Origin of the sequence: Variovorax sp. PBS-H4 (assembly GCF_901827205.1) — a bacterium.
Lineage (GTDB): Bacteria > Pseudomonadota > Gammaproteobacteria > Burkholderiales > Burkholderiaceae_C > Variovorax.
The window spans coordinates 4370583-4428253 of sequence record NZ_LR594675.1; the positions used below are offsets into that span (position 1 = coordinate 4370583).

Consider the following 57671-nt stretch of genomic DNA (forward strand, 5'->3'; position numbering starts at 1 on the left):
GTCGGAGCCGGCGCCGGGCTCGGTCATGGCGATGGCGCCGATCCTCTTGCCGGCCGCCATCTGCGGCAGGTACTTGCGCTTCTGCGCCTCGGTGCCCTGGTGCAGGATGTAGTTGGCCGTAATCTGGTGCACGGCGACGCCGAAGGCGTAGTCGCCGGCGTAGGCCAGCTCTTCCATCAGGACCGCGACGTGGGCAAAGCTGCCGCCCCCGCCGCCATAGGCCTCGGGAATGTCGGCCAGCAGCAGGCCCAGCTCGCCGGCCTTCTCCCAGGCCCGGCGGTCCACCTGCTGCTGCCGGGCCCAGCGCTCATGGTTCGGCGCGACTTCCTCGGCGACGAAGCGGCGTACCGTTTCGCGAAACATCTCCAGGTCTGCGTCCATCCAGGGGCTGCGGTGGGTGCTTGCTTCATTCATCGACCGGTCCTCCTCTTTCGTCAGGTTGTCGAAGGCGCGGCCTTGGGGTCGTAGCGCGCCACCAACAGAAATTTTTGCACCTTGCCGGTCGGAGTGCGCGGCAACGGCTCGGACTGGACGATGACCTTTTTAGGTGTCTTGAAGCCCGCGAGGCTCCTGCGGCACCACTGCACGATGGCCTCGGAGTCCACAGCGGCGCCCTCGGCAGCCACCACCACGGCGGTCACGCTCTCGCCCCACAGCGGATCAGGCAAGCCGATGACCGCGCAGTCCGCCACTGCCGGGTTGCGCAGGATGGCTTCCTCCACCTCGCCGGCGTGCACGTTCTGCCCGCCCGTCACGATCACGTCCTTGAGGCGGCCACTGATGTAGAGGTAGCCCTCGTCGTCCAGCCGCCCGAGATCACCGGTGTGCAGCCAGCCGTCGCGGAAGGTCTCGGCCGTCTTCTCCGGGTTGTTGAAGTAGGAGGTCACGGTACCGGGCGAGCGCCCGATCACCGCGCCGGTCTCGCCCGCGGGCAGGTCGCGGCCCTCGGCGTCGACGATGCGCACCTCGGCAAAGAGGATCGGCTGCCCGACCGAGTCGGGCCGGCGTGCGCGGTCTTCCGGCGTGCTTGCCACCAGCGTGGCGCTCTCCTGCATGCCGTAGTACTCGTAGATGCGGGGGCAGACGCGTGCAGCAATGTCGTCGCGGATCGAAGCCGGCAGCAGCGAGCCCGCGAAGATCACGCCCCGCAGCGAGCGCAGGTCGGTGTGCTCCAGCTCCGGCCGTGCGAGCAGCATCGCCCCCATGGTGGGGACCAGGTTGGTCATGGTCACCTGCTCGCTCGCAATGAGCCGCAGGGTTTCGCCGGCATCGAAGTTCGTGATGACATTGCGGTGCCCGTACATCAGGCCGCTGGCCAGCCAGCAGAAGCCGACACGCCCGTACATCGGGAACACCGTCAGCACGACGTCCTGCCGCGCCATGTCGAAGGCGTTGAGCATGTTGAACAACGTACTGTTGTTGTAGTGGCTGATGCGGTAGCACTTGGGCAGGCCGGTGGTACCCGAGGTCAGGTTGAAATAGAAGGGGTCGCCTTCATCGACTTCGGCCACGGGCTCGCTCCCGTGCGCACCTGCGAGCAGCGTCTCGTAGTCGAGCACGCCTTGCGCGCCCTCTCCTTCGCCGAACGCCACCACGGTGCGCAGCCCGGGCAGCTCGGCGCGCAATACCCCGGCGGCCTCGGCAAACCTGCGCTCCGACAGCAGCGCGACAGCGCCGACCTCGCGCACAAGGGCGACCATCTCCACCGGCGCGAGGCGGTAGTTCAGCGGCATGCCGACCAGCCCCGTCTTCGCCAGCGCGAAATAGATTTCCGCCATCTCGAGCCGGTTGGTGCTCAGGAAGGCCACGCAGTCGCCCTTGCGCAGGCCCAGGGCCGCCAGCGCATTGGCGAGCTGGTTGCAGCGCGTGTTGGCTTGCGCGAAGCTCACGCGGCGGCCCGTGGGCACGCAATAGAACGCCTCCTGCCGCGCGAAACGCAGGGCCGCCGTGCGCAACAGGCTGCCGACCAGCATCTGCCCGAGGGCCTTGGTGGTGTTCATTGCAGGACCTTGTTCAACGCTGGGCGGCGAACGCCTCGATCGCCTGCTTGTGGAAGCTCGAGGAAAAGCACTCCTTCTCCAGCGAGAGCGAGGTGTCGAGCACCAGGTTGACCGCTTCGCGCACGTGCTTGTTGAGCGACGCCTTGGTCGAGCGGATGGCCATGCGCGAGCCCTGGGCCAGCCGATGGGCAAGCGCCTGAGCTTGCGCCACCAGCTCATCGGCCGGCACCACGTGATTCACCAGGCCGACGCGCTCCGCCTCGACGGCCGTGAGGCTGTCGCCGGTCATCAGGTATTCCTTGGCGCGCGACATGCCCACGAGCAGCGGCCAGATCACGGCGCCGCCATCGCCGGCCGTGACGCCGATGCGCACGTGCGGATCGGCCAGCCTGGCGTTGTCGGCCGCGTAGATCACGTCGCAGAACAGCGCAAGCGTGGCGCCCAACCCGGCCGCCACGCCATTGACGGCCGAGACGATCGGCTGCGGCAGCTCCACCAGGTCGAGGATGATCTTCCGCGCCTCGACGAACAGCACATCGAGCTGGGCCGGCGTGATGTCGCGGAACCATTCGAGGTCGCCGCCGGCCGAGAAGGCGCGGCCCTCTCCGGTGAGGACCACCGCGTCGACGCTGGCGTCGGCCGCAATGTCGGCGAACACGCGCGAAAGCTCGTTGTGCAGCGTGGCGCTGACCGCATTGAGCGCCTGCGGGCGATTCAAGCGCACCGTGAGGACGGCGCCGCTCTGGCTGAAGGACAGGGTTTCGTAGCTGGAGTAAGTCATGGAAATGGAAACATTCAGCCCGCGGTCACGCCGCCGTCGACCGTGAAGCTGGAACCGGTGACATACGACGCCCGCGGCGAGCACAGCCACGCCACCATCTCCGCCACCTCGCGGGCCTCGGCCAGGCGGCGAAGCGCCGCGCGCTGCACCCCTGCCTGCAGCATGCGGGCGGGGAAGATGGATTCGGCGCCCAGGGTCATCGGCGTGTCGATGAAGCCGGGGCACACCGCATTGACGCGGATGCCGTCGCGCCCGCATTCGAGCGCGGCCGACTTCGTCAGCCCGATCACGCCATGCTTGGCGGCGCAGTAGGCCGAGCCGCCGACCGCGCCCTGCAAACCCATGATGGAAGCGGTGTTGACGATGGCGCCACCGCCCGAGCGCTTGAGCGCCGGGATCTCGTGGCGCAGGCAGTTGAAGACGCCCGTCAGGTTGATGTCGATCACGCGCTGCCACTGGGCCGGGCTGTGCTCGACGGTGAGCAGCGGATAGCCTGCGATGCCCGCGTTGTTGAACGCGACGTCCAGCCGGCCGAAGTGCGCCAGCGTGCGGGCCACCAGGGCCTCGCAATCGGCATCCTGCGCCACGTCGGTGCGCACCGCGAGGGCCTCGCCGCCCGCTTCTTCGATCTGGCGCGCAGTGTCCGCCGCAGCGGGCCCGTCGATGTCGGCCGCGACCACGCGCATCCCCTCGGCCGCGAGCTGCAGCGCAGTGGCACGCCCGATTCCCGAACCGGCGCCAGTGACGAGCGCCACCTTCTTCGTGTCGGTGCCGGGCCGCATCTGCCGGGTGCCGCTCATGGCTTGAGCAGCGGGCATTCGGACTCGGCCACCGGGCGCCAGCTCTGTTCCGGCGGAATGGTTTCGAGGATGTTGTACAGGTCCCATGGCCCCTTCGACTCGGCCGGTGCCTTGACCTGCGCGATGTACGACTTGCGCATCACACGGCCGTCGGCGCGGATCTTCACGTTGTCCGAATAGAAGTCGTTCACCGGAAGTTCGCGCATCTTTGCGCGCACCACGTCCGGGTCCTTGGTACCGGCGGCCTTCACGGCCTGCAGGTAGTGGTAGACCGCGCTGTAGGTGCCGGCGTGCGCCTCGGTCGGCATGAACTTGTTGCGCGCCTCGAAGCGCTTCGCGAAGGCGCGGGTCTTGTCGTCCAGGTCCCAGTAGAAGACGGTCGAGAACACGGTGCCCTGCGCCACCGGCAGCCCCAGCGCCTTCACGTCGCTCAGCAACAGCGCGAGCGCCACCAGCTTCTGCCCCTTGCCGCCCATCTGGAACTCGTTCCACTGCTTGATGGCGTTGGTGGTGTCGGTGGTCGCGTTGGCCAGGGCCACCGCGTTCGCCTTCGAGGCGGAGGCCTGCAGCAGGAAGGACGAGAAATCGCTGGTGTTGGGCGGATGGCGGACCGAGCCGACGACCTTGCCGCCGGCACCGGTCACCGACTTCGTGGTGTCGGCGGCCAGGGCCTGACCGAAGGCGAAGTCGGCCGCGAGCACGTACCAGTTCTTGTCGCCCTTCTGCGTGAGGCGCGCCGGCAGCGCGTTGGCGAACATGTAGCTGTCGTGGCTCCACTGCGTGCCGTAGGGCGAGCAGGCCGCGCCGGTGAAGGCCGAGCTCGAGGCGCCGGCGAAGAACACCAGCTTCTTCTTGCTGCGCGCGAGTTCCTGTACGCCCATGCCGACGGCAGAATTGCCGATGTCGGCGATCGCGTCGACGTTGTCGCTCTCCAGCCATTTGCGCGCGGTGGCCAGGCCGACGTCGGGCTTGTTCTGGTGGTCGGCGTGGACCAGTTCGATTTTCTTGCCGAGGACCTGCCCGCCGAAGTCCTCGATCGCCATGCGGGCGCCGTCGACCGAGCCGGGGCCCAGGGCCTGCGAGAGAAAGCCGGTCATGTCGGTGAGGACGCCGATCTTCACGGGGCCCTCGTCGGCCGCGCGGGCGCCCAGGCCGGTGCCCAGCATGGCTGCGGCGGCCGCCAGTTGCACGCAGGTTCTTGCAATTCGCATGTGTTGTCTCCTCGATCTTTGGTGGTTGTCGAATGCTGGACGGAATGATCAGATGGCAGGCGGCGCGGGGTCCTCGTTCGAACGGACAGTTTTGCGGAGCTCTTGCCTACAGCGGCTTGCGCAGCCGGTGCGCCAGCTCGCCGACCAGCCCGCGCCGGAAGGCCAGCACGCAGACCGCGAAGATCACGCCCTGGATCACCATCACCCAGGCGTCGAGGTGCGCGAGGTAGTGGTGGATCATCACGACGACGCCTGCGCCGACCACGGGGCCCAGCAGCGTGCCCAACCCACCCAACAGCGTCATGAGCACCACCTCGCCCGACATGCTCCAGTGCGCGTCGGGCAGTGCGGCCAGCTGGAACACCAGCGTCTTGGTCGCGCCCGCCGCGCCGGCCAGCGCCGCCGAGAGCACGAAGGCCAGCAGCTTGTAGCGGTCGACCTGGTAGCCCAGCGAAATCGCGCGCGGCTCGTTCTCGCGGATCGCCTTCAGCACCTGGCCGAAGGGCGAATGCACGATGCGCCACACCAGCAGGAAGCCGCCTGAAAAAATCGCCAGCACGAACAGGTACATCGCCGCCTGGCCGTTCAGGTCGAAGAGCCCGAAGAGCCGTCCGCGCGGCACCGCCTGCAGGCCGTTCTCGCCACCAGTGAATGGTGCCTGCAGGAAGACGAAGTACACCATCTGAGCGGCGGCCAGCGTGATCATCGCGAAGTAGATGCCCTGGCGCCGGATCGCGAGCAGCCCGCTCACCAGGCCGAGCGCGGCGGCACACACGATGCCGAACAGCACCGCCAGCTCCGGCGTGGCGCCCCAGGCCTTGGCGGCATGCGCGGCCGCGTAGCCGGCCACCCCCAGGAACATCGCATGCCCGAAGGACAGCAGCCCGCAGAAGCCGATCAGCAGGTTGAAGGCGCAGGCGAAGAGCGCGAAGCACATCACCTTCATCAGGTACACCGGGTAGACGAAGAAGGGCGCGATGCAGAAGAACAGGAACAGCGCGGCAAAGACAATGCGCTGAGTGCGCTGCGCACCCGTCTTGGCGGAAATGTGAGATGTCATGGCTGCCGGCCTAATGCTGGGCGCCGAACAGGCCGTTCGGCTTGACGAGGATGACGAGCGCCATCATCACGAACACGACCGTGCTGGCGGCCTCGGGGTAAAACACCTTGGTCAGCCCCTCGACCAGGCCGAGCCCGAATCCCGCGAGGATCGAGCCCATGATCGAGCCCATGCCGCCAATCACCACGACCGCGAACACCACGATGATCATTTCAGTGCCCATGAGCGGGCTGACCTGGTAGATGGGTGCCGCCATCACGCCCGCCAGCGCGGCCAGCCCGACGCCTGCGCCGTAGGTCAGCGTCAGCATGCGCGGCACGTTGATGCCGAAGGCCTGTACCAGCGCCGGGTTCTCGGTCGCCGCGCGCAGGGTGCCACCCAGTCGCGTCCGCTCGATCAGGAACCACGCGGCCAGGCAGGTGGCGACCGACGCCACGATCACCCACACGCGGTAGTGCGGCAGGAACATGAAGCCGAGGTTGCGCCCGCCCGCCAGCTCCGCCGGGATCGGGTACGGCAGCCCCGACGAACCGTAGCCGCTCAGGAACACGCCCTGCACGATGAGGCCGAGCCCGAAAGTCAGCATCAGGCTGTAGAGGTGGTCGATGCGGTACAGCTTGGATAGCATGAAACGCTCGATCAGCACGCCCACCGTGCCGACCACGACCGGTGCGATCAGCAGCGCCCACCAGTAGCCCAGGCCGGCCTTGCTCAGCAGCAGGTAGGCCATGAAGGCGCCGAACATGTACTGCGCGCCATGCGCGAAGTTGATCACGCGCAGCAGCCCGAAGATGATGGCCAGGCCCAGCGAGAGCAAGGCGTAGAAGGAGCCGTTGATGAGCCCGATGAGCAGCTGCCCGAACAGGGCCTGCGGGGGGACGCCGAAGATGTCCATGGTGCGTGTCGCTCCCGCTGTCAGACGCCGAGGCAGCCGTGCAGCATGCCCATGCGCTGTGCCAGTTCGCAGGTGGGGAAGGTCTCGACCATCCGGCCGCCCTCCATCACGTAGAAGCGGTCGGCCAGCGGGGCGGCGAACCTGAAGTTCTGCTCCACCATGACCACTGTGAAGCCCCGCGCGCGCAGCTGGCGGATCACCCCGGCAATGGCCTTGACGATCACCGGCGCCAGCCCCTCGGAGGTCTCGTCGAGCAGCAGCAGCCGGGCGCCGGTGCGCAGGATGCGCGCGAGCGCCAGCATCTGCTGCTCGCCGCCGGACAGCCGCGTGCCGGGGCTCGTGCGGCGCTCCCGCAGGTTGGGGAACAGCGCGTAGATCTCGTCCAGCCCCATGCCGCCCTCGGCGATGGCCGGCGGCAGCAGCAGGTTCTCCTCGCAGGTGAGGCTGGCGAAGATGCCGCGCTCCTCGGGGCAGTAGCCGATGCCGCGCCGCGCGACGTGATGCGGCGCCAGGCCCACCAGCTCGGCGCCGTCCAGACGAATCGACCCGCTCGCCCGCCCCGTGAGGCCCATGATGGCCTTGAGCATGGTCGTGCGGCCGGCGCCGTTGCGCCCGAGCACGGTCACGACCTCGCCGCGCCGGACATGGAAGTCCACGCCGTGAAGGATGTGGGATTCGCCGTAGAAGGCGTGCAGGCCCTCGATGACGAGCATCGGCACCGCTGCGTCCCGCGGCGTGTCATGCATGCGCAGCCTCCCCGAGCGTGGTGTCTTCGCTGCCCATGTAGGCCTCGAGCACCTGCGGGTGGCTCGACACCTCGGCATACGAGCCTTCGGCGATGACGCGGCCACGTTGCAGCACGCTCACGGTATGCGCCAGGCGCTCGATCACGCCCATGTTGTGCTCCACCATCAGCACGGTGCGGTCAGCCGCCACCTTGCGGATCAGCGCAGTGACGCGGTCGATGTCCTCGTGGCCCATGCCCTGGGTGGGCTCGTCGAGCAGCAGCAATTGCGGGTCGGCGGCCAGCGTGGTTGCGATCTCGAGCGCACGCTTGCGGCCGTAAGGCAGCTCGCCGGCCGCGTGTTCGGCGAACTCCTGCAGGTCGACGAAGCCGAGCAGGTCCATGGCCCGGACGTGCAGGCCCGACAACGATCGCTCGCTGCGCCAGAAATGAAAAGACGTGCCCAGCTTGCGCTGAAGCGCGACGCGCACGTTCTCCAGGACGGTGAGATGGGGAAACACCGCCGAAATCTGGAACGAACGGACCATGCCCTTGCGCGCCACCTCCGCGGGGCTGTCCGCCGTGATCGGCCGTCCGTCGAAGGTGATGCTGCCGCGCGTGGGCGACAGGAACTTGGTCAACAGGTTGAAGACCGTGGTCTTGCCCGCTCCGTTGGGTCCGATCAGTGCGTGGATCTGTCCGCGCCGCACCCGCAGGTCGACATGGTCGACCGCGACGAAGCCGCGGAATTCCTTCACCAGGCCCAGGGTTTCGAGGATGTAGTCGGAGGTGCGCATCGCGTTTTCGTAGTGCGCGGATGTTCACGGCGCGACCCCGCTGCGCCCTCGTTCGAAAGGACGATTCGGGCACCCGGGTTTCCCCGGGGCTGGGCGGTTCACATCTTCTCAGCTCATTAGGCCGCGCTGGCGTCCTACCGCGACCGCATGCGTGCGGCTTTGCGTGCCCAGCTTGACGTTGATGCTGCGCAGGTGCGCCTTGACGGTGGTCTCGGAAACGAACAGGCGGTCCGCAATGGTGCGGTTGCGATGCCCACCCGCCAGCAGGCGCAGCACCTGCAGCTCGCGCTCGGACAGCGGCCCGGCCGATGGCGGCTCGGTGGCCGCGGCTTCGAGAGGCTCCGGCGCGGGTGCGGCTACCAAGGCCTGCGGGCCGAGCACGGTGTCCATGAATGCGGCCAGCGCCCGCGTCGAGGCGCTGTCGCCGTGCGACTCGAGGACGGTGGCCCGAAGTTCGGCCACCCAGCGCGCCAGCGGAGCCCCTTCGTCAATGAAGGTGCGCACGAAACCTTCGGTGGCCGCGAACTGCAACGCATCGCGCAGGCGTCGCATGCCCAGCCCTTGCTGGCCTGCGTTGCATTGGGCCTCCGCGAGCAGGATGTTGAGCTTGAGGGCCCGGCGGTGGCGGCGCAGCGCCTCGGCTGCCTTGACGGCCAGCTTGAGCGGCGCGATCACCGCCGCGCTGCGCCCGCTGCGGATGTGCAGCCGGAAGTTCGCGATGAATGGCGCCTCGCCGTCGTTGGCATGTGTGACCAGACCCTCGAACGCCTGCCACGTGCCGGCGTCGCCCGCGCTCGCCAGTTGCTCGGCCGCGGCATCCCGCTGGCCGGCCAGCAGCGCCAGCCGGGCGCGCTCCAGGCGCGCCGTGGCAACCATGCGCGGCAGCGCGTACTGGTGGCCGGTCACCTCCATCTCGCCCAGCAGGTCGGCCGCGCGATCGAGGTCCGCACGCGCCGCGGCGATGCGCACCAGAACGACGTAACTTGTGATGAGCTGGTCGGGCGCGGCCACTTCCTTCAGCAGCGGCAGGTAGACGTTGAGCAGCTTGCCGGCTTCGTCCAGCCGGTCGGCTTCGTACAGCGCCTCGGCCAGGAACGCGGCGGCCACGGTATTGCTGGCGGCGTGCGGCAGCGAATTCGTGTCGCCGCCGCCGGCGAGCGCGGCGCGAAAGCTCGTGGTGGCGTTCTCGAGGCGCCCCTGCGCCAGATCGATGGCGCCCTGCAGGCATAGCGCCATCGGTGCGATGAAGGACTTGCCGATCTCCATCACGCGCCGCCGGGCCTGTTCGAGGAAGTGGCGCGCTTCGTCGAAGCGGCTCTCGGCCACCAGGCAATAGCCATACGAAGCGCCGAGCATGGCAAAGGCAAAGGGCTGCCCGGTCGGCGTGACGTGCGGCAGGCAGGCCTGCCACTGCCCCAGGGATTCCCTCACGCGGTCGGTCATCGCGAGGATGAAGGCACGCTGCACATCGGCCGCGATGCCGAGCCCTTCGCCGGGCGCCGTGTCGTGGGTACGCGCGGCGCGCAGCGCATCGAGCAGCTTCATGCTCTCGTCATAGTGCCGTGTGAGCGTCAGTGCCCAGGCGAAGACGAGCGCCAGCGCCGGGTACCGCGCCAGTCGGTCGCCGAGCCGGGCAGCGCCGTGCCAGCGCGCCAGCGTGCGCGCGCGGCCCTGCCAGAGCAGGTCGCCCGCATGGCTGGACAGCAGGCCGATGAGGAAATCGGAGTCTTCTGCCTGCAGCGCATGTTCGATGGCGCGCGTGGGCTGGTCCTGCGACAGCCACCAGTCGGCGGCGCGCCGGTGCAGGCCCGCGACCTCGGCACCCGCGGCCTGCGCCAGCTGCGCGCGCAGGAAGTCACGGAACAGTGCGTGGTAGCGGAACCACTGCCGGTCGGCGTCCTGCGCGGCCAGGAAGAGGTGCGCGCGCTCGATGTGCGCCAGCATCTCGCGGCTGTCGCCACGGCTCAGCAGGTGATCGCACAGCGGTGCGCCGAGGTCCTGCAGCACGCTGGTGCGCAGCAGGAAGTCGCGCAGCGCCTCGGGCTGGCGCGAGAGCACGTCCTCGGCCAGGTAGTCGGTGATGGCCGCGTCCGAGCCGTCGAAGGTGTCGATGAAGTCCTGCGGGTCGCCGCGGTCGCGCAGCGCCAGCGACACCAGCCACAGCGCCGCGGGCCAGCCTTCGGTGCGGTGCTGCAGGCGATGGATGTGGTCGTCGCGCAAGGCCAGGCCGTGCTGGTGGCGCAGGAAGGACGCGGTCTCCTGTGCGCTGAAGCGCAGCGCGGCGGCCTTGATCTCGTGCAGCCGGCCGTGCGCGCGCAATCGTCCCAGTCCGAGCTCCGGCACGGTTCGAGAGCCGATCACCAGTTGGCCACCCTCGGGCAGGTAGTCGACCAGTTGCCGCACCAGGCCGAGGATCACGGGGCTTTCGATGCGCTCGAAGTCGTCCATGAACAGCGTGAAGTGGCCGCCGAATCCGGCCAGGTGGCTGGCCAGCGCGAGCACCGCGCCGTCGGTGTCGCCGGCCAGGTCGGCACCACCCTGCTCGATGGCGGAGGTAATGGTCGGGTCGATCGTCCGGAAGGCCTCGACCACGTAGGTGAGGAAGCGGCCGAGGTCGTTGTCGGCGCGGTCGAGCGTGACCCAGCCCGTCGCGGTACCGCGCTGCTGCAGCTGCGCGAAGTACTGCAGCATCACGGTGGTCTTGCCGAAGCCCGCCGGCCCATGCACCAGCACGAGCGAGGCGTCGTCGGCCGCGTGCAGGTGCTCGAGCAACTGGAGGCGCGGCACCGGGCGCGGCGAACTGAGGCGCGGGTGCAGCTTCGCGGCGGCGATGGTCCGCGTGGGCGCCGAAGGCCTGGTCTCCAAGATCTTGTTGTCTCCGTGGGTGCCGTCTGGGTGCCGTTCATTATCGACAACACCTCTTCCGACCGCACCAGCGTCCGGATCCCAAGCCTCCTTTCCAGCGGCACACCAGCGCCAACGCAGCACCAGTCGTGTCTGAGAAATTCTTGATCGTTTATCGCTCTTGGCTGTCAGCCTTCGTGCGTCCCGCAGCGATGGCAGTGCCCTGCGGCATTGCGGATGGTTTGAACACGTTGCGCGCCATGCGAAGTGCCGCGAACACTGACACTGGGTCCTCGCCGGCTGCGCCAAAGGACTGCCTCGCCCGCACCTTCACATCGGCGTCGTCAAGGCGAAGGAATGGGTTGACAGCAGACTCCTTGCCGATCGTCGTCGGAAGTGTGGCGAATCCCTCGTGACGCAAGCGAGCTGCCTCGTCAGCCCAAAGTGCCAATGCTTCATTGCCAACATCCGCCTGGAGAGCGAACAGGATGTTCAGCAGCGTGTATTCATGGGCCGGGTAGACCAAGGTCTGCGGCGGCAGTGATCGCAGTTTCGCAAGGGAAGCCACCATTTGTTCATGGGTGCCCTCGAACACCCGACCACAACCGCAGGAGAAAAGCGTATCCCCGCAAAAGAGACGCGCCGGATCGCCACCCTGGAGCGGATGGGCAAGATACACCACATGGTCCAGCGTGTGTCCCGGAACCTCCAGTACCGAGAACGCCATTGAGCCGCCTCGCGCGGCACGTATGACCATGCCTTCCCCGACCGTACTTGTGACGGTGGCAATGCCGCTGCCCGCAGGCCCGTAAACTGGCGGCACGCCGCTGCCTGAATAAAACGCCTGCTCGCTGATCAACGCCTCGACGCCGCCCACGTGGTCGTAGTGATGGTGAGTCAGAAGTACTGCTGAGAGCTTCAACCCCCGTCTGCGGAGGTGCGCCACCACTGGTGGCGCCTCCCCCGGGTCCACCACAACGGCCTCGCGCCCGTCATCAATGACCCAGATGTAGTTGTCAGCAAGCGCCGGTACGGGCGAGACGCTGATTGGCATGCAGTTCCTGAAATCGGTGACAGGAAGGCGATTGACCGCTCTCAGGCGCGTCAGTGTTCCCCGAGAATTTCGTTGAACTCCAGGACGTTGCGATCCGGGTCGCGAACAAAGCAGAGTCGGCGCCGGCCATTGCCCACGACCATGGGTCCTTCGGTGATTTCGACGCCCCAGTCCCGCAATCGCTCGAGCAGCAGCCCCATGTCATCGACGACAAAAGCCGCATGGGTGTACCCCGGCCACTTGATGGGGTGGTCCAGCAGCAGGTTCCCATCCTCGTGAACAGCCGCCGCGTTGTAGATCAGGTGAACGCGCGCGCCCGCACTGTTGACCAGTCCCAGCGCCTTGGCATCGGGCGCGTCTTCGTCGGGATCAGCCCTGAATCCAAGGCGTTCGTAGAACGCCAGTGCGCGTTCCTTGTTCGTGACGCGAAGTCCTACGTGGTCGATGGCAGCAACAAGTTCATGCGGCATAACAGTTCCTGAGGTAAGGCAGCCGCGATGGTAGGGTTCGACCAAACTTGCCGCAATTGACTCGATTGCTACCGACGTGAGAATTCTTCACCTCCCGTGAAGGCTATGCTCCCGACTCATTTGGCGCTTGAGCCACTCCTTGAATCGAATCACCTTGGGCGACTCGGCCCTCGCCACGGAACTGACGATCCAGAAGGAGAACGGCGAGGCAAGCTTCAGGTCAAAAGGCGCTACGAGCTTTCCGTCTGCAATGTCATCCGACACCAGACAGGAGATGCCCATGCAGAATCCATGACCGGCTACTGCAGCCTCTTGTGCAAGCCGTGGATCCTGGAAGGTCATTGCGAACCGCAGGTCGCTGCACGAGACGCCAGCGGCCTGCAACCATGCGCGCCAACTCGGCAGCGCCGCATTCTTCGAGGAGCTTTCGTCGTTGATCAGGATCGAGCCGGCGAGGCTTTCGGGGTCTCGAAGCAACGCCCTGTTGGCGGCCAGGAAGGACGGGCTGCAAACCGGAAACGCCTCGGTCGTCGTCAGCAGTTCCGAAACAAGGCCAGGGTACACGCCTGCCCCGAACCGTATGCCGACGTCGATGTTCCCGGCATAGAGGTCAACCAGTTCGTCCGTCGTCGAGATTCGGAGCTGCAGGTCTTTGTTCTGGTTGGCAAATGCCATCGCCCGCCGCGCCAGCCAGTTCGCTCCCAGCGCGCTCATTGCACTGACCGACAGATGCACCTGGGCTGAGCGCTTGAGGTCGTCCACGGCGCCATGCAGCTGCCCAAAGAGCGGCTCCAGATTGCATGCGAGCTGCTGCCCTGCGTGCGTCAGCACAGGGTACTTTCCGGTCCGATCGAACAGGGCCAGACCCAAATGCTCTTCCAAACGACGTATCTGGTGACTGACAGCACTGCCGGTCACGCTCATCTCCGCAGCCGCGTCGGCGAAGTTTCCGTTGCGCGCCGCAGACTCGAAGGTGTGCAATGCATCAAGCAAAAGCCGGCGTCTCTTGTTGACTGATTTGCCATCTTTCATACGCGATTCATTGTGTCACTTGCGCGCCAAGAGTCTTCGCACACGATATTTCCTCAAGCGTCATGACGATGGCTCGTCGTGAAGGTCCTCCAGAGCGATGCGGGCGATCCTAGAATCTGATCGACACACCGAAAGACTGTTCATATGAAGTTGTACGCGCTCCCGGGCTCCGCCTCGCTCGCGAGTCATATCGCCCTTGAAGTCGTGAGAGATTCGGTGCCCCCCGAGCTGCCGCCGATATCCATCATTCTGTTGGGACGCGAAGAGAATATGGGTGCGGCATATAGAGCCATCAATCCATTCGGAACCGTGCCTGCACTGCAGCTCGAAGACGGCACGGTTATCACGGAAAGCCTCGCTGTCCTCCTGTGGATCGCAGACCGTTTTCCCGGCACCGGACTCGCAGCCAGGCCAGGGAACATCGAGCGCGATCGTGTCCATACACTGCTGTCGAGCATGGTGACCTCCGCACATAACGCGTTCCAGATGTATCGCAGGACCGAGCGCTATGTAGATGAGCCGCGGGGCCAGGAGGCGGCGAAGCGCCTGGCACTGAATCGGCTGGCGGAACTGTTGGCTTACTTTGCAGGGCAAGTTCGGGAATCCGGCCTTCTGGTCGGCGAGCAGGTAACGGTGGCCGACATCATGCTCTTCGTTGTGGCGCGCTGGGGCATGAGCCTGCCGCACGGTACGCAAAACTATCCGAAGCTATGGGATTTCACGCAGAGGATGGCCATCCTGCCCGCAACCGTGCGGGCAATGGAGACTGAAGGCATCAGCATGGACGTTCCCGCCGACGGCCTGGGCTGACTCCGGTACGCCCGCGGCTTCAGCTGTCGGCGCGGAAGCCGATCTTTCGCACGATGGGCCCCCACTTGTTCATGTCGGTGTTCAAGATCGAGGCGAGCTCATCGGGAGAAGATGAGGTCGCTTTCAATCCCTGCTCCCCGATGCCACGGACCACGTCGGGGCTTTTGAGTGCGCTGCGCAACTCGCCATTGAGCCGTTGCACGAGCTCCTGCGGTGCCTTCGCGGGCAGGAAGAAGCCGAACCACTCCTCGTGCTCCATCCCGGCAATGCCCTGCTCGGCGAACGTCGGGACGCCGGGCGCGAAAGAGCTGCGCTGCGCCGCTGCCACTGCCAATACTCTCACCTTGCGGTCGGACACATGCTGCAGAAGGGTTCCTACCGGTGCGATGACGCTGGAGACGTTGCCACCGAGGAGATCGAGCATCGCAAGCTGACCGCCACGGTAAGCGACGTGCTGCAGCTTCACTCCAGCTCCCTCGCCAAGGAGAGTTCCGATGAAATGCGCCGTGGTGCCAGCGCCTGGGCTACCGTAGTTGGCATTGTTGTCGCTCTTACGGGTCCAAGCCAGGAAGTCGCCCACCGTTTTGATCTCCGGAGGAACGCCAGGACCCACGGCGAGGCCGTACTGAAACACGCTCCCCAATGACACTGGGGTCAGGTCTTGGCGCCAGTCATAGGCCAGCTTGCTGTAGATGTGAGGATAGATCGTGAGCATCGAGGTCGGCGTCACAAGGATTGACTTGCCATCGGCCGGCCGGCCTTTGACGTAGCTCACTGCGATCTGGCCGGCGGCGCCGGGGCGGTTGTCGGTAATGGCCGTCGTTGCGAAGCCCGGCACCAGCTTCGGTGCGACCCATCTGCACATAAGGTCCGCAGTTCCACCTGCCGAAAATCCATTAACGAGCGAGGTGCTTTCCAGCGATCCCGATGCAAGGGCGCGACCGGTAAGCAAGGGGGCAGTGGCCAGGGCTGCGAAGGTGGAAGCGACGAAGTCGCGACGGCATAGTTGCATAGCATCTCCTTGAAAGTTCATCCGGGGCGGGTGTTCAGGCGAGGCCCATCCCCGCGAGGATGAACAGCGTCCTGCGCAGACTCTGCTGGGGTCAGGCCCAGGCGGAAGTCATCGCACGCAACTCTCTCAGCGCGTTTCATGTGCTGCAAGAGAGCCGATGTCAACACCCTTGAGAATCCGTCGCAGAGCCGGCATCGCCCCCGCCACTCACCGCCTCGTCATGCGGAAGCGAAGGTCAGGACGTGATCCGGCTCCTCATGCCGCAGGTACTTGAGATCGTGCAATCAGTTTGACGGCGAGCCAAAGAAAAGCGCCGCCAGTCATGCGACGATTGCTCAACGATTCAAGTGGAGACCACAGTGAATGCTATTGACCTTGAAGCTGTTTACCGCAAGTACATCGACTGCCTCAACGAGCGAGATTGGGAAAACCTTGGCCAATTCGTTCACGAAGAAGTTCAGCACAACGGGAGGCCGCTCGGAATCGGGGGCTATAGGTCGATGCTCGAGAACGATAGTGAGCAGATACCGGATCTCTGGTTCAAGGTCGAGTTGCTGGTAGTGCAAGCAACATGGGTGGCGTGCCGCCTACGATTTGATGTCACACCCAAAGGCGACTTCCTGGGCGTCGCCGTCAATGGCCGAAGGGTGACGTTCTGCGAGAACGTTTTCTATGGGTTCGACGACGGAAAAATCAGAGACGTCAGGTCTGTCATCGACAAGTCTGCGATCGAGGCGCAGCTGGAGGACTGAACAACCTCTCATCGGCAGCTCGGCTCTTGCTAACGCAGGTCGCCGGTGCGCCCACCGCTCGGCGAGCGAAAGATGTCGTCGAGATCACGGGGGCCGCGACCAACAGTTCCAGCAGGCCGTCACCGCCTCCGCAACGGTTGTTCGATAGCGATGCATGGCATGAACAACAGCACCATTGCGGCGGCGACGATGCGTCTACCGTTTCAGCGGCTTTCGACCGGAATCTCGTGCATGAAGTACCCGGCGCTCAGGGTGTTGACCGCGTCACCTGCGAAGTCCATCAGGATGCGGCTGCGCTCCGGCGTCATGGTGACTGTGATGTACTGGACCGGATGGCCTTCGGGGTCGTGAATGACACGCACGACCTTGAGCAGCGGCACACCCACCTCGGTGTGCAGCAGGCGTGCCCGGTCCGGATCGCTGATGTCGGCGGTAATCTCCTGAATCACTCGCCCGAACTTCACGCCTTGGGCCAAAAGGATTTCGTAAAGCGCCTGCTTGCGCAATGCGGCCGCGGTCACTTTCTTGCCTAGAGGCACGGGCACCCAGGCGTCGCTCAGCATCACCGGCGTATCACCCACGCTGCGCAGGCGCAAGGCATGCACCGCCCTTACGCCGGGCGCCAGCTGCAGCATGGCGGTGACATCCGCCGGCGGCTCCGACTGCTCCACGAGCAGCACCTGTACCTGCGTGTCGCTGGCCGCCTGGCGAAGGCTGTCGATCAGCCCCAGAGTCGGCTTCGGGCGGGCCACCGACACCCGATCACCGCGAACGAACGTTCCGCGTCCGTGGCGGCTTTCAACCAGACCCTGCGCGGCCAGATCGGCCAGGGCGCGGCGCACCGTCACGCGCGACACGCCGAAGCGCTCGCCCAAGGCCTCCTCCTTCGGCAGCGCGCCCGTCTTGCCGAACAAGCCGCGCGAGATCTCTTCCCGAAGTACCAGGAAGAGCTGGCGGTGCAGCGATGTTCCCCTGGAAAACTGAGCAGGCTCGGCTTCGGGCTTGGGCGTTGGAAGGGTCATGACCAGAGGGAAATTCTTGCAGCCAGCATAAAGCATTTGGCAATCTGACCCCGCGGTGTTTATGATGTAGTAATATCAATACAACGGATGCACCCTGCCGCTGCGCGTCGATGCGGTAGGCCACCCGGGAACACGGAGCGAGACATGAAGAAAAGATGGCTGGGGTATGCCTCGGTCTTGGCCGCGGCATCAACTTCTACCGGGTGTGCCTCGACGGATGGCTTCCATGTGAAGGAAGTCGGCAGTTTTCACACCGGCGGCACCCAGGTGTCGCTGGCCGGTCTGCCTGAGCGCGAGATCCGCCTCACGCCGAGCGCGCCGCCGATGAAGGTCAACCCCAACGGTGAATTCGATACCGGGCAGGTCTATGTGCAGTACGTGAAGCTGGCCACGCCGCGCGCCCGCTATCCGTTGCTGATGTGGCATGGCGGCGGACTTACCGGTGTGACCTGGGAGACCAAGCCGGACGGCGCGCCGGGCTGGCAGCAGTACTTCCTGAAGCAGGGCCATGATGTCTACGTGTCCGATGCCGTGGAGCGCGGCCGCGCGTCCTGGTCCCGCTACCCGGAGATCTTCACCAGCGAGCCGTTCTTTCGGCCCAAGCACGAGGCATGGGAAGGATTTCGCATTGGCCCGACCTATGACAGGGATCCGGCCAAGCGCGTGGCATACGCCGGCGGACAGTTCCCCACGCACGCGTTCGACCAGTTCACCCGGCAGGGCGTGCCGCGCTGGGCCACCAACAATGCCGCGACACAGGCCGCCTACGACGCGCTGGTGGCGAAGGTGTGTCCTTGCGTGATCGTCGTGCACAGCCAGGGCTCGGCCTTCGCCCTGCAGGCTTCGCTCAACGCACCGGGCAAGGTCAAGGGCATCGTCGCGGTGGAGCCCGGTGGCGCGCCCGATCCGGCGACCGTCGACCTCTCTGCCTCGAAGAACGTGCCGCATCTCTTCGTGTGGGGCGACAACCTGGCGGGCAACGACGGCTGGACCAAGCTTCGCGCCGCGCCGGATCGATACCGCGCCGCGCTGCTGGCCCAGGGAGGTACGGCCGACCTGCTGGACCTGCCGGCGCGGGGCATCCGCGGCAATTCGCACATGCTGATGATGGATCGCAACTCCGATGAAGTGGCGAGCCTGATCCAGGCGTGGATGGCCGCCAAAGGCCTGATGAAGCAATAGCCCCCGTTATCAAGGAAAAAGCATGAAGACAAATCCACCCTGCGCGCCGGCCTCGATCAGTCGCCGCAACTTCCTCGGTCACGCGGCGCTGTGCGCCGTGGCCATGCCGAGCTTGGCGCAGACTCCTCCCTGGCCGGCTCGGCCCATCAAGATCGTCATCGGCTACGGACCCGGCGGCGCCGGTGACGCAACGGCCCGCCTGCTGGCCGAGGGACTGCAAAAGATCCTGAAGCAGCCGGTGATCATGGACTACAAGCCTGGCGCCAGCGGCATGGTCGCCGCGGACTACGTGACCAAGGCACCGGCAGACGGCTACACGATTCATCTGATAGACGACGGCGCGCTGTCCATCGGGCCGGCCACCCGCAAGGTCAACTATGACCCGCAGGCCTTCACATTCCTCGGCAGCCCGGGCGGCCTGCCTCTCGTGCTGTGCGTCGCCCCCGGGCTGCGGGTGAACTCGGTGGCCGAACTCGTGACCTGGGTGAAGTCCAACCCTGGCACGGCGAGCTACGCCACCAGCGGCGTTGGCAGCCTGCCCCATCTGCTCGGCGAGCAGTTCAAGAGCCTTGTCGCGGCGGAGCTGACGGCCGTGCCGTACAAGGGCACAGGCGCACTGCTGCCGGACCTCATGTCCGGTCGTGTTGCTTTTGCGTTCCCTGCAAGCACAGGCGTGCTGAGTCACGTCAAGGCAGGCAGCGTCCGCGCACTGGCTGTCACTTCGACCCAGCGGGTATCGCAGTTGCCCAACGTTCCCACCATGGCAGAGGTCGGCTACCCGCAGATCAACTCGATCTACCGCTCCGCCATCGTGGCTCCGCCGGGTCTCCCGACCCCGATACAAGCGACCTTGACCGCGGCCCTGCAACAGATCACACGCGATGCGGCAACCGTGTCGCTCCTGGAAGCGGGCGGCTTCAACGTGGCATTCCTGCCGCCCGACGTGACGAAGCAGCTGTTCAAAAGCGAACTGCAGAAATGGAAGGCGCTGATTTCGGCCAACAACCTCAACCTGAGCGAATAGCCGCCAGGCCCAAGATACCCCACCCGAAGATTTCCCTTGAGCACTTCATCCACTCTTCGCCAGCAGCTCGCTGCCCCCGGCATGGTCGTTGCTCCCGGCGCCTACGACGGCATCGGTGCGCGACAGATCGAACAGGCCGGCTTCAGCGCTGTCTACATGACCGGCGCAGGCGCCTCGGCCGCCCGCGGCTATCCCGATTTCGGCCTTCTCACGATGAGCGAGATGGTGGAAAACGCGGCCGTGATGGCACGCGCCATCGATATCCCTCTCATCGCCGATGCCGACACTGGCTATGGCAACGAGCTGAACGTCACCCGCACTGTCCGCGAGTACGAAGCGCGCGGCGTCGCCGCCATTCACATCGAAGACCAGGTCTCGCCGAAGCGCTGCGGCCATCTGGATGGCAAGCAAGTGATCCCGCGCGAGGAGTTCGTCTCCAAGATCCGCGCTGCCGCCGAAGCGCGACGCACCAAGAGCTTCGTGATCATCGCCCGCACCGACGCCCGCGCCGTGATGAACCTCGACGAAGCCATCTGGCGCGCCAACGCAGCGCTGCGGGCTGGAGCCGATATCGCCTTCGTGGAAGCCATGCAGACCCTGGAGGAGATGGCCACCGTTCCCCGGCAAGTGCAGGGCCCCTGCCTGCTGAACGTGGTCCCAGGCGGGCGGACGCCCAACATCGATCTGCGCGAGGCCGAAGCCATGGGCTACAAGCTGGCCATCCTGCCGGGCCTGGTGCTGGTGGCGGCAATGGAGGCTGCCGATGCCGCACTCGCCCAGCTCAAGGCCACCCACATGCCGCCTACGTCGACCCGCGGCGTGGGGGAAACATTCCGCCGCTTCGGCGCCGACGAGTGGGATGCGCTTCGCACCCGCTTCAACGCCGGCCAACCCATGGAACGCTGAGATGGCACACCCCTTGCTCCGCAGGCGCATCGCGTCGGCCCTGCTGTTCTGTGTGACGATCGCGGCCTCCGCTGCCCCGCCGCCCGGGGTATGGAAGCCCACCCGTCCCGTCACGCTGGTCGTGCCGTACGCGCCCGGCGGCGGCACGGACACCGTCGCGCGCGCCGTGTCGAAGCAACTGGCCTCGATCTGGAACCAGCCGGTGATCATCGAGAACCTGCCCGGCGCGGACGGCCTCATCGGTACCCGCAAAGTCATGGACGCGCGGCCCGACGGCACCACGCTGCTGATGCAGGTCCCGGCCATCGTGCTGACCAAGTACACGCCGGGGCTCAAGGGCGTCGATCCCCTGGCCCAGCTTCAACCCATCACGGCCGTCGCGCAGGCGTCAAACGCCGTGGTGATCAGCGGCAAGCTTCCCGCGAAATCGCTGGCCGAGTTCGTTCAGTACTGCCGCCGGCCGGGCCAGCGCTGCTCGATCGCAACGACGGATAACCAGTCGCGCATCTTGTCGCGCCAGTTCGTCGCCGAAGAGAAGCTGGACGCCACCGTCATCGTCAACTACCGAGGCACGGCCGCCATCGTGTCCGACATGGTCGCGAACAACGTCGACATGTCATTCACGGGCATCGCCGCTGCGCTGCCCCATCACAAGGCGGGCGCGCTGCGCTTCGTTGCCACCACCGGCGACCGGCGCGCCGCGGCATTGCCGGAGGTCGCAACCGCGGCCGAGTCGGGCTTTGCCCAGTACCGCTCGGTCAATTGGTTCGGCGTATTTGCACCCTTGGGCCTGACGCCCGACGCAACCCAGGGCATCGAGGTCGCGCTGCGCCAGGCGGTACAGGCGCCGGAGGTCCGTGCCGCCATCGTTGCCGCCGGCGCCGAGCCGCTGGTCAACACACCCGCCGAATTCGCAGCCCAGGTGAAAGCCGAAGGCGAGCGCCTCGGTGCGCTCGTCAAATGCTACCCCCTCGAATGACAACCAAGGAACTCCCATGAACAGACTGGATATCAAGGGCGATGCCCGCCGCATCTTCGACACGCTCCAGGGCGGCGGTATCGCCATCATTCCCAACGACGCAGGCTACGCGCTGATGGGCGGCTCATACGAGGCCGTCCATCGCATCTTCATCGCCAAGAAGCGCGGCGGCCACAAGCGCAACGCGATGCTGGCTTCCATGGCGACCCAGCGCGAACTGCATGTGCTCGACCAGCGCTCGCAGGACATGGTGGAAATGTTGACGCAGGACTACAACCTCACGGTGGGCGTGGCGGCGCCCTATCGCAAGGACCACCCGCTCATTGCGAAGATGGACAAGCGCCTGGTCGAGGCCAGCACCGGCAACGACACGGTGGGGCTGCTGCTCAACGGCGGACCGCTGTTCGAAGAGGTGTGCCGGCTGTGCCGCGAAGCCGTGCTCCCCGTGTTCGGCTCGTCGGCCAACCTCACAGGTACCGGGCCGAAGTTTCGTGTGGAAGACATACAGCCAGAGCTGCGCGCGATTGCCGATGTCATCGTCGACTATGGCCTGCGCAAATACCACCACTACCAGCGGTCGGCGACCACGCTGAGCTTTGCCAACGGCGAGGTCGAATGCTTGCGCATCGGCTCATGCTACGAGCTGATCAGCGACGTGCTGCGCAGGCACTTCAACGTCACGCTTCCCGAAGACCCGGGACGCGACGTCAACGCGTCGGGTCACCTGCAGGAATTCGCTTTCAAGGAAGCGAGCTATGTCTAGCGTCGACGTAGAACGAACAGCATCGATATCTCGGGCGGCGCGCGCCGCAGCGTGGACATCCTCGGCCGCCACGGCCATCACCATCGGACCGAAGGGGGCGGAATGAACGGCCCGTCACTGCTGGGCCTCATGCAGGATCAACCTCTGCTGATCTCGAGCCTTCTCGAATTCGCCGAACGGCATCACGGCGATGGCGAGATCGTCTCTCGCCGCGTCGAAGGCGACATTCATCGCACCACCTGGGCAGGAATCGCGCGGCGTTCACGCCAGGTGGCCAATTCGATCGCGTCGGCCGCCGTCGAGCCGTCCGGCCGCGTCGGCACGATCGCCTGGAACGGCTACCGCCACCTGGAGCTGTATTACGGCGTGAGCGGTGCGGGCAGGGTGCTGCACACCATCAATCCCCGGCTGCACCCCGATCAGGTCACCTGGATCATCAACCACGCCGAAGACCAGCTGCTTTGCTTCGACCTCAGCTTCCTGCCGCTCGTGCAGGCGGTCCATGCGCGTTGTCCCACGGTCAGGCAGTGGATCGCGCTGTGCGATGAGGACAAGCTGCCGGTCGACAGCGGCATCCCCCACCTGCTGAGCTACGAGGGGTGGATCGGCGGCGGGAGCGAGCACTACGACTGGCCTCGCTTCGACGAGAACATGGCGTCGAGCATGTGCTACACGAGCGGCACGACCGGCCATCCGAAAGCAGCCTTGTACAGCCACCGCTCCACGTTGTTGCACGCGTACGCGGCGGCTCTGCCCGATGCGATGGGCATCTCTTCGCGGGACTCGGTATTGCCAGTGGTGCCGATGTTCCACGTCAACGCCTGGGGCATTCCTTACGCGGGTGCGTTGACAGGTTGCAAGCTGGCATTTCCCGGGCCGGCGCTGGATGGCAAGTCGGTCTACGAGCTCATCGAAAGCGAGAGCGTGAGCTTCGCCGCCGGCGTGCCGACGGTGTGGCAGATGCTGCTGGAGCACATGGAAGCCGGCGGCCTGCGCTTTTCCAGCCTGGAACGTACGGTGATCGGTGGCGCAGCCTGCCCGCCCAGCATGCTGCGCGCCTTCAAGGAGCGTTACGGCGTCGAGGTGCTGCATGGCTGGGGCATGACCGAGATGAGCCCACTCGGCACGGTCTGCACGCTGAAGAAAAAGCATCTGAACTTGCCGATGGAGGCACAGTTGCAGATCTTGCAGAAGCAGGGCCGTGGCCTGTTCGGCGTGGAGATGAAGATCGTCGACGCCCAGGGAAGTGAGCTTCCATGGGACGGCCAGGCCCGCGGCGATTTGCTGGTCAAGGGGCCATGGATCGTCAAGGAATACTTCAAGGCGGAAGCCGGCGATCCCCTCGTCAAGGACGCCCGGGGCACCGGCTGGTTTCCCACCGGCGACGTGGCCGCGATCGATGCCGATGGCTACCTGCAGATCACCGACCGCAGCAAGGATGTGATCAAGTCCGGCGGCGAGTGGATCAGCTCCATCGACATCGAGAACATCGCGATGGCGCATCCCGCAGTGGCCATGGCCGCTTGCATCGGCGTTCCCCATCCCAAGTGGGACGAGCGGCCCGTCATCGTCGTCGTGACGCGCCGAGGTGCGCAGGTCACGAAGGCCGAGTTGCTGGATTTCCACAAGGGCAAGGCGGTGGCCAGGTGGCAGATTCCCGACGACGTGATCTTCGTGGAATCGATTCCCCTGGGCGCGACTGGAAAGATGCTCAAGACCCAGTTGCGCGAACAGCTCAAGGAACACCGGCTGGCGGATGGACAGGCCGCAGTCACAACGAACGGGTAATTCGAACATGCCTTTCACCACCCTGGACAAGATCTGGAACGGGCACAGGATCAAGTCGTCGGCCGATGGCCTCGACCTGCTCTTCGTGGATCGCCATTACCTCACCGATCTGAGTGGGACGCTCGGCCTGGAGGATCTGCAGGCAGCGCACCGCCCGATCCGCCGCCCTGACCTGAGTATCGCCATCCCCGACCACATGATCGAGACCGCGCCGCATGGCGAGGCAGCAACCCTGCCAGCCAACAAGCGATTCGTCGAGCCGCTCAGGCGTCTTTCCGCCGAGGCTTCCATCCAGCATCTCGGGCGTGATTCGGGGCGCCAGGGCATCGTTCACGTGACGGCGCTCGAAGACGGCCTGACCTTGCCGGGCCTGGTGGTTGTCTGCGGCGACAGCCACACCACCACCCACGGCGCGCTCGGTGCGCTGGCGCTGGGCATCGGCTCCACGGAGGTCGCCCACGTGCTGGCCACGCAGGCGATCTGGGTCAAAAAGCCAAGGCAGGCCCGGGTCCGGCTGACGGGCCGCAAGGGCCAGGGCGTCTTTGCGAAAGACATCGCGCTGGGCCTCATCGCCAGTCTCGGCGCCGATTTCGGCCGCGAGCATGCGCTGACATTCGAGGGCGAGACCGTGCAGCGCATGTCGATCGAGGAGCGCGCCACGCTGTGCAACATGGCCGTCGAACTCGGCGCACGCATCGGCTACGTGGCGCCGGACGACACCAGCTTCAGCTACCTCTCCAAAGCGAAGGCAGCGCCCCGAGGCGCGCTGTGGGACCTCGCCGTGCAGGCCTGGCGCGAGCTGCGGCCCGATGCCGATGCCGCCTACGACGAGGACGTCAGCTTCGACGTGTCGGCTCTCACGCCTCAGATCACCTGGGGCACGAGCGTGCAGCACGGCATGGCGATCGACGGGGTCGTCCCGGACGGCGGCGAGTTCGACGCACCGCGCGCCTACATGGATGTCCGCGCCGGCCAGACGTTGGTCGACACGCCTATCCAGCATGTGTTCATCGGTTCCTGCACCAACAGCCGGATCGAGGATTTGCGTGTGGCTGCTGGCGTCGCCCGCCGACGCAAGGTTGCCCGGGGCGTGCGAGCCTGGGTCGTGCCCGGCTCCCAGGCGGTGCAGCGGCAGGCCGAAGCCGAAGGACTGGACACAATCTTTCGCGACGCAGGATTTCAGTGGCGCCTTCCGGGCTGCTCCATGTGCGTGGGCACCAATGGCGACACCGTGCCCGCGGGCGAGCGCTGTGTCTCGACCTCGAACCGCAACTTCGTCGGAAGGCAGGGGCCGGGTGCGCGCACCCACCTGGCCAGCCCGGCCACTGCGGCAGCCTCCGCTCTCGCCGGCTGCATTGCCGACCCGCGCCCTTTCGTTGATCACCTGTCATGACCACGCCATTCCTCCGCCATTCCGGCCGCGCCGTCAGTCTGCCGCTGGACAACATCGACACCGACGTGATCATCCCGATGCAGCAGCTCCTGAGCGTGCCGCGCAGTGAGCTGGGTCGATATGCCTTCAACGCGCTGCGCTACGACGCCCAAGGGGCGGAGCGCGGAGGTTTCCCGTTGAACGACGCGAAGGGACGCGGAGCAAGCGTGATCGTGGGAGGGCGCAACTTCGGTTGCGGCAGCTCACGCGAAGGCGCTGTCTACGCGCTCGCAGGGTTGGGCATTCGCGCGATCGTCGCGAGTTCGTACGGTGATATCTTTTTCAGCAATTGCGTGAAGAACGGCCTGCTGCCTGTCCTTCTTGCTCCCGCCGAACTGGATCGCATGCACGCAGCAATCGCGGCCTCGCCGGACCCCGTCGATGCAGCGATCGACCTCGAGGCACAAAAGGTGGCTCTCAGCACGGGCGCGTCGTTCTCGATCGACATCGATCACGCGCATAAGCAAAGGCTGATCGACGGAACCGATGAAGTGGCGCTCACCCTGATGGCCGAGCACGACATTCGCTGCTTCGAGCATGCGGATGAAATTGCTCGCCCGTGGGCCCGGCCAGGAAATCATGATGAGTGAGCCATTGCAGGATTCCGCAACATCAGTTCGGCTCGTTGCAGTGGGCGATGTCTTTCTCAATCGCAAGAACCCCTCTGAATCTTTTGCTCATGTGGGTGAGATTCTCGAGGCGGGCGACATCACCTTCGGCAATTCTGAAGGTACCTACGCCGTCAACCAAACGGCGGACCCAGACATGATGGCCGCGATCATTGCCTCGCCCGACAACATCGCCGCCTTGGCCCGAGCCGGATTCGATGTCATGTCTGTGGCCAACAACCACATCAACGACTGGGGACGCGCGGGTATGCATTCAACGGTCGATCGCTTGCAACGCGAGGGTATCCGGACCGTCGGCTTCGGCAAAAACATCGACGACGCGTTCGCCCCCATTTGCGTCGCTGCCAATGGTTGCCGAGTCGCCTTTGTCGCGGCGTCGATGATCGGTTCCTGGAACGCCGCGGCAACAGCGGATCGCGACGGCGTCGCCATGCTCGAGGTCTCGACGCAATATCACGATCTTCACAAGCAGCCTGGAAGCCCGCCTCATGTCCGGTCGCAGCTCACGGAGTCTGCCGCCGCTCGCGTCGCAAGAAGCTTCGAAGAGGCGAAGCGCAGTGCCGACTTCGTCATCGCCAGCTTTCACTGGGGCGTCCATTGCTTTCCCGCCAGCCTGGCCGAATATGAGCGTTCACTCGCCAGACTTGCCATCGACCACGGTGCCGACGTCGTTTTGGGCCACCATCAGCACATCCTGAAGGGCGTGGACTTCTACAAGGGCAAACCCATACTGCACGGGCTGGGAAACTTCGCGTTCGACTTGGTCGACATCGAGAAGATCGCGTCGCCCGCGGCAGTGCGCGAAACCATCGAGATCTACGGGGAGTACGGCATCTTCTCGCGGGAGGGTTACCCGACGGTGCCGTTCCACGAGGAATCGCGGATGACGGTCGTGGCCCATATCAACTTGGCGCAAGGGACAGACCCCGTCGTGGAACTCACGCCCTGCATGATCAATACGAATGGGCAACCCGGGCCGATCCCGGCATCTGACAGCTCATCGTTTTCAAGCTTCATGGCGTATTTGAAAAAGATCCACTGGCTGGCGGATCTCGACACGGAGATCGGGCAGCGGGGCGATCGGATATTCGTGCGGGCAAAGCTGCGTGGTCAAGCGTAGTCCTTGTCATGCTCCGCACGGCTGGGTTGCGAGCGCGGATCGACGTCAGCGGCGCGGCCGCCTGGTGCGACCGCCCGCTTGCACGGAGACGCTCCGTTAGACGTGCTCGCGCAGGAACGCCAGCGTGCGCTCCAGCGCGAGTTCGTGGCTCACCGGGTGGAAGCTGGCGCGTTCGTCGCACGAGAACCCATGGCCCGCGCCAGGATAGACGTGGATCTCGACCGGCGCGCCGGGCGAGTTCGCCTGGACTTCCCTCACCTTGTCGACACCGGCGAGCGCGATGCCCGGGTCCTCCGCGCCGAAGTGCATCAGCACCGGGCAGCGGGGCTTCTCCTCCGCGTGGTTGGGGATCTGCGCGCCGTAGTACGCGACCGCCGCGGAAACCCCGTCGAGACGGGTGGCAGCCATCCAGGCGAGCGAACCGCCAAGGCAGTAGCCGACCACGCCGACCTTGCCGGCATCGGCGACGGCATTGATCGCCGCCTGCGTATCCATCTGCATGAGCGGCCACTGCATCTTGCCGAGCAGAGCCCGGCCTTCGGTGCGGTCGCTCTCGGCGTATCCGAGTTCGACGCCGCGCTGCACGCGATCGAACAGCGCAGGGGAGATGACCCGCCAGCCTTGCGCGGAGAAGCGGTCGCACACGCTGCGGATGTGGTGGTTCACGCCGAAGATCTCCTGGATCACGACGAGCGCGCCGCGCGGCTTGCCTGCCGGTGCCGAGACATAGGCCGAGAGTTCGTGGCCGTCGGCGGCTTTCAAAGTTTGTATGGACATGCGTGGCCTTCCTTGGTTGGGTGGTTAATCGAGCTTCACGCCGCCGATGTCGCGGACGATCTTCGTCCACGTCGCGGCGTTTTCAGACAGGAACTTCGACGTCGGCCCAGTGGGCATCGGATTCGGCTCCTGGTCCATGTCGCCCAGCTTCGTGACGACGTCCGTCGTCTGGACGCTCTCCACGATGGCGTCGCTGAGCTTCTGCAACAAGGGCTTGGGGACGGCGGCCGGCGCGAAGACGCCGAACCACGTGACGAAGTCGTTCATCGCAGGCATGCCCAACTCGGCAAAGGTGGGCACGTCGGGAAGCGAGCGGCTCCTTCGGGTGCCGCCAGCGGCAAGCGCCTTCACGCGGCCGGCCTTGATCATTCCCTTGGCCGACCCCGGGTCGGTGAACATGGCCGTGACCTGGCCTGATGCGAGGCCCTGCATGGCCGGCGCGGATCCCTTGTAGGCGATGTGTTCCATCGACAGCGTGACGAGCTTGTTGAAATAGGCGCCGGCCAGGTGCGACTCCGAGCCCGCGCCGAACGAGGCGTAGCTGAGCGGCTGCGCGGACTGCTTCGCCCAGGCCACGAACTCCTGCAGGTTGTTCGCGGGAACGGACGAGTTGACGAGAAGCACCATGGGCGCCTGCGACACCCGCGCCACCGCAGCGAAATCGCGGCGCGGATCGTACGCCATCTTCGAGTACAGCAAGGGGCTCAGCACGATCGGCGACCCGTTCGTCAGAAGGATGGTGTAGCCGTCGCCCGGGGCCTTGGCGACGACATCGGTCCCCAGCATGCCGGCCGCACCGGGGCGGTTGTCGACGACGACAGGTTGGCCGAGGGTCTGCGACAGCTTCAGTGCGACGATCCGCGCCGCTGTGTCCGTGCCGCCGCCGGGCGCATAAGGCACGACCATTCGGACGGGACGATTGGGATAGTCGGCGCGTTGCGCCTGGGCACCGGTGACGACGAGGGCCGCGCAAAACGCTGCGGCGAGAAATGGAATGCTGCGCATGTCGATGTCTCCTTTTTTGTATGGTTCGCGAGCGCCGGGGCGGCGCCCACGCGGGATCAGAGTCGGGCGCCCAAATGCACCCACTCCAGGCTGCGGATGTCGCCAAATTCGCGGTCCAGCTTGGTCCAGGTCGAACCGCCATCGAGCGACCGCATCACCTGGCCGTACGCCGTGCACGCGAACAGGATCTGCGGGTCGCCGGGATGCGGCGCGACCTTCCACACGGTGCTGTTCGCACGCACGGGCAACTCCACCTCGCTCCACGAGTCGCCGTGGTCAGTGCTTCGGAACAGGCGCCCCCAGCTGCCCGGTGGACCATCCCCGTTGGTCGCGAACAACAGCCCGGGCACGCCAGCAACCGCGTTGATCGACCGCGTGTACGCCACCGGCGAAGCGATCGGCACAGAGCACCATGTCTCGCCCTCGTCGTCGCTGCAGTGCAAGCCTTCGTCCGTTGCCACCATCACGCGCTTGCGCCCCGGTACCAGCGTGATGCCATGGATGTCGTGCGACTTCAGCCCGTTGACCAGCCGCTGCCAGGTGTCGCCGCCATCGCGCGAGTGCCACACGCCGTCGATCTCGACGCTGGCCCAAACGGCCAAGGGGTCGTCGGGATCGAAAATGATCCGCGTCACGCGCGGGTAGTTCACGTACCGGCAGCGCTGGGCCATCCGCGCCGGCAGCCACTCCCAACTGCGGCCGCCGTCCTTCGACCGGAAGAGGCTGGCAGGCTTGCGGGTGCCAGCAATCAGCAGGTCGGGATCGTGCGGCGAATGCGCCACCGCCCAAACGGGGGTGTCGCTGAAGTCGCTGTGAAGCGCCTCCCAGCCGAGCTCGTGGCCGCGCCAGCGGTAAACGCCCTCGTCGGTTCCGGCGAGAAACTCGTCAGGGCGCCGCGGGTGCGAACTGATCGCCCAGATCGGCATCTGGGGATACAAGCCCCTCGTGAGCCTCGTCCAGGTCTCACCCAAGTCGGTACTGCTCCAGGCCAGCGTAGCCGCCGTGCCCACCACGATGTGCATGTCGTCTCCATCCGGCGATCACGATCCGCCGCATGGAAGAAATGTAGAAGTGGGAGCCACGAGGACGCTAACCCCGATCGTGCACGACTTACCCGTTCGTCCCGAAATGCAGCCTCACGCTGCGGCGGCGGAAGGAGGCAGGCGTTTCTCCGGTGTGCATTGCGAAGAAGCGGGAGAAATGACCGGGCGAGCTGAACCCGAGTTCGTCGCTGATGTCCGCAATGGGCTCGGCGCCGCCGATCAGGCGCTCCACGGCCCACTGCATCCTCGCCGCGTTTAAGAACAGCCGCGGTGGCACGCCGAAACAGTCCTTGAAGCGCCGATAGAACTGCGTGCGGGAGATGCCCACCTCGGCAGCGATCTCGTCGACGCTCAAGCGGCCGCTGTTCGCGCGCGCGAGCTGGGCCGCACGGTTGATGCGTCTGTCCCAGGCGTACGGCTGCGCGCGCGCCTGAGGGCGCGCCGCGGCAGGAACCAGCCGGCCCAGGCAGTCGATCAACGACATGATGAGCGGATGCGAGGCACTGGCTGCCTCGGGCTCGAGGCCGGCGAAGGCGGTCCGGATGCTGCACAGGAGATCGAAGACCTCATCTTCGATACGCACCGGACCGTGAAGGCCCGCCAGCGCCCTTGCCGGTGATTCGTTGCGCGACAACCAAGCCGGGCTCAGCGCGAGCATCAGCACGAAGGCCGGCGCCGACGAATCGACATGACGCGCGTGGATCGTCCAGGAAGGGATGACCAGGGCTTCCCTCGCCCTCACATGCTCGCGCCGGCCGTCGAGCTGATACCTGAGGGGTGCACCGCCCAGGTTGAACGAAATCTGGACCTCGCCGTGTGCATGTGCGCCGACGCTGCGTCTGGCCCAGCCCCCCATGATCCGGCCGAACTCTCCCGCCGCGAGGAGGACGGGAGGCATTGCTGCGGCGTCTCCCGATTGCAGGATGTCAGCCACGCCGCGCAGCATAGAAATTGGCTTGCGCCAGTCCAGCGGCAATTCCGCAACGCGATTCCGCACCGGCGACGAGCAGCAGGTAACCGCTACTCATCCCGCCAATTCTGTTCAACATAGCCACAAGCTTATCTCAGTATGTCAATAAGGTATACCAAATCACCATATCAGGAGCGCCCCTGAGTTGTTCGTGCCGAACATAGAGCCCCCTGAGATTCGCAGGGGGCGTCAGCCGGCTCAATCGGCCCACGCGGCGCGATGCCGACGAGCACTGACGAACGCGATCAACGAGTTGCGGAGCGCGGATTGCGGGTCCATGCAGACGAAACGGCCAGCGAGAGTGCCGAGACAAGAAAAGAGAAGAAGGCGCAAACGCCGCATAAGGCGCGATGTCGGAAATCGTGGGCACGCGCGCTCCACCTGCACGCACGAGAAGAAAAGCCTCCTGCAAGCGCAGACTGCGCCGCGCCGAGGATCATGGCCCATTGAGCGCCATGCACCTTCCAACGGCGGACACCCGTGGGAAGCTGGAAAACTCCGGCGAGCATCGCCCATGCACCTTACGCGCCGAGTCCGGTACTGAAGCAAGGGACCCTCTGATGATTTCCATGTACGTGACCTACGCCGGCAACGCCGACACGCCGTTCGACCGCGAGCACTGGATCGATGTTTCTGCGGCAAACGCAGCCAAGATCGCCTGCAACATGATGATCGCCATAACCATCGAGGCAATGGCTGAAGCCGTGGTGCTGACGGAGGTCAATGGCGTGCCGCGCGAGAGCTTCTTCGAGTTAATCCTCGGCACCGTGTTCGACAGCCGCCTCTACCGGACCTACTCGTCAAATATCTCGGCGGGCGCCTATGAACCTGGCTTCTGGACCTCGGCCAGCATGGGGCACCTCCGACCGGGGAACGTCGGTCGCCGAGGCCTGGGAACAAACCCCCGGCCTTCGACGCCGACCCCCGTTTGGGCTCTCCGGTTTGAGGCCGCCAGTCAACGACCCACCCTGATGGCCCCGGAGGCTAAACGCCTGATTCCCAATGAAAAAGGGCGTCCGGTGGATGAAAACGGACGCCCTTGGACGTTTTGTTGGTCGTGTGAAACCGATCCAAAGATGCCCCGCACGGGGCATGAATGCTGGGTTGGGTCAATTCGATAACACTCCCGTACCCCCTTTTGTACCCCCTCTTCAAGGCGCGCCTTCTTATGTTGCATTTGCACATCATTGGTCGCCACGCCTGTTCGAGAACCGTCATAGGTTGCGTTTGGTGTCATCGCGGTTTCTCCTTTGTTGATCGTAGCGATCGGGCACGCAAGCCTGAGGAAACGAGACGTGGCTTCTGGGTCGCCCGGAGTTGCACACACCCGGATGCGGACGCGGAAACGAGAACGACGCAGCATGCGCCTGCCCACCGAGAACTGTCGGCCCTGAGGCACAGTCCACGGCGAGCAACCGGTCAATGAAGGTTCAGAGATCGCGCCGCCACAGCACTCCTGCTCTACCGATACCGGTAGCGGCGTAACCAAAGCCTCAGCATTCACCCAAATGGAATGCTCTGCGCGGCAATCAGGCCGTAGATCGAAACGCCGCGCCCCCTTTGCGATGGCCCAGCCCTGCTCCCTGATGAGGTCGATAATCTTCAGACCGCAAGCGCCTGAACGGTGCTCTTGCTCTGACCTTGTAGCCGTCGCGGTGCTGGTTCTCAGACTATGGAATTCCTGCCGACGCTGTCAGGCCGCAACCGGCGGCTTCTAGCCAAGGAGAACAAGATGACTGATTCCGACCACACCATCGAGACACTGAAGGGCGAGCGTTGCCGAGCTGCGGGTGATCTTCAACAACGAGCGAGGCGTCTGTCGACGCGGCGTTGCCGCGACAGGAACGCCGAAGCGTGATCCGCACCTACCTGCATATCCGCTGTGTACTGATGCTGAAGCGCTGAAGGCGAGCGCGCACGGGACACATGCCCTCACCGGCACGAGTCTTTGGCTCGGGGCGGCAGACAAGCATCGGCCGGGCTTTCAGCGTGGAGCGAAGCGTTAGAAGAGACCTCCGAGTCCGATTCGTGTCAAAGACTTCCTAATGTCATTGTTGGGGCCCATTCCGTTGCGCAGGTCGTTGTTAACTGTCCTCACCGCCCGGTTGAATTCGTTGTTCGGCCCCGGGCCCCTTTGAATGTCATTAACGGCTTTATTCCACGTCTGAAGAGCGAAGCCGTTCGGGCCTGCAATCCTGTTAAGGTCGAGGCCAAGCGCGCGAAGCCCCTTTGTGATCTCGTTGTTGTCGCCGAAGCATCCATTTCCGCCGACACCAATGGTGAAGCACTTGTCGAGTTCCATGGCGGTAAGTCTGCCGCCGGTACAGGCGGCGAAGGCGTAAGGTTGTCCGCCGCTGGACATCGCACATTCCGCGGCGACGGTCAGTTCGGGATTCAGCTTTAGCGCGGAGCCGGCAGCACAACCAGCGATCCCCCACATTGACGCATTGCCCTGCTGTGCTTGCTTGGTCATACACGCGACGGCACGAGCCGTCTGCGGATCGAAGTTTTGGTTGGCCATACAGAGTGGAAGTTTTGTCGTGTCTGCTCCTTCCTTCTTGTAGCAATCGACCGCCTGGTTCAGGGCCCTACGCTCGTTCTCGCCCATCATGGTTCCGGCGAGGCAGGTCGTCATCGAAAGTTGATCGTCCTGGGCACGGCGCATGCACTGATAGGCCTTGACCTGATCGCCTGTCATCATTTTTGGCACCATGCAATCAACAAAGCGTTGCCTGTCGCTCCCGGAAACCTGAAGGCATTGAGCGGCATCTTCGGGCCGGGCACTTACGGGCGGAGAGATGCCAACTGCACTGCGCATGAATTGATTGGGTATCGGTATCACGCCGTTCGACGCAGAAGGAGCAATCACGCCTCCCTCTGCGGCGAATTGGTAGTTGGGGATGGCCACCTGTATGGGCGCAGGTATTGGCTGAAATGTCTGGCATCCGCCAATCACGACAGGCCCAGGCAAATTAAGACTGAGTTGAATCAACTGTCCTTGCCATGTGACGAAGAATGCGTCCACCATGGGGTTTGCCGCCGGCATACGAAGGAACATTTGGCCTGACGGGTCTCGCGCCGCAATGCCCGCGTTTTGGGGGAAATTTTCCTGAAACGTATAGAGTGACTGCGTCACGATGAATGCTTGACCTCGCATCTGGTCAATGCAGCGCGCGAGAGGCGGTCCGGAACTCGGGCCAGGTCCGGCACCCGGCGGAAACAGCATGGGCTGAGCGGCGAGGAAAGACGCGAAGAGCAGCGACCCGCAGGTGGCTGCAAGACGTTTGACTATGCGCATGATGTCCAACCTCCGGGTTGCGGCCGTGACCATACTCCCGCGGGGCGGCCAACACAATCCATACGAATGGCTAGGAGGCACGCGAAGACGCGATCAGGGATCGGCCAAGAAAGAAGGTCAAACCGCGCTTGAGAGGCTTCATCCGGAATTCGAAGTGTGCAGATGCTGGTGATCGTTCCGAAAGGAGATCGCGATGAAAGCTATTTTTCTGCGCTGGCAGCCATGATGGCGCTGCTTCTTGCTTTCTACGCTTCGGCTGAAGTACGAGTGGCACAGACCAAACCTCCACCGGTTAAGAGGTGCGATCAGGTTGTGTCGGAGTTCAAGGCAAGCTGCCTGAAAAGTTGCGACATCTACAAGGAAACAAGAAAAACGCAGTGCACAAGCGCATGCAACGATGCCGGCCAGTTGAAGCTGCGCAAGATCCAGTGCGAGGCCGGTCGTAAAGCATGAGTTTGGCGCAGCGTTACCGAAACGTAGGGACCGGCAAGACTGGGCACAGCCTTCACCGCGGAGAGCGCGAGGGGCTGGTGGCCCTAACTTCAGATCATTGTCTAGGGCTTGACCGCTGGTTGATCCACCGGCGACAGCCGCTGGCTGTTCTTGTCTGCGACAGGATCGTTACCCGCAGGGAGGGACCTCAGGCCCAGTGCGTGCTCGCGGACAGAGCGCGGTCGGGCGTTGCCTGCTGCTGCTTTTCGGATCCAGGTATGGGAGGACGCAGAACGATCTGCTGCGACCCGGTCCCACCTCCGACATTCGATGGGTGACTCGTGCATCTGCACATATCACTGGCTGGCGCTCGCAGCTCCTATGGCCCCTCTGCCAGGCCGCGCGATATGCTGTTCTGTATTCCACGCACAGAAAGGTGAGAGACAAGATGAAGATCTTCATAAGTTCCCTGATCCGCGGATTCGAGCCATTTCGAGAGGCCGCACGATCTGCGGTGACGACGCTGCGTCATGAGCCGGTCATGGCCGAGGATTTCGGCGCACAGCCCAACTCCCCGCAGGTTGCATGCCTCCAGGGCGTCCGGTCGGCTGAGCTAATCCTCCTGATCCTCGGTGAGCAGTATGGATTTGTTCAGGGGACGTCCGGCGTGTCCCCGACGCACGAAGAGTTTTTGGAAGCGCGTGACACGAAGCCGGTGCTGGCCTTCGTGCAGGAAGGCATCACCCGCGATGCGCAGCAGACGAAGTTCGTCTCCGAAGTCCAGGGCTGGCAGCAAGGCTACTTCCGAGGCGGCTTCAAAACAGCAGAAGAGCTGAAGGATCTCATCACGCGCGCGATCCATGACTACCAGCTTGCGCACGCGGCTGCGCCTCTCGACATTGCTGTCCTCACGCAGTCGGCGGTCAGCCTTCTACCGAGGGCCCGAAACGGCAACTCAGTTCAATCGTCAGTCCTGAACCTGGCCATCACTGGCGGCCCGCTGCAGCGCATCCTGCGACCTGCTGAACTTGAAGACCGAAAGCTGGTGAACGACCTTCACCAGCATGCGCTGTTCTCAGAGCCCCGACTGTTCGACAGCACGAAAGGGATGGAGAGCGACATTGACGGCGCTGCGCTCTATCTTGAACAAGAGGGCGGCGCAAGAATTCAGCTTGACGAGCAAGGTGGTCTTGTGCTTCGTCTGCCGCTCGAACGGCAATCGCGGAGAGGCCACGGTTTCGGCGGCAGTTTCGCCCTGATTCAGGAAACTGTCGTCCAGCAACTGACTGCAGGAATCGCCTATGCCGACTGGGCGCTTGACCGGATCGACCCCACCCAGAAGCTGACGCATGTCTCCATCGCGGCCCGCATTGACGCTAGCGAGCACCTGGGATGGCGAACGCAAGCCGAAGACGACGCCAGTCCGAACTCCGGCACGATGGGATTTGGTGGCGGAGAAGAAAAGCCGCCTGTTACGGTGGACAGGCCACGCCCAGCCCTGCGGTTCGACGCCGCGAACCTAGCCGAAGATCTGATGGTTCCACTCAGGCGTCAGCGAAAAAACAAGTAGCGCGACCTTCGGGACGGTTCGCGCTGTATTCCGTCAGGGGAGCAGGCTGTACCTGCCCAAGGACGAACTGCCTCGCACCACGGCCTATGGTTCCGCGTAGCCAACGAGGCCGAGGATAGCGCGCTGCTGCTCGAGCTCGACGACATCGAGGCGAACTTGCCGTCGATGGCGGCCAAGAAGGGGGCATGCATCGCGAGCGCGATCACACCTCTGAGCCTCGCCACTTCTGTGGCTGTGGCTGTGGCTGTGGCTGTGGCTGAGCATCGGCGGCTCCATCTGCGGACGGTGCCGCACCGGCGAGCTTCGATACGACCGTGCAAGTTCGACCGACCTGTGCGCGCCACTGCCCGGCGTAACGACGCGCCAGCCGCTCTGATGTCGCTTGAACCAAGTCAAAGCCGCGGGCGGCGCCGGGCGCACGGCTGCTTCGCGATGACGAAAACGAGTGGGTTTCCACATGTGATCCCTGTAGAATTTGTAACAATTCAACTCAAATAGAGCCGAAATGGCCGCAGACAAGAACTCGCTGTTCGGCCAAGGCCGGCGCTTTAATCCGGGGGTCAGGGCAGGCCTCCGATCTCACATGGGCAAAGCCGTTAGGTCGCTCCGGGAAATGGCGAGCGCTTGACGGGCATGGCGCTTCAAGACGCACCTCCGCTGAGCCGCTTCCTCAGGATGGCCGTAGTGGCGGGCGTCGAGAGCGCCGTTCAAATTCATATCGACCGCGGCGACGACCTCGACGCCCGCGACGAGAAGGGCCAAACGCCCCTAATGCTCTCTGCGGCGCGCAACAAGGCCGTCATTTGCAAGCTGCTGCTAGCCGCCGGCGCCGACGCTCGCTTGCTCGACCCTTCGGGGCGCGACGCCCTTGGCATCGCCAATGCGTCTCGCGCGCTTGAAGCGGCCTCGGCCATAGAGGCGGGCCTCGTGGCCCTAGTCGTCGAGCAGGCCCCCGCCCAATCCGTGCAGGCCGTCAACGACGCCTCCGTATTCGACCAAGCGGGCCGCGAGCCTGATTCGTCCCCTCCCCGAGCCGCGATCACGACATTCGGAACCGCCGTGCCAGAGATCCCCACAGAGGTCGTTGACGATGGCCTCGTCTTTGATCTCAGCGGGTGGGAGGCCGAAGAGGAGCAGGCGCCCCCCGACGGCGATCCGACACTCGCCGTGGCCGCCGTGAAAATCCAGGCGACGATCACCGAACACCAGTCCATCGACATGTCGGCCGACTGGGACGACTTCGACGCCTTCCTGCCCGACCGGGCGACTCCGCTGCCGCGCGTCGACGATGACGAGGCGCGCGCGCGGCTGCGCCTGGTCGTGCTACGCGCCATCCGCGAGGGCAGCGTCCCGCACGCCGCCATTGAGGATTTGACGCGCGGCAAGGATGGCGAGCCCGACGCCGAGGCCGGCGCACTGCTTTGCATGGTCGTCAACGACCTCGGCGCCGAGACCGACGAGCGGTTTGAGTACTCGGCGCCCCACGAGAGCTTCGAAGTCTTCGTGTCGCCGGATGAAAGGCCGGGCGAAGAGGACGCAATCGCCGACGCCTTGGCTTTCGTGGACGACTTGGCCGCGCGACGCAACGAGCCTTTGCGTCTCTATCAGCGTGAACTCCAGCGCGAGGCCTTGCTCACTGCCGAGGCCGAGGTCGCCTTGGGCCAAGCCATGGAGCACGGCGTCGAGAAGGCGCTCGACGCACTGGCCGCGTGGCCTGGAGGCATCGCCGCCACCTTGGAGGCGGCCCGCCAAGTGGTTAAAGGCTCCAAGCCGCTGCGCTCGATGTCCTCTGGCCCGCAAGTCGAGCCCCATTATGCGCAAGCGGCGCCCACCGTCGAGATCGACGCTGACGCCGACGTGGACCCCGCATTGGACCCGCCGGCCGCCGAGGGCGAGTCCACGAGCTCCGAAGACGAACCCGATTCGCAGTTCGGGCTCGAGGCCAAAGAGACCGACGACGAGCTGGCGCAGTTTTGCGCCAACGCGGAGCTCTTGTCGGGCCTGCCCGTCGGCACGAGCCAAGACGCGGCCAAATGGGAAGCCTGCCGCGGCGCGCTGGTCTCCCTGGGCCTGACCAGCGGCTTTCTGATGGAGCTGGCGGACTCCGGGCTCATCGGGGAAGCCGAGGCCGCTCACGCGTTCGGCCAGGCGATGGGGGCCTACAAGCGCGCGCGCGACCGAATGGCCGTCGCCAACTTGAAGCTCGTCTACTCCATCGCCAAAAAATACCTGTTCAGCGGCCAGCCGCTCGACGACCTGCTGCAGGAAGGAAACATCGGTCTCATCAAGGCCGTGGACCGCTATGACTGGCGCAGGGGCTTCAAGTTCTCGACCTATGCGACTTGGTGGATTCGCCAGCAGGTCGGGCGCTTCGTGGCCGACAAGGGCAAGACCATCCGCCTTCCCGTCCACGTCTACGAGAAGACGCAGCGCATCGCGCAGGCCGCCCATGCCTTCGAGCTCCGCCATGGCCATGCCCCGACGCTCGAAGAGATCGCGGCGCTCGTCGAGCTGCCCGTCCATAAGGTCGAGGCGCTCTCCCGCTTGGGCGTCGAGCCGCTGCCGCTGCACGAGCTGTCTGACATCGACAGCCTCATCGCAGTGCACGCGAAAGACCAGTTCGCTGTCCGCGATCCCGTCGAATGCGTCGAGGACATCCAGTTGGGCGAGTCGGTGGACCACTTCCTGAGCACGCTCAAGCTCAAAGAAGAGAATGTCGTGCGCATGCGCTACGGCATCGGCGTCCAGGACTCGATGACGCTCGAAGAGATCGGCGCGCGGATGGACGTGACGCGCGAGCGCATCCGGCAAATCGAGGCCAAGGCTCTGGGGCGGCTCCGGCATCCCGCGCGGCTCGACCGATTCTTGACTGAGCTCGGCCTTGTCCCGGCTGCAAGACCCGAGCAAGGCGCCGACGAGACTGGCGAGGCGTACGACGACGGTGATGTCAGCGCGCCACCCACCGCGAAGGCTTCCGCGCCCAAGCCGAAGCCGGCCGCTCCTGCGGCTCCACGCCCCGAGCGGCGGGTCGGCTCCGAGCCCACGGCGCTCGTCAAGCTTTTGGACCAGACGCGCGAGGCTGGCATCGTTGTCGAGGACTACCTCGAGGGCGAGGCGCGCCGCCTGTGGGTCCACATCACAAACACGCCCGACAACCGCTCCCGAAAGATCGTCCGAAAGCTGATCGCGCTTGGGTTTGAGTTCTGGCCAGGGAAAGGCTATTGGCGATGAAGCCCAAGACAAGAAGCGCGCCGCCGCGCGCGATGGCGATGCTCGAGTCCCTGCGAGGCCTCGGCTACTCGACCGGCGCGGGCTTGGCCGACATCATCGACAACAGCGTGTCCGCCGGAGCCGCGGAAGTCCGGATCGACTTCGCATGGGACGGTTCTAAGAGCCGAATCACGATCCTCGACGACGGGCGCGGCATGGACGACGCCGAGCTCGAGAGCGCGATGCGCCTGGGCGACAAGAACCCGCTCGATCCGCGGGCGGCCCACGACCTTGGGCGCTTCGGCATGGGCCTGAAAACCGCCTCCTTCTCGCAATGCCGGCGGCTCACAGTCGCCAGCGTCAAGAAAGGGGCCACGAGCTGCCTGCGCTGGGACCTCGACGAGCTCGCTGCAGATCCCGATGGCGGCTGGCTTCTGTTCGAGGGGCCGGCCCAGGGGTCCAAGCCCTTCATCGCCGGCTTGAAGGGCAAGAAGGCCGGGACGGTCGTGCTGTGGGAGTCGATGGACCGCGTAGTGACCTCCGGCTACACCTCCGACGACTTCCACGACCTCATCGACACCGTCGAGTCCCACGTGGCGATGATCTTCCACCGCCTGATTCAAGGGCCGCGGCCTAAGCTCAAACTGCTCATCAACGGCCGGGTCGTCGCCCCGTGGGACCCCTTCATGACGGGACACCCCGCGAAGCCTTGGGCGTCGCCACCCACCTATCAAGCCACCGACTACGGCTCGGTCACAGCGCAGGCGCATGTCCTGCCGCATCGGGACAAGCTGACGGCCGCCGAGTATGACGACAACGCCGGCCCGGCCGGCTGGACCGCGCAGCAAGGCTTCTACGTTTACCGCAACGAGCGGCTGTTGGTCGCGGGCGGTTGGCTTGGCCTCGGCGGCTCGCGCGCGTGGAACCGCGAGGAGGCCCATCGCCTGGCGCGCATCCGGCTCGACATTCCGAACACGGCCGACGCAGACTGGAAGATCGACGTCCGCAAATCGACGGCCCGTCCGCCCGTGTCGCTGCGGCCCTGGCTCACCCTGCTGGCCGAGAACACCCGCGAGCGCGCGCGGCGCGTGTTCGCCTACCGAGGCACGCCCGCTCCCGCCAAGGGCAACGTCCCAATTGAGCAGGCCTGGCGCGTCGAGCGGGTCAAGGCCGGGATGCGATACCGCATCGACGAGGCACATCCATCGGTGTCCGCCGTCTTGGAGAGCGCGGGCGCGCTCGCCCCGCTGGTGAAGTCGATGCTTCGGGTGATCGAGGAGACCGTGCCGGTGCAGCGCATCTGGCTGGACACGGCCGAGAACAAGGAGACGCCGCGCACGGGCTTCGAGGGCGAGCCCAACGCGGCGGTGGTCGAGGTCGCCAGCGTGCTATTCGAAGACCTCATTGAGCGCAAGGGCCTGACCGTCGAGGAGGCGCGCAAGTCGATGTTGCGCACAGAGCCGTTTCAAAAATATCCCGCGCTCGTCGCGAAACTTGGGAGGAAACAATGACCGCAGCAGAAGAGGCAGCAGCGCAAGTCCAGTTGCTCGAAGATGTCATCGCCACCGCGCAGCGGCTGGTGAAGGCGGAGAAGGACTCGTCGATGATCACGCCAGCCTTCATCGCCGAGAAGGTGAAGCTGGCCGCAGCGATGTTCGCCAGCGACCGGCCGGTTCCATTTGACGAGGCCAAGGCGGTCTACACGCTGATCCAGCGGTTCAGCCACCGCATGGGCAAGGCCACCACGCTCAAGGACGACGCCGGCCACATCGAGTGGCTCAACGCCGCCCGCAAGAAGGATTGGCACTACTGGCGCCGCTATCGCGACTATCAGGAGTCGAAGCTCTCCGACGTGGTCGTCGATGGCCTCGATGAATCCACCAGCGACATCCTGGGCCTCCTCGAAGACCCGCTGCGGGCCGACCCGTGGGATCGGCGCGGCCTAGTCGTCGGGCATGTGCAGTCGGGCAAGACCAGCAACTACACGGGCCTCATCAACAAGGCCGCGGACGCCGGCTACAAGATCATCATCGTGCTCGCGGGCCTGCACAACAACCTGCGCTCACAGACCCAGATTCGCCTCGAGGAGGGCTTCCTGGGCTACGAGACGACGCAAGGTGGCGATCCCGGAGCCTCCATCGGCGTGGCCGCGTTTGGCGAAGACCTCAAAACCAACTCGGCGACGACGCGCGCGGAGAACGGAGATTTCAGCAAGGCCATCGCCAAGCATTTCAACGGCATCTCGCCCGAGGAGCGGCCCTGGGTGTTCGTGGTCAAGAAGCAAAAGACCGTCCTGACCGAGCTGCTCAAGTGGATTCAGAAGCGGGTGGCCGACAAGCCCAACCCGCTCCCCTACTCGCTCCCGCTCCAGCACCCGATCCCGGACGGCAAGGACTGGAGGCTCGTCACCAAGCTTCCGCTGCTGGTAATCGACGACGAGGCGGACAACGCGTCGGTGGACACGGGCGAGCAGCTCTTCAACGAGGATGGCACGCCGGACGAGGAGCACTCGCCCAAGACCATCAACAGCCTCATTCGCCGGGTCCTGCACTCGTTCAGCCGCAAGGCCTATGTCGGCTACACGGCCACACCGTTTGCCAACATCTACATCCACCACAAGGGCGCGACCATCGCCGAAGGCCCGGACCTCTTTCCCAAAGCCTTCATCATCAACCTGGCGGCGCCGTCGAACTACGTCGGCCCCGCCCGCATGTTCGGCAAGCTGACCAAGGAAGGCCGCGTCGGCGCGCTGCCGCTCTCGCGCAGCATCCTCGACCACTACGACCCGGAGGCCGAGGCGGGTTGGATGCCGCCCAAGCACAAGAAGACCCACGTTCCGGTCCACAACGGCCAAGAGACGATTCCCCGATCCCTGCGCGAGGCGATCCATTCCTTCGTCCTCGCCTGCGCGGTTCGCGAGCTGCGCGGCCAAGGGCTTGAGCACAGCTCCATGCTGATCCATGTCACCCGCTACGTGGCGGTGCAGGACCATGTGCGCGAGCAGGTCGAGGAGACCGTGCGCCGGATGCGCCAGAAGATCACCCGCGGCAGCGACGCAGACGAGCTGCTCGCGCAGATGCGCGGGCTCTGGGACGAGGACTTCGTCCCGACACGCGACAAGGTCGCCTCGCTCTCGACGCCCGAAGAGCTGCCTCCGCCGATGCCCTCCTGGAACGGCGTGCTCGCCAAGCTGCCCGACGTGCTCGACGACATCGACGTGCGCTCGATCAACGGCATGGCCAAGGACGCGCTCGACTACGCCACGCCTGGCGCCGCCCTCAAGGTCATCGCGGTCGGCGGCGACAAGCTCGCTCGCGGCCTGACGCTCGAAGGCCTCTGCACCAGCTACTTCGTTCGGACGACGAAGATGTATGACACGCTGATGCAGATGGGCCGCTGGTTCGGCTATCGCCCGGGATACCTGGACCTCTGCCGGCTCTACACGTCGCCGGACCTGGTCAGGTGGTTCGGCCACATCGCCGACGCCTCCGAGGAGCTGCGCGAAGAGTTCGACTTTATGGCCAAGGCCAAGCTCACGCCCGAGCAATACGGCCTCAAGGTCATGTCGCACGAGACTCTCACGGTCACGTCGCCCTTGAAGATGCGCAACGCGCAGACGCTTTCGCTGACCTACAGCGGCACGCGCCCGCAGACGATCCTCTTCCACCGCAACGCGGCGATCCAACAGGCGAACCTCGACGCGACCGACGCGCTGGTCGCGACCCTCGGAACGAAGTTCGTGGACGCGCCGAAATACCCGCGAGACGGCGAGGCCGACTCCTGGCCCGGCGCGCGCCTTTGGCAGGACGTGGACGCGCCCCACATTCTGGCGTTCCTGGCTGCCTATACGACCCACCCGAACGCCACCAGCGCCAAGGCCGCGGTTCTCTCCGACTTCATCACCAAGATGCTCGACATCGGCAAGTTGAAGCAGTGGAGCGTCGCTCTGCTCTCTGGCGGCGATGGCGTTGGCGAGCCCCATGCCTTCCCTGGCGGCTTCGAACCGAAGTCGCTGCAAACGCGCAAGACGGACGATCCCGATCCACCGGGCGTGAAGGACCCGGCGATGTTCGCCATCGGCGTGCTCACTGACCCCAAGGACGAGGGCATCGACATCGACGACGATGTGTGGCGCGACGCCCTCGCCCGCACCCGCGCGGCATGGAAGCCAGACCCTGCGCGGGACCGCATCAACCCGCCCACGAGCCCCAGTGGCAAGGGCATCCGGGAGGCTCGCGACCGGCTTGGCGGCGACGCCGACCGCGGCCTGCTGCTGCTCTACACGCTTGCCCCCTACAAGGGCAAGGCCAAGGCTCCCGAGAACCTCATCGTGCCCGGCTGGGACAAGCCCATCATGGCCTTTGCCATTGCCTTCCCGTCGGCCGAGAACGGCATCCGCGTGGAATACGAAGTGAACCTCCTCTACTGGATGCAGGAATATGGCCCGTCCGAGTAACGAATTTTTGATGGCTTGGTCGTCGCTCACCAGCGCCGATGCCGAGCCTGGCTGGCAAGCCATCGCCCTGCCCTCCTCCGGGCTGCTGCAGCTGCGGGCTGGCCGACGCTCGCCGGACAACGCCGAGGCGGTTTTGGTGTGCTTTCCGAGCGCGAAGCTCGCCGCCGCCGACAAGCTGCCCGAGGGCCAGGGCTTTGCCGTCGAGCGCGCCGACCCTGACGGCAGCGGCAAGCTTTGGCTCGCGCTTACCCGCAAGTCGGCAGGCAGCGCGGAGCTCTTCGCGTCCATGGCATGCGATGTCGTGGGCGCTCTGGACGACTCGGTCGCGGCCGGCTCCGACGAAGCCAAGCTCCTGCGCGTCTTCATCGGCCGCGTCGGAGCTTGGCAGGAGTTCATGCGCAAGGGGAGCCAGGCGCTGAGCCCCGAGGCCGAGGTCGGCCTCATCGGTGAGCTCGCGCTGCTGCGGGCCATCATCGAGGCGGGCGTGGCTCCCGCTACGGCCATCGAGTCATGGGTGGGGCCGCTCGACGGCATCCAGGACTTCCGGATCGGCACGGGAGCCTTGGAGGTTAAGGCCACGCTGTCGGCGGCGGGATTCCCCGCGCGGATCGGCTCGCTCGAGCAGCTCGACGACTCCACGCGCCAACCCCTCTTCGTGGCCGGCGCGCGCCTTCGGCAATCGGAGGGTGGACAGAACCTGCCGAACATCGTCGAGGCAATGCGGCAGGCGATCAAGGGCGATGGAGAGGCTGAGCGGCTGCTGTCCGAGCGCCTGCTCGCGGCCGGCTACATCGACTCCCATGCCGACCGCTATCCAAGAAAGTTCGAGCAGGCCGGCACGCGCGTCGTGGAGGTCGGGGCCAACTTCCCCCGCATGACCGCGGGCTCGGTGCCTGCGGGCATCGTTAAGGCCATGTATGAAATCGACCTCGACAAGGCGCCGGGCGACAACGTCGGCGCCGAGGGCGCATTGAAGAAGCTGGGAGCGGTCTAAGAATGAATTTGCCTGAATTCTTGCGCGAGACGCAGGCCGCCGTCCGCTCGCAGATGCGAGACGGCGCGCTGTATGAGGAACTGGTGTTCTCCGGCATCGTGATGGATCACATGTCGGACATCGGCATGACGTTCGAGCCGGTCGAGTGCCACTTCGAGGGCAAGGTGGGCAACGCCAACCTGCGCCTGAGCGGCTACTCGCTGTCCGAGGAGAGCGACCAGCTCGACTTGTTCGTGAGCCTCTACGCCAACGTCGATGTCCCGACGCCCGTGCCGGACGCGGAGACCAAGACCGCCGTCGAGCAGTGCCTGCGCTTTCTGACGCTTTGCGCCGAGGGCAAGATGGCGCCGAAGCTCGATCCGTCCAGCGATGTGCGCTCGCTCGCCGAGACACTTCAGGCCATCTACGACGACTTGGAGCAAATCCGCGTCTACGTCATCACCGACCGCGTCGCCAAGTCCAAGAGCTTCAAGACCCGCGACATCGGCGGCAAGGCCGTGCGCCTGGAAGTGATGGACATCGAGCGGCTGCACCGCCACTGGTCCGAGGGCAAGCCCCGCGATGAGCTCGTGGTCGATTTCACCGAAGTCTCGGGCGCGCCTCTGCCCTGCGTGTTTGTGCCTGGCGAGAGCGACGACTACGACTACGCCCTCACGGCGATCCCTGCTGAGGCGCTGCGCCTGCTCTACGAGAAGTTCGGCGCGCGCCTGCTCGAAGCCAACGTGCGGTCGTTCCTCAGCGTCAAGGGCAAGGGCGTCAACGCCGGCATCCAGAACACGCTGCGCTCGGCCCCCGAGCGATTCATGGCCTACAACAATGGCATCGTCATCGTGGCCGACGAGATGCGCCTGGGCAACCCCGGCGACGGCTCCGCCGGCATCGCCTGGCTCAAAGGCCTCCAAATCGTCAACGGCGGGCAAACCACCGCGTCGATCTACTTCGCCAAGAAGAAGTATCCCGACACGGACCTGAGCCGCGTGCGGGTGCCAGCCAAGATCATCGTCATGCGCGCGCAGGACTCGGCCAAGGAAGAGGCCCTCGTCTCGGACATCTCGCGCTTCGCCAACAGCCAGAACGCCGTGCGGCAATCGGACCTGTCGGCCAACAAGCCTTTCCATGTCGAGATCGAGAAGCTCTCTCGCTCGGTCTACTGCCCCGACGGCGTCGGCCAATGGTTCTACGAGCGCGCCTCGGGCAGCTACAACACACTGCTCGCCCGCGAGGGCACCACGCCAGCCAAGCTCAAAGCCTTGAAGGAGGCGATCCCGACGGCCCGCCGCGTCACCAAGACCGACCTGGCCAAATACATCACCGCCTGGGATAAGAAGCCCGACATCGTCAGCCTCGGCTCGCAGAAGAACTTTGACAAGTTCATGGCGGGACTGACGCCGGCCGACGGCCAAGAGGCGCCGCTGCCCAGCGTCGCCGACTTCAAGGCCATGATCGCCAAGGCGAAGATTTACCGCGACGCGCAGAAGCTCTTGCGGCCGATGTTCCAGGCCTTCCAAGCCAACGTGACCGCCTACACGGTGTCGCTCGTGGCCGAGAAGCTCGGCGACCGCATCGATCTCGACCGCATCTGGGCCAAACAGGCGGCGTCTCCCGAGCTGCTCGCGCAAATTGCCGTGTGGGCCAAGGAGGTAAATGACGTTCTGCACTCGTCGTCCGGCGGCAAGATGGTGTCCGAGTGGGCCAAGCGGCCCGAGTGCAAGGAGGCCGTGATGGGCGCGAGCTACTCGGCCCCGGCCACCAACATCCCGGAAGTGAAATAGGCTGATTCGTAAGGATCCCCTCGAAATCTTCTCCACGAAGCACATGCCTGAAGCAAATGACGCCGCGCAGTCGGCGGTGAAACTAGAGTTGCCCAACGACGCTCAGACGCTGACCGACGTCGTCACGGAGTTCTTGCTCGCTGTCTCCTCGGGTCGTGCGTTTGCCGTTGACGTCCCACTCCCCTCCGTCGGGAGTTCGAACTCGCATCTGGATCTGGCCGATGACTTTCTGGACGCGTCCCTTATCGCCGAGCGTCTTGGCGCCTATGCGACACGACGATCGATGTCGTGGACGAAGGTCGAGCACTTGAATGTGATCCGGCTTGAACTTGACAGCTACGACCCGCATGCCATGGCGCTGGAACTCGCGCGGATGGCGATATTCGTCGACTATCCCGATCACGAGACCGATGGTCTGCGCGGAGAATTCGAGCAAATCTGGGAAGCGCGATACGACTACGGGGAATCCCTGGAACAGAGCGAACTCCTGTTCCCCGAGATCGCCGATCACTACGTCGGCAACCTGATCATGTCGTATGGAGAGTGGGAGGACCCCGAGGCGCTGAGGGAGCATCTTCAGCGCCACCCGGAACGGCGGTATGGTTTCTTCGTTAGTAGGTCCATCCGCGCAGGTGGTCGGGCCGTTCTTTTGTCGGATGGCGAGTTGATCCTACCGGCGGACGCGTTACTCGCAGAGGTGCTCGAGAGCGCGGGTTACAGCGGTGAAGCGCTCCTGCCTGCACGGATGGTCATGACCGAGCAAGAGGCCAGTTTCATTGGCGGGCATGTAGTTGTCGGTGTTCCGTCAGAGCTCGTCACTCAGGCGATCGCCTGCGGCGATGAGTTTGTTCGACGTACGCAGTCCGAGCCGGACTCGTATGACCTCATTGCCTTCGAAGGGCGGGTCGCCGGTTCCGATGACGAGCCGTCCGCTTGGGTCGGCGATTTGTCGGGGTTTGCCGCACTCAGGTGCTCCGGATTCACCATCGTCTTCTTTAGCGAACACCAGCGCCCCACCCCGGGGCGCGCTGCTCAGGCCGAGGTCCTGCAATCTCTGGCAACAAGCCTGCACGATGGCGGGTCGGCCAAGTCGGCGCCCGATCTTCCGTGGGAGATGCTCGACGATGAGCTTTTGGAGCAGCTTTGCTGGGACTACCTGTACACATCGCCGCAGTTTGATCGAAACCGGCTGGAGAAGATAGGCAAGTCACGCTCGCGCGATGGCGGGCGGGACATAGTGGCCTGGACGAACCGCGCCCCCCCTTTCTATCGGCCCCCGGTCAAGTGGGTCTTTCAGTGCAAACACATCCGTGCTGATGACTCGCTGACGCCAAAGCACATCAAGTCCATCGGCGATGTGATCGAACAATACGATGCCGGGGGGTACGGCGTGATGACCTGCGGGTACATCGATGCCACTCTCCACGACAGGGTCGATTCGATCTGCGGGAAGCGCGGCGTGGAAGTGCGCAAGGTCGATCGCTTTCTACTTCAAGCTTTCGTGTCGGCGCGCCCGCATCTCGTCGAGAAGTATTTCTGGGTGCGCGGCCCTGTGAAGGGCTGATTTAGCCGATTCGGTACAAGCCCATGGTTGATGTCGTCTCCCCCGCCGACCGCAGCCGGATGATGGCCGGCATCCAGGGCAAGAACACCAAGCCCGAGCTGATCGTCCGCCGGATGCTCTTCGCCTCGGGCTACCGCTTCCGGTTGCATCGGCGCGACCTGCCTGGCACGCCCGACATCGTGATGCCGGGGCGTAAGGTGGCCGTTTTCGTCCATGGCTGCTTCTGGCACATGCACCAGGGGTGCCGATTCGCCAAGATGCCGACGACGCGGCCGGAGTTCTGGACAGCCAAGCTGGTGGCGAATGTGGCGCGCGACCGCAGCGCGGTCGAGAAGCTGCAAGGCCTTGGCTGGCGGGTGCTGTGCATCTGGGAATGCTCAACGCGCGACGCCGAAGCCGCCGCAGGCCTGCAAGCCGCCATGAACTCGTGGATCGAGAGCAGCGAGCCCCTTGGCGAGATCAGCGCACCGACACGAGGTTAAGCATGACCGATGCAACCACCCAAGCCCTCCGAGACTTGGCCGAAGTTCACCTCGCCGCAGCCCTCAAACCGTTGCCAACCGACAGGCTCGACCGCTTTGTCTTGTTCATCGAAGTGGTCCGCGCTATGGACTACTGGGGCACCCATGCCCCGGCCCTGATCGGCGATGACGAAAAAGTCGCGCAGTCATTCGATCTCATGTATTGGGGATGGAACAGGGCCGTGGCCGAGCTCTTTGAGCCGTTGGACCAGCCCGGCGCCTTCCCCATGATGGAGAGCACACAAGAGTCGCGCACATCCGCTGCAGGCCTCATGCAGGAGTTTGGCAAGGTGTCGTTGCTGCGCCGCTTGGCCGACATGTGCGAACGAGGCATCATGGAAGTAGCTAGGGATGGCGACGAGTTTCACATCCACATGAGCGAAGACGCGCGGACGCAGTTCGCCGATGCTTTGGAATTGGACAAATTCAAGGCCGCCGAGGCGCGATTTCCATCATCGAGCGCTGGCTGGACAATGGCTTCAATGCGCGATGCCTTCTGCTTCCCCGAAATGCCGGGCAACTATCTGGCAATAGCTAACGCGCCGGTAAAGCGCTGGCTCAGACCCGACATCCAGGAGTTCATCAAGCCGCTCGTGAAGCCGTGGGACACGGGCTATGGCGTGATGGTGGCGTATGACGCCCGAATCGAGGTGGACAAGCACTACATGGCCGTGGCGCTGGCTCTGGCCACGCCCTGGCGCGAGGACTCAGGCATTCATGCCGACGCAAAACTGGGCTCCATCACCGGCGCGGATATCGCGGGCGTCGGCGCGGCGCTCATTAGCCTTCATGCCAAACACTTCGGCTGCGTGTCGGTCGCCAAGAAGCTTTTCCCCGAGGTGTCGGTTGCTCAAAGCCTGACTATTTGGGGGCCAAGAGACACGCTCGAAGAGTCGATCTCCATCATGAGTGGACGCCCAAAGCCAGTGGTCCATGCAGTCTTCAATGCTCTGGCGATGACATCAGAGCAATCCAAGAAGCTCGCCGGACACTCCACGCCACTGATTCCACTGCTCTTCGACCTAGGCAATGGGTTCATCTTGCGGCCGGTCTCGTGCCTCACCCGAAACCCGTTCACGGCAGCCAGAACCCAGCATCAGTGGTTGGACCCGCGCACAGAGCACGCCGTCGCCGCCGACCGCGAGGATTGGATGCGCGAGCAGCTCTTTGGGGTGTTCGGTGGAAATCGCTATATCCGCTTCCCCGGCAACCTGAAACTTCGCCGAGGCGGCGCGGTCCTCACGGACATCGACGCGATCATCTACGACAAACTCACGGGAGACGTCGGCCTATTTCAGTTGAAGTGGCAGGACTACTCCACCAACGACGTGCGCCAGCTTCGCAGCAAGGCCGCCAACCTCTCGGCAGAGCTGGTGGACTGGTCGGCAAAGGTCAAGTCTTGGATAGAGGAGAACGGCCCCTCGGCGCTCGACAGGTCGCTGCGGCTAAAGCAGAAGAGGCGCGAGGCCGTCAAAGGTGTGCTGCTCTTCGCTATTTCGAGGTCGTCGGTCCGCACGCAAGGCTATGGCATCAAGACTGACGTCGCAGACTTGGCCATGGGCGTCTGGCCGCAGTTCGTTCGCGCGCGCATGGAGGTCGGCCCTTCCGCTTGGTCTTTGCGAGACGTTCACGCTCGGCTGATCGAAGAGCACGGGCAAGTTCCCACCGTACATCCGATGCCGGCAGTAATTCGGATCGCCGACAAGACGCTCAACATCCACGACTTTTGGAACCGGACAGACGAAAAGAGCAATGGCTCGGAAGATGGCACGGGAGCCGCCGACCGCGCGCTATAACGGGTATTAATTCGATGCCACCACACTGGCATGACGCACATCGCCGCCGCCATCGCTCTCGAATTCAGTCAAGGATTCCACGACTGCACGGGGCCTTAGCAAATGCGAAGGTGGTCGAGCGCAACCAAGCTGAGACGACGCCTTGTAAGACGAGGCGTGGAACCTGGCCAAGTCGCGGGACTTCCGAGTCAAAGGCGGAGGTAGCGCCTGCCGCCTACTTGCGCGGCGACGACATGAAGGCGTAGATGATCTCCGCGATCTGCTTGGCCAGCAGTGGCGGGACCGCATTGCCGATCTGCCCGTATTGCTCGGTGCGGTTTCCCTCGAAGAAGTAATTGTCGGGAAAAGTCTGCAGACGGGCGGCCTCGCGCACCGTCAGGCTTCGGCATTGCGCCGGGTCCGGGTGGATGTAGTAGTGCCCATCTTTCTTGATGTGGGCCACCACCGTCGATGACGGATGCTTGCCCATCTGCACGCGGAAGCGGTCTTTGAATGGGATCGTCTCCTCGTCCACGTTCACATGGTCGGGCAAGAGCCTCGGCGGGAAGTTGCGCAGGTCCGGGGCATATTTCTGAGTAGCCGCGAAGCACGCCGCAAACATGTAGCGGTGTAGGTCCGATCGCATGTGGCTGCGCGTCTCGTGCTGGAGGACGCCGCCCACCTTGGAGTCGAGATACCACTCGCGCAGGATCTTAGGCATAGCCTCCCCCGGATCGACTGCCATGGGGATGAAGGTCGAGCCAAAGGTGGCGTGCTTTTCGGCCTTCTTGATGAACTTCTCCATGGCGGTCTCGATAACGTTGCGCGCGGGAACGCGCCATCCTTTGAGCGCCAAGGGGGACTCCCGCAGGGCCTTCATCCACGCCTCTTGGGAGTCCGGCTCCTTGGACAACCGGCTACGCAACTCTGGAAGGCCTGCGAGCGCGGCGCTCACGCCGACCTTTTTCTTGAGCTTCGTCAGCAGGAAGCGCTCAGGACTTTCAGTCAGCGCCGGGGTCGCTTTTGCCACGTCGGAGCGGATGCCAAAAAGGATCACGCGGTGGCGGCTTTGGGGGATGCCGTGGTCGTCGGCCTCAATCACATAGTCGTTCGGGTCTAGCTCCTCCCCCTCTTTCTTGTGGACCACAAGCGACCTGATCTCGTAGCTCAGATCCTCTCGCGGCGATTTGAGGTCGCCGAGGATTTGCTCAAAGATGCGCTTGCCGGAGTTGGTGGAGTTGAGCATCCCCTTGACGTTCTCCATTACGAAGACAGCCGGTGCGAATTCCTGGATGATGCGCAGGTACTCGGTGTAAAGGAAGTGCTTGGCGTCGGCCTCGAACTTCTTTGGGTCCTTGCTGCGCAGGCGTGAGCGTCCAGCCAGCGAGTAGGCTTGGCACGGCGGGCCGCCGATAAGTACCCAGTCGGTCTGGTTGCCCAAGGCTTCCCGAATCCAGCCATCCACCTCCTTGGCAGGGGTCGCGCCGAGCTCCGCGCAGCGCGCCTCCTTGGCGGCGCGCTCAGCCGCATCCTTGATGTCGGAATGAGCCAGGAACGCCTCGCGCGTAATCTTCCCGCGGATGTAGTCGTAGTAGCAACTCGGGACCTCGCCCCTTGGGAACTTGCGGAAGATCGACCGCAGAAGCAGCGTTCGATGGGCAACGGGGTCCATCTCGACGGAGACCTTGACGGCGAAGCGCCGCGCGCCACTCCCGTCAAAAATAGACGAAAAGCCTTCGCATAGCCCCCCCGGTCCGGCGAACAAGTCGATCACCGGAATCTCACTGCACCGCGACATCAGTTCTTTTGCTCGTGTTCAATATGAAGTCTTTAAAGCGCGCACGCTGAAGCGAAAAAAGGGTCCGGCAGCGAGACGCCTGGACCCAGTTTCAATAACTTATATTTTAGCCGTACCATCCAGGGACAGACCGATGACTGCTCAACGCTCGACCCTCCTCGTGGAAACTCCGCACGCTTGGTGAAACAAGCCGATTCGGCGCCACCGACAAGCACTAGCCTCTCATCTCCCAACGCAGTGCGAAAGTACGTCCCGCAAGTCCAATCCAATTCGCTTCATGTCCAAGTGTCATGCAGTGGGAAGCGGCGGTTTGTTCGCAATGGAGAGAACAATCCGTTAGTCTCCCATCTTCCTGAATCCTCGATCCCGCGCCATGAACACCTCCAGCATGTGCGGCACCAGCGCAACTGCATCCACGCGCTCGCCATAGGTCTGCGTGTGCAGCGCGGCGTAGCGGTCCAGTTCCGTCTTGAGGCTGGCTGGGCATGTAAAGGTCAGCTTGACGCACTCGGTCCTGGGCAATGGACCGAGGCGCAGTTTATTCGTGCTCATTGCGAAGCGCTCCGCGGAAAAAACAGCGGCTGGTATGGCCGCAGGATGAGGTCCTTGCTCACCATGACACGCATCGGAAACCCCGGTCGGATTGTCAAGGTCGGCTGAATGCTCGCGTTGCGCTTCGTGATCTCCTGCCCTGCCTGGTTCACCGTGTCCTGCGCCCCCTCGCGCACGGCGATCACGAGGCGATTGCCGTCCTGGTCCGTCCGGCTCTGCGGCGCCGCCAACTCGGCGCCCACGCCGAGCAGCGTCGACAGCGCCGCGCCGGCCAGGATCCGATCCCAGTGCCAGTCGACACCGTCCTCCAGCCCGGCATAGCCAGCGGGTTCGATCCCCGGCAGCCGATCCAGCGCCACCGATGACGTGTCCGGCAGGATCAGCCGTGTCCACACCAGCAGCACGCGCCGCTGCCCGAACGCCACCTGGCTGTCATAGCGCCCGATCAGCCGCGAGCCCTGAGGGATCAGCAGGTGCCGGCCGGTCGCCGTGTCGTAGACCGCCTCAGTGACGGTGGCGATCACCTGCCCCGGCAGGTCGGAGTTGATGCCCGTCACCAGCGCCGCCGGGATGACGGTCCCCGCCATTACCTGGTACGGCGAAGCCGGCAACTGCAGACTGCCGGGATTGCGCGTGGCCGGGTCACCGGCATTCGCCAGAAAGGCTTCCTTTCGGTCCTGGCGGTTCTGCGCCACTACAGGATCAGCCGGCGAATCCAAGGCTGGGCTCATCGCGCCCAAGGGATTGAATGGCAGCTGCCCCGCGGTCAGCCCGGACCGCTCGACGTCCGCTGCGAGCATGGTCCGCTCGGCGGCAGTCCCCCGCTTTGCAGCGGCACCATCGCCGCTGCGCCGGAAGAACACCGAGGACCGCGCCGCTTCCTCGTCCGCCAATCGCTCGGCCTGCGCTGGATCGACGCCCTGCCCCGCCCTCGCCTCCATCGGCTGCTGCGCCTTCGCCATGGCCGACCCGAGATCGCCCGGCAGCGGCGGCCCCAGCACCGGTGGCGCCGGCTTCGGCGCCGGCGGCACCCCGGCATAGTCCTTCGGCAACTGATCCAGCCCATCCGCCCGCGCCACGCGGTCCACGTTGTACAACTCGGCGGCCGGGTTGCGCTCGCGCTTTTGCGACTGCAACGACCACATCGTGCCGCCGAGCACGGCCGCGGCCAGGGTGCCGACGCCGACCGCCAGCATGCGACGGTTGAGCCGCACGACCGACCGGGGCTGCGCGCGCAGGGCCACCGTCTCCGGCGCGACCTTGGGCGGGACCGGGGACGACGAGGGCAACACCGTGTCCTCCGCACTCATGACCCATCGCTCCGGGCACCTGGTACGCCGCCGATCGCGCCATCCGTGCGCTCGATACGCACCACCTCGGCCTTGCCGCCCTTGAAGCCGCCCAGCCGCAGCTCCGCCGCGCCGAAGAGGCGGTCTACCACGTAGTACGGCGAGCGGAAACGGTAGTTCACAAGTTGCCCGTCGCCCTGCGGCCCGATCACGAACAGCGGCGGCAGCTCGCCCTGCGCGATGCCGCCCGGGAACTGGATATAGACCCGCTGCCCGTCGTCGAAGGCGCGCAGCGGCTTCCAGGAGGGCGCATCGCCGCTGATCGCGTAGCGGAACCGGATCTGCTCCACCGACAGACCCGCATCCGCCGGCGCCGCGGCCTGTGCGTCCCTCGCCTGCTTCTGCAAGGCCAGCATGCGGTCCTTCGGATAGTCCCAGGACACCGACGCCATCCAGGCCTGCGGCGTCGAGGACAGCTCAAGCAGGTAAGTGCGCCGGTTCGTGGTGATGACCAGGTTCGTCTTGAGACCAACGCGCGTGGGTTTCACGAGCACATGGACCCGCTGGTTCGCACCGCTGCCGCTGACCGTGTCGCCCACGATCCAGCGCACCGTGTCGCCGGCCGAGACGGCCACCAGTTCCTCGCCCTCCTGCAGCGCGACGAGGGTCACACGGCCCGGGCTCGTGTAGACCTGATACAGCGCGCCGTCCGCATACGGCCAGACCTGAATCGCGTTGACGTAGCCCTCGCGCGTCGGCGCGATCCGGGCCTCTTCGTTGGCCCGCGAGACCCGCACTTTCTCATCGACGGGTTCCGGCGCCGGATTGGCTTCCTGCGCGCTCGGCAGCGCCTTCATCTGCCCAGGCAGCGGAAGAAGCTTTGGTACCTCCACCACCTCGATGGGCGGGGCCGGCTCGGGCAATGGCTGTGCGGTGGCGGCCACCGGCTCGTCTAGCGAGATTGCCGGCGGTGCCTTGCCCTGCGTGGCGCAGCCCGCGGCGACCGCCACAACGCTCAGCAAGATCGGCGCAGATACGCTTCTACGGAAATCAGTCTTCATGGCTTGGTTCCTTTCGCTGTATCCGTCGCATCGAGCTCGCGGCTCCACGACAGACCGTTGACGTAGATGCCCAGCGGGTTCCTGCGCAACCGTTCCTCGGTGCGCGGCGCCTGCAGCACGATCGCGAGCACCGCGGTCCAACGCTCCAACCCCGCTGCCTCGCCGTTGACGTAGCGGCGCTCGGTCCAGCGCACCTGGAACGACGAATCGCTCGCGCGCACCACGCTGTTGATCTGCACCGCCACCGAGCTCTCTCCGATGCGCGAGAACGGATTGTTGGCACGCGCGTGGTCGTTCAGCGTCGCGGCGCCGCGGTCCGTCGTGTACTCGTAGGCCTCGAGCCAGTTCTGCCGCACCACGATCGGATCGATCGACAATGACCGCACGTCGGTGATGAAGCGCGCGAGGTGATGTGCGATCTGCGCGTCGCTGGGCTTGTAGGGCGTGGCGGCCTCGCCGACCGCGCGCACCTGGCCGGCGCTGTCCACCTCGACGACATAGGGCGTCACGATCGACTGCGCCGAGCGCCAGACCAGCCCGCCAGCCATCAGCAGGGCCAGCGAGAGACAGCCCAAAGCCATCAAGCGCCAGTTCTTCGCCTGCACGCGCGCGCTGCCGATGCGCTGGTCCCAGACCTGCGCCGCGGCTTGGTACGGGGTGACGGGCTCGGGCGTGTTCGAGTACCGCACCTGGGGTCGCTTGAATCGCATGGATGGTTCTCCTCAAAAAGAAGCCGGATCAGGCGTTGGCGTCGTCGCGCAGGCTCGGGCCCGTTCCGCTGCCGCCGTGATCGCCCGAGCGCAGCACGTGCGCCGTCGTCGAGGCCGCATGGTTCAGCTGCTGCTTGCGACGCATCTGCCGGGCCCATGCGGGCTCGGGAGGCGGTGTGCCGGCCTCGTCCGCACCGGCGGATGCCGCGTTCCCCGCGGCAGCGGGCACTGCCGCATCGGCCACGAAGTTCGCCACGCGAGCCTTGACCGCCTGGGCGCCGGACGCGACGCGCTGGCCGACGACACCGGCACCGGTTTTCGCGAGATGGGCGAGACCGGCGCTGGCCGCGCGCACGCCGCCACCGCTGGATGACGCGGCGCCGTCTTGGTAGGCCGACTTCGCGCCGCTCGCCAGGTCGCTGGCCAAGCGTGCGGCCGCCGCGCCGCTACCGATGGCTGCACGCGCCGCACCGGGCGCCATACGCGCCCCCGCAGCCACGGCCGAACCTGCAGTTGCTACGGCCGTGCCACCGGCGACGGCCAGGCCCGCCGCACCCAGGGCCGTTCCCGCCGCCGCGCCCGCACCGAGCTGCGGCGCGCCCGACACCAGGCCCGTCGCAATCCCCGGCCCGAAGATCCCCAGGCCCAGCATCGCGAGCGCCGCCAGCATGACGGTCAGCGCATGGTCGATGGACGGATCGGCCCCAGGCGGCGTGCGGAACTCCGCGAAGAGGCCCGTGCCGATCCCCACGATCACGGCCAGCACCAGCACCTTGATGCCCGACGACATCACGTTGCCCAGCACCTTCTCGGCCAGGAACGCCGTCTTGTTCCACAGCGCGAAGGGCACGAGCACAAAGCCCGCCAGCGTCGTCAGCTTGAACTCGATCAGGGTGACGAACAGCTGCACTGCGAGCACGAAGAAGCTCACGATCAGCACGAGCCAGGCCATGAACAGCACGGCGATGGTGTCCAGATGGGCGAAGGTTTCGGGGAAGCCCGTCATCTCGCCGATCTGCTCCATGATCGGCCGCCCCGCCTCGATGCCGACCTGCGCGAGCCGGCCCGGCTGCAGGAACTGCGCCTGCGTCAGACCAGAGCCCGACGCCACCAGGCCGAGCCCCGCGAACGACCGGAACAGGACGCCGGCCAGCTGGTTGAAGTTGCCGATGATGAAAGCGAACGCCCCCACATAGAGCACCTTGCGGATCAGCCGCGCGATCACGTCGTCGCCCTGCCCCGTCGCATGGCTCATGGCCCAGAACAGCCCGGCAAGCGTCATGTCGATCACCACCAGCGTGGCCGTCAGAAACGCCACCTCGCCGTGCAGGAGGCCAAAGCCCGAATCGATGTAGCGCGAGAAGACATCGAGGAAGCGATCGATGACCGCGACATCGTGCATCGCGTCAGTCCTTGGCGCCCGCGCCAGCCGGCGGCGAAGCCGCTGCGGCCGGTGGCGGGACCGGGTCGTTCGCGTACGGCGACTGGCCGCCGCTCATGAAGCGCTTGCGCGTGGCCTCGGCCACCGCATGGCACTGCGCGTCGCCCATCTGGGCATGGTCGGCCTTGCACTGCGCCCGCAGATCCTTGAGCCGTTCGGGATTCGCGACCAGCGATTCGACGGATTCGATCGCGGGCTGGGTGGGCTCGGACTTGCCGCAGCCGGCGAGCACCAGGACCACGGCCCCAGTGATGCTGAAAAGCAGCTTCTTCATGGACGTCCCCTCAACTGCCATAGAAGTTCACGCTGTAGGGCGTGTACGGGGTGCCGCTGCCCATGAAACGCC

Annotated in this window: 50 protein-coding genes (2 of these 50 cut by a window edge); 22 read left to right on the top strand and 28 right to left on the bottom strand. The window is 65.1% G+C overall.

Annotated elements, in window-relative coordinates; translation table 11 throughout:
- From E5CHR_RS20740 to E5CHR_RS20800, 13 genes are all read right to left on the bottom strand, one after another.
- On the bottom strand, positions 1-414 hold the start of the coding sequence (locus E5CHR_RS20740; protein ID WP_232062134.1) for an acyl-CoA dehydrogenase family protein. It extends 753 nt beyond the left edge of the window; 414 of the gene's 1167 nt are visible here — the first part of the coding sequence; the start codon lies at positions 412-414; its stop codon lies beyond the left edge, outside the window.
- 20 nt (positions 415-434) lie between these two features.
- Positions 435-2000 carry a class I adenylate-forming enzyme family protein gene (locus E5CHR_RS20745; protein WP_162581596.1) on the bottom strand — a complete coding sequence of 522 codons (1566 nt, stop codon included), beginning with the start codon at positions 1998-2000 and terminating at the stop codon, positions 435-437.
- Between the two features lie 13 nt (positions 2001-2013).
- Complete coding sequence (locus E5CHR_RS20750) at positions 2014-2781, bottom strand: enoyl-CoA hydratase/isomerase family protein (RefSeq protein ID WP_162581597.1); 768 nt, start codon at positions 2779-2781, stop codon at positions 2014-2016.
- A 14-nt stretch (positions 2782-2795) separates the two neighbouring features.
- Complete coding sequence (locus tag E5CHR_RS20755; RefSeq protein ID WP_232062135.1) at positions 2796-3599, bottom strand: SDR family NAD(P)-dependent oxidoreductase; 804 nt, start codon at positions 3597-3599, stop codon at positions 2796-2798.
- Positions 3578-4792, bottom strand: coding sequence for an ABC transporter substrate-binding protein (locus E5CHR_RS20760; protein ID WP_162581598.1), 1215 nt, complete (start codon positions 4790-4792; stop codon positions 3578-3580). Before E5CHR_RS20760 ends, E5CHR_RS20755 begins: the two co-directional genes overlap by 22 nt.
- 106 nt (positions 4793-4898) lie before the next feature.
- A complete protein-coding gene (locus E5CHR_RS20765; RefSeq protein WP_162581599.1) occupies positions 4899-5852 on the bottom strand; it encodes a branched-chain amino acid ABC transporter permease in 954 nt (317 codons plus the stop codon).
- 10 nt (positions 5853-5862) lie between these two features.
- On the bottom strand, positions 5863-6747 hold the full coding sequence (locus E5CHR_RS20770; RefSeq protein ID WP_162581600.1) for a branched-chain amino acid ABC transporter permease: 885 nt from the start codon (positions 6745-6747) through the stop codon (positions 5863-5865).
- A 20-nt stretch (positions 6748-6767) separates the two neighbouring features.
- On the bottom strand, positions 6768-7493 hold the full coding sequence (locus E5CHR_RS20775; RefSeq protein WP_162581601.1) for an ABC transporter ATP-binding protein: 726 nt from the start codon (positions 7491-7493) through the stop codon (positions 6768-6770).
- On the bottom strand, positions 7486-8268 hold the full coding sequence (locus E5CHR_RS20780; protein WP_162581602.1) for an ABC transporter ATP-binding protein: 783 nt from the start codon (positions 8266-8268) through the stop codon (positions 7486-7488). Before E5CHR_RS20780 ends, E5CHR_RS20775 begins: the two co-directional genes overlap by 8 nt.
- A 108-nt stretch (positions 8269-8376) precedes the next feature.
- Positions 8377-11133, bottom strand: a complete 2757-nt coding sequence (locus E5CHR_RS20785) for a LuxR C-terminal-related transcriptional regulator (protein WP_162581603.1) — start codon at positions 11131-11133, stop codon at positions 8377-8379.
- Between the two features lie 151 nt (positions 11134-11284).
- Positions 11285-12166, bottom strand: coding sequence for a hydroxyacylglutathione hydrolase (gene gloB, locus E5CHR_RS20790; protein WP_162581604.1), 882 nt, complete (start codon positions 12164-12166; stop codon positions 11285-11287).
- Between the two features lie 50 nt (positions 12167-12216).
- The gene (locus tag E5CHR_RS20795) at positions 12217-12636 is read right to left on the bottom strand and encodes a VOC family protein (RefSeq protein WP_162581605.1); all 420 of its coding nucleotides are present in this window, start codon (positions 12634-12636) and stop codon (positions 12217-12219) included.
- Between the two features lie 87 nt (positions 12637-12723).
- Positions 12724-13668, bottom strand: coding sequence for a LysR substrate-binding domain-containing protein (locus E5CHR_RS20800; RefSeq protein WP_162581606.1), 945 nt, complete (start codon positions 13666-13668; stop codon positions 12724-12726).
- Between the two features lie 144 nt (positions 13669-13812).
- Here E5CHR_RS20800 and E5CHR_RS20805 point away from each other — a divergent pair, with 144 nt between their 5' ends.
- Positions 13813-14478, top strand: a complete 666-nt coding sequence (locus E5CHR_RS20805) for a glutathione S-transferase family protein (protein ID WP_162581607.1) — start codon at positions 13813-13815, stop codon at positions 14476-14478.
- Between the two features lie 19 nt (positions 14479-14497).
- Here the strand turns inward: E5CHR_RS20805 and E5CHR_RS20810 are convergent, their stop codons facing one another.
- Positions 14498-15490, bottom strand: a complete 993-nt coding sequence (locus E5CHR_RS20810) for a tripartite tricarboxylate transporter substrate-binding protein (RefSeq protein ID WP_162581608.1) — start codon at positions 15488-15490, stop codon at positions 14498-14500.
- A gap of 359 nt (positions 15491-15849) precedes the next feature.
- Between E5CHR_RS20810 and E5CHR_RS20815 the strand changes: the two genes are divergently transcribed.
- Positions 15850-16242 carry an ester cyclase gene (locus E5CHR_RS20815; RefSeq protein WP_162581609.1) on the top strand — a complete coding sequence of 131 codons (393 nt, stop codon included), beginning with the start codon at positions 15850-15852 and terminating at the stop codon, positions 16240-16242.
- A gap of 203 nt (positions 16243-16445) precedes the next feature.
- Here E5CHR_RS20815 and E5CHR_RS20820 read toward each other — a convergent pair whose 3' ends face one another.
- On the bottom strand, positions 16446-17264 hold the full coding sequence (locus E5CHR_RS20820; RefSeq protein ID WP_162581610.1) for a GntR family transcriptional regulator: 819 nt from the start codon (positions 17262-17264) through the stop codon (positions 16446-16448).
- A gap of 144 nt (positions 17265-17408) precedes the next feature.
- Between E5CHR_RS20820 and E5CHR_RS20825 the strand changes: the two genes are divergently transcribed.
- The 9 genes from E5CHR_RS20825 to E5CHR_RS20865 all read left to right on the top strand — a co-directional run bounded on the left by E5CHR_RS20825 (position 17409) and on the right by E5CHR_RS20865 (position 27087).
- Complete coding sequence (locus E5CHR_RS20825) at positions 17409-18446, top strand: esterase (protein WP_162581611.1); 1038 nt, start codon at positions 17409-17411, stop codon at positions 18444-18446.
- A gap of 22 nt (positions 18447-18468) precedes the next feature.
- Positions 18469-19470, top strand: coding sequence for a Bug family tripartite tricarboxylate transporter substrate binding protein (locus E5CHR_RS20830; RefSeq protein ID WP_162581612.1), 1002 nt, complete (start codon positions 18469-18471; stop codon positions 19468-19470).
- Between the two features lie 36 nt (positions 19471-19506).
- On the top strand, positions 19507-20376 hold the full coding sequence (locus tag E5CHR_RS20835) for an isocitrate lyase/PEP mutase family protein (RefSeq protein WP_162581613.1): 870 nt from the start codon (positions 19507-19509) through the stop codon (positions 20374-20376).
- 1 nt (position 20377) lies between these two features.
- Positions 20378-21355 carry a Bug family tripartite tricarboxylate transporter substrate binding protein gene (locus tag E5CHR_RS20840; RefSeq protein WP_162581614.1) on the top strand — a complete coding sequence of 326 codons (978 nt, stop codon included), beginning with the start codon at positions 20378-20380 and terminating at the stop codon, positions 21353-21355.
- A 16-nt stretch (positions 21356-21371) separates the two neighbouring features.
- Positions 21372-22118 carry a Sua5/YciO/YrdC/YwlC family protein gene (locus E5CHR_RS20845; RefSeq protein ID WP_162581615.1) on the top strand — a complete coding sequence of 249 codons (747 nt, stop codon included), beginning with the start codon at positions 21372-21374 and terminating at the stop codon, positions 22116-22118.
- A 117-nt stretch (positions 22119-22235) separates the two neighbouring features.
- Complete coding sequence (locus E5CHR_RS20850; RefSeq protein ID WP_162583820.1) at positions 22236-23906, top strand: 3-(methylthio)propionyl-CoA ligase; 1671 nt, start codon at positions 22236-22238, stop codon at positions 23904-23906.
- Between the two features lie 7 nt (positions 23907-23913).
- Entirely contained in the window at positions 23914-25299 is a 1386-nt protein-coding gene (locus E5CHR_RS20855) for a 3-isopropylmalate dehydratase large subunit (RefSeq protein ID WP_162581616.1), read from the top strand.
- Positions 25296-25928 carry a 3-isopropylmalate dehydratase small subunit gene (leuD, locus tag E5CHR_RS20860; RefSeq protein WP_162581617.1) on the top strand — a complete coding sequence of 211 codons (633 nt, stop codon included), beginning with the start codon at positions 25296-25298 and terminating at the stop codon, positions 25926-25928. Before E5CHR_RS20855 ends, leuD begins: the two co-directional genes overlap by 4 nt.
- Positions 25882-27087 (top strand): CapA family protein, encoded by a 1206-nt coding sequence (locus E5CHR_RS20865; RefSeq protein WP_162581618.1) that lies wholly within the window; start codon positions 25882-25884, stop codon positions 27085-27087. Before leuD ends, E5CHR_RS20865 begins: the two co-directional genes overlap by 47 nt.
- Positions 27088-27183: 96 nt before the next feature.
- Here the strand turns inward: E5CHR_RS20865 and E5CHR_RS20870 are convergent, their stop codons facing one another.
- The 4 genes from E5CHR_RS20870 to E5CHR_RS20885 form a co-directional block, all read right to left on the bottom strand.
- Positions 27184-27864, bottom strand: coding sequence for a dienelactone hydrolase family protein (locus tag E5CHR_RS20870; protein ID WP_162581619.1), 681 nt, complete (start codon positions 27862-27864; stop codon positions 27184-27186).
- A gap of 24 nt (positions 27865-27888) precedes the next feature.
- Positions 27889-28869, bottom strand: coding sequence for a Bug family tripartite tricarboxylate transporter substrate binding protein (locus E5CHR_RS20875; RefSeq protein ID WP_162581620.1), 981 nt, complete (start codon positions 28867-28869; stop codon positions 27889-27891).
- A 56-nt stretch (positions 28870-28925) separates the two neighbouring features.
- A complete protein-coding gene (locus tag E5CHR_RS20880; protein ID WP_162581621.1) occupies positions 28926-29891 on the bottom strand; it encodes a WD40/YVTN/BNR-like repeat-containing protein in 966 nt (321 codons plus the stop codon).
- 88 nt (positions 29892-29979) lie between these two features.
- Positions 29980-30858, bottom strand: coding sequence for a helix-turn-helix domain-containing protein (locus tag E5CHR_RS20885; protein WP_162581622.1), 879 nt, complete (start codon positions 30856-30858; stop codon positions 29980-29982).
- Positions 30859-31442: 584 nt separating this feature from the next.
- Here E5CHR_RS20885 and E5CHR_RS20890 point away from each other — a divergent pair.
- On the top strand, positions 31443-32003 hold the full coding sequence (locus tag E5CHR_RS20890) for an NAD-binding protein (RefSeq protein WP_232062136.1): 561 nt from the start codon (positions 31443-31445) through the stop codon (positions 32001-32003).
- Positions 32004-32884: 881 nt separating this feature from the next.
- Here E5CHR_RS20890 and E5CHR_RS20895 read toward each other — a convergent pair.
- Complete coding sequence (locus E5CHR_RS20895) at positions 32885-34180, bottom strand: hypothetical protein (protein WP_162581623.1); 1296 nt, start codon at positions 34178-34180, stop codon at positions 32885-32887.
- A 162-nt stretch (positions 34181-34342) separates the two neighbouring features.
- On the opposite strand from E5CHR_RS20895, the gene E5CHR_RS20900 reads away from it, so the two are divergent.
- From E5CHR_RS20900 to E5CHR_RS20945, 10 genes are all read left to right on the top strand, one after another.
- Entirely contained in the window at positions 34343-34633 is a 291-nt protein-coding gene (locus E5CHR_RS20900) for a hypothetical protein (RefSeq protein ID WP_162581624.1), read from the top strand.
- 427 nt (positions 34634-35060) lie between these two features.
- Positions 35061-36182: a DUF4062 domain-containing protein gene (locus tag E5CHR_RS20905; protein WP_162581625.1), complete on the top strand. Its 1122-nt coding sequence runs from the start codon at positions 35061-35063 to the stop codon at positions 36180-36182.
- A 633-nt stretch (positions 36183-36815) separates the two neighbouring features.
- Positions 36816-39413 (top strand): sigma-70 family RNA polymerase sigma factor, encoded by a 2598-nt coding sequence (locus tag E5CHR_RS20910; protein ID WP_162581626.1) that lies wholly within the window; start codon positions 36816-36818, stop codon positions 39411-39413.
- A gap of 83 nt (positions 39414-39496) precedes the next feature.
- Entirely contained in the window at positions 39497-40903 is a 1407-nt protein-coding gene (locus tag E5CHR_RS20915) for an ATP-binding protein (protein WP_232062137.1), read from the top strand.
- The gene (locus tag E5CHR_RS20920) at positions 40900-43848 is read left to right on the top strand and encodes a Z1 domain-containing protein (protein ID WP_162581627.1); all 2949 of its coding nucleotides are present in this window, start codon (positions 40900-40902) and stop codon (positions 43846-43848) included. The genes E5CHR_RS20915 and E5CHR_RS20920 overlap by 4 nt, the downstream gene beginning before the upstream one ends.
- Positions 43849-43858: 10 nt before the next feature.
- A complete protein-coding gene (locus tag E5CHR_RS20925) occupies positions 43859-44842 on the top strand; it encodes a PD-(D/E)XK motif protein (RefSeq protein ID WP_232062138.1) in 984 nt (327 codons plus the stop codon).
- 2 nt (positions 44843-44844) lie between these two features.
- Positions 44845-46614: an AIPR family protein gene (locus E5CHR_RS20930; RefSeq protein WP_162581629.1), complete on the top strand. Its 1770-nt coding sequence runs from the start codon at positions 44845-44847 to the stop codon at positions 46612-46614.
- Positions 46615-46657: 43 nt separating this feature from the next.
- The gene (locus E5CHR_RS20935) at positions 46658-48178 is read left to right on the top strand and encodes a hypothetical protein (RefSeq protein ID WP_162581630.1); all 1521 of its coding nucleotides are present in this window, start codon (positions 46658-46660) and stop codon (positions 48176-48178) included.
- A gap of 23 nt (positions 48179-48201) precedes the next feature.
- Positions 48202-48660: a very short patch repair endonuclease gene (locus E5CHR_RS20940; protein ID WP_162581631.1), complete on the top strand. Its 459-nt coding sequence runs from the start codon at positions 48202-48204 to the stop codon at positions 48658-48660.
- A gap of 2 nt (positions 48661-48662) precedes the next feature.
- The gene (locus tag E5CHR_RS20945; protein WP_162581632.1) at positions 48663-50495 is read left to right on the top strand and encodes a hypothetical protein; all 1833 of its coding nucleotides are present in this window, start codon (positions 48663-48665) and stop codon (positions 50493-50495) included.
- Positions 50496-50709: 214 nt separating this feature from the next.
- On the opposite strand, the gene E5CHR_RS20950 is transcribed toward E5CHR_RS20945, so the two are convergent.
- The 8 genes from E5CHR_RS20950 to trbJ form a co-directional block, all read right to left on the bottom strand.
- Positions 50710-52248 carry a DNA cytosine methyltransferase gene (locus E5CHR_RS20950; RefSeq protein ID WP_232062139.1) on the bottom strand — a complete coding sequence of 513 codons (1539 nt, stop codon included), beginning with the start codon at positions 52246-52248 and terminating at the stop codon, positions 50710-50712.
- Between the two features lie 360 nt (positions 52249-52608).
- A complete protein-coding gene (locus E5CHR_RS20955; RefSeq protein WP_162581634.1) occupies positions 52609-52824 on the bottom strand; it encodes a DUF2274 domain-containing protein in 216 nt (71 codons plus the stop codon).
- Entirely contained in the window at positions 52821-54134 is a 1314-nt protein-coding gene (locus E5CHR_RS20960) for a TrbI/VirB10 family protein (RefSeq protein ID WP_162581635.1), read from the bottom strand. The genes E5CHR_RS20955 and E5CHR_RS20960 overlap by 4 nt, the downstream gene beginning before the upstream one ends.
- Positions 54131-55174 (bottom strand): P-type conjugative transfer protein TrbG, encoded by a 1044-nt coding sequence (trbG, locus tag E5CHR_RS20965; RefSeq protein WP_162581636.1) that lies wholly within the window; start codon positions 55172-55174, stop codon positions 54131-54133. Before trbG ends, E5CHR_RS20960 begins: the two co-directional genes overlap by 4 nt.
- Positions 55171-55884, bottom strand: coding sequence for a conjugal transfer protein TrbF (trbF, locus tag E5CHR_RS20970; RefSeq protein WP_162581637.1), 714 nt, complete (start codon positions 55882-55884; stop codon positions 55171-55173). Before trbF ends, trbG begins: the two co-directional genes overlap by 4 nt.
- Before the next feature lie 28 nt (positions 55885-55912).
- Entirely contained in the window at positions 55913-57286 is a 1374-nt protein-coding gene (trbL, locus tag E5CHR_RS20975) for a P-type conjugative transfer protein TrbL (protein WP_162581638.1), read from the bottom strand.
- A gap of 4 nt (positions 57287-57290) precedes the next feature.
- Entirely contained in the window at positions 57291-57599 is a 309-nt protein-coding gene (locus E5CHR_RS20980) for an EexN family lipoprotein (RefSeq protein ID WP_162581639.1), read from the bottom strand.
- A 10-nt stretch (positions 57600-57609) separates the two neighbouring features.
- Positions 57610-57671, bottom strand: the end of a protein-coding gene (gene trbJ, locus E5CHR_RS20985) for a P-type conjugative transfer protein TrbJ (RefSeq protein ID WP_162581640.1). 703 nt of this gene lie beyond the right edge of the window; only the last 62 of its 765 coding nucleotides appear in the window; its start codon lies beyond the right edge, outside the window; it ends in the stop codon at positions 57610-57612.

Coding starts and splice junctions, on each gene's coding strand:
- E5CHR_RS20745 (WP_162581596.1), bottom strand. CDS start 2,000: ATGAACACCACCAAGGCCCTCGGGCAGATGCTGGTCGGCAGCCTGTTG.
- E5CHR_RS20750 (WP_162581597.1), bottom strand. CDS start 2,781: ATGACTTACTCCAGCTACGAAACCCTGTCCTTCAGCCAGAGCGGCGCC.
- E5CHR_RS20755 (WP_232062135.1), bottom strand. CDS start 3,599: ATGCCCGCTGCTCAAGCCATGAGCGGCACCCGGCAGATGCGGCCCGGC.
- E5CHR_RS20760 (WP_162581598.1), bottom strand. CDS start 4,792: ATGCGAATTGCAAGAACCTGCGTGCAACTGGCGGCCGCCGCAGCCATG.
- E5CHR_RS20765 (WP_162581599.1), bottom strand. CDS start 5,852: ATGACATCTCACATTTCCGCCAAGACGGGTGCGCAGCGCACTCAGCGC.
- E5CHR_RS20770 (WP_162581600.1), bottom strand. CDS start 6,747: ATGGACATCTTCGGCGTCCCCCCGCAGGCCCTGTTCGGGCAGCTGCTC.
- E5CHR_RS20775 (WP_162581601.1), bottom strand. CDS start 7,493: ATGCATGACACGCCGCGGGACGCAGCGGTGCCGATGCTCGTCATCGAG.
- E5CHR_RS20780 (WP_162581602.1), bottom strand. CDS start 8,268: ATGCGCACCTCCGACTACATCCTCGAAACCCTGGGCCTGGTGAAGGAA.
- gloB (WP_162581604.1), bottom strand. CDS start 12,166: ATGCCAATCAGCGTCTCGCCCGTACCGGCGCTTGCTGACAACTACATC.
- E5CHR_RS20795 (WP_162581605.1), bottom strand. CDS start 12,636: ATGCCGCATGAACTTGTTGCTGCCATCGACCACGTAGGACTTCGCGTC.
- E5CHR_RS20800 (WP_162581606.1), bottom strand. CDS start 13,668: ATGAAAGATGGCAAATCAGTCAACAAGAGACGCCGGCTTTTGCTTGAT.
- E5CHR_RS20805 (WP_162581607.1), top strand. CDS start 13,813: ATGAAGTTGTACGCGCTCCCGGGCTCCGCCTCGCTCGCGAGTCATATC.
- E5CHR_RS20810 (WP_162581608.1), bottom strand. CDS start 15,490: ATGCAACTATGCCGTCGCGACTTCGTCGCTTCCACCTTCGCAGCCCTG.
- E5CHR_RS20820 (WP_162581610.1), bottom strand. CDS start 17,264: ATGACCCTTCCAACGCCCAAGCCCGAAGCCGAGCCTGCTCAGTTTTCC.
- E5CHR_RS20825 (WP_162581611.1), top strand. CDS start 17,409: ATGAAGAAAAGATGGCTGGGGTATGCCTCGGTCTTGGCCGCGGCATCA.
- E5CHR_RS20830 (WP_162581612.1), top strand. CDS start 18,469: ATGAAGACAAATCCACCCTGCGCGCCGGCCTCGATCAGTCGCCGCAAC.
- E5CHR_RS20840 (WP_162581614.1), top strand. CDS start 20,378: ATGGCACACCCCTTGCTCCGCAGGCGCATCGCGTCGGCCCTGCTGTTC.
- E5CHR_RS20845 (WP_162581615.1), top strand. CDS start 21,372: ATGAACAGACTGGATATCAAGGGCGATGCCCGCCGCATCTTCGACACG.
- E5CHR_RS20855 (WP_162581616.1), top strand. CDS start 23,914: ATGCCTTTCACCACCCTGGACAAGATCTGGAACGGGCACAGGATCAAG.
- leuD (WP_162581617.1), top strand. CDS start 25,296: ATGACCACGCCATTCCTCCGCCATTCCGGCCGCGCCGTCAGTCTGCCG.
- E5CHR_RS20865 (WP_162581618.1), top strand. CDS start 25,882: ATGAAATTGCTCGCCCGTGGGCCCGGCCAGGAAATCATGATGAGTGAG.
- E5CHR_RS20870 (WP_162581619.1), bottom strand. CDS start 27,864: ATGTCCATACAAACTTTGAAAGCCGCCGACGGCCACGAACTCTCGGCC.
- E5CHR_RS20875 (WP_162581620.1), bottom strand. CDS start 28,869: ATGCGCAGCATTCCATTTCTCGCCGCAGCGTTTTGCGCGGCCCTCGTC.
- E5CHR_RS20880 (WP_162581621.1), bottom strand. CDS start 29,891: ATGCACATCGTGGTGGGCACGGCGGCTACGCTGGCCTGGAGCAGTACC.
- E5CHR_RS20885 (WP_162581622.1), bottom strand. CDS start 30,858: ATGCTGCGCGGCGTGGCTGACATCCTGCAATCGGGAGACGCCGCAGCA.
- E5CHR_RS20890 (WP_232062136.1), top strand. CDS start 31,443: ATGATTTCCATGTACGTGACCTACGCCGGCAACGCCGACACGCCGTTC.
- E5CHR_RS20895 (WP_162581623.1), bottom strand. CDS start 34,180: ATGCGCATAGTCAAACGTCTTGCAGCCACCTGCGGGTCGCTGCTCTTC.
- E5CHR_RS20900 (WP_162581624.1), top strand. CDS start 34,343: ATGCTGGTGATCGTTCCGAAAGGAGATCGCGATGAAAGCTATTTTTCT.
- E5CHR_RS20905 (WP_162581625.1), top strand. CDS start 35,061: ATGAAGATCTTCATAAGTTCCCTGATCCGCGGATTCGAGCCATTTCGA.
- E5CHR_RS20910 (WP_162581626.1), top strand. CDS start 36,816: ATGGCGCTTCAAGACGCACCTCCGCTGAGCCGCTTCCTCAGGATGGCC.
- E5CHR_RS20920 (WP_162581627.1), top strand. CDS start 40,900: ATGACCGCAGCAGAAGAGGCAGCAGCGCAAGTCCAGTTGCTCGAAGAT.
- E5CHR_RS20925 (WP_232062138.1), top strand. CDS start 43,859: ATGGCTTGGTCGTCGCTCACCAGCGCCGATGCCGAGCCTGGCTGGCAA.
- E5CHR_RS20930 (WP_162581629.1), top strand. CDS start 44,845: ATGAATTTGCCTGAATTCTTGCGCGAGACGCAGGCCGCCGTCCGCTCG.
- E5CHR_RS20935 (WP_162581630.1), top strand. CDS start 46,658: ATGCCTGAAGCAAATGACGCCGCGCAGTCGGCGGTGAAACTAGAGTTG.
- E5CHR_RS20940 (WP_162581631.1), top strand. CDS start 48,202: ATGGTTGATGTCGTCTCCCCCGCCGACCGCAGCCGGATGATGGCCGGC.
- E5CHR_RS20945 (WP_162581632.1), top strand. CDS start 48,663: ATGACCGATGCAACCACCCAAGCCCTCCGAGACTTGGCCGAAGTTCAC.
- E5CHR_RS20955 (WP_162581634.1), bottom strand. CDS start 52,824: ATGAGCACGAATAAACTGCGCCTCGGTCCATTGCCCAGGACCGAGTGC.
- E5CHR_RS20960 (WP_162581635.1), bottom strand. CDS start 54,134: ATGAGTGCGGAGGACACGGTGTTGCCCTCGTCGTCCCCGGTCCCGCCC.
- trbG (WP_162581636.1), bottom strand. CDS start 55,174: ATGAAGACTGATTTCCGTAGAAGCGTATCTGCGCCGATCTTGCTGAGC.
- trbF (WP_162581637.1), bottom strand. CDS start 55,884: ATGCGATTCAAGCGACCCCAGGTGCGGTACTCGAACACGCCCGAGCCC.
- trbL (WP_162581638.1), bottom strand. CDS start 57,286: ATGCACGATGTCGCGGTCATCGATCGCTTCCTCGATGTCTTCTCGCGC.
- E5CHR_RS20980 (WP_162581639.1), bottom strand. CDS start 57,599: ATGAAGAAGCTGCTTTTCAGCATCACTGGGGCCGTGGTCCTGGTGCTC.